Annotated in this window: 42 protein-coding genes, 1 tRNA gene and 1 pseudogene; 21 read left to right on the top strand and 23 right to left on the bottom strand. The window is 47.9% G+C overall.

The window, feature by feature from the left end; translation table 11 throughout:
* Positions 1 to 229: 229 nt before the first annotated feature.
* Positions 230 to 677: pseudogene (locus tag I2H74_RS24680) on the bottom strand (transposase); the annotation flags it as partial.
* An 896-nt stretch (positions 678 to 1,573) separates the two neighbouring features.
* The gene (locus I2H74_RS13945; protein ID WP_195574629.1) at positions 1,574 to 2,341 is read right to left on the bottom strand and encodes a hypothetical protein; all 768 of its coding nucleotides are present in this window, start codon (positions 2,339 to 2,341) and stop codon (positions 1,574 to 1,576) included.
* 83 nt (positions 2,342 to 2,424) lie between these two features.
* Between I2H74_RS13945 and I2H74_RS13940 the strand changes: the two genes are divergently transcribed.
* The 8 genes from I2H74_RS13940 to I2H74_RS13905 all read left to right on the top strand — a co-directional run bounded on the left by I2H74_RS13940 (position 2,425) and on the right by I2H74_RS13905 (position 11,627).
* Positions 2,425 to 2,895, top strand: coding sequence for a hypothetical protein (locus I2H74_RS13940; protein WP_195574627.1), 471 nt, complete (start codon positions 2,425 to 2,427; stop codon positions 2,893 to 2,895).
* Positions 2,896 to 3,846: 951 nt separating this feature from the next.
* Positions 3,847 to 4,581, top strand: a complete 735-nt coding sequence (locus tag I2H74_RS13935; RefSeq protein WP_229106665.1) for a glycerophosphodiester phosphodiesterase — start codon at positions 3,847 to 3,849, stop codon at positions 4,579 to 4,581.
* Between the two features lie 31 nt (positions 4,582 to 4,612).
* Positions 4,613 to 5,584 (top strand): ABC transporter permease, encoded by a 972-nt coding sequence (locus I2H74_RS13930; RefSeq protein ID WP_229106664.1) that lies wholly within the window; start codon positions 4,613 to 4,615, stop codon positions 5,582 to 5,584.
* An 80-nt stretch (positions 5,585 to 5,664) separates the two neighbouring features.
* Positions 5,665 to 7,392 (top strand): extracellular solute-binding protein, encoded by a 1,728-nt coding sequence (locus I2H74_RS13925; protein WP_195574624.1) that lies wholly within the window; start codon positions 5,665 to 5,667, stop codon positions 7,390 to 7,392.
* An 83-nt stretch (positions 7,393 to 7,475) separates the two neighbouring features.
* Positions 7,476 to 8,390, top strand: a complete 915-nt coding sequence (locus I2H74_RS13920; protein WP_195574622.1) for a carbohydrate ABC transporter permease — start codon at positions 7,476 to 7,478, stop codon at positions 8,388 to 8,390.
* A gap of 72 nt (positions 8,391 to 8,462) precedes the next feature.
* Complete coding sequence (locus tag I2H74_RS13915; protein WP_195574620.1) at positions 8,463 to 9,347, top strand: CehA/McbA family metallohydrolase; 885 nt, start codon at positions 8,463 to 8,465, stop codon at positions 9,345 to 9,347.
* Between the two features lie 14 nt (positions 9,348 to 9,361).
* Positions 9,362 to 10,267: a metallophosphoesterase family protein gene (locus I2H74_RS13910; RefSeq protein WP_195574618.1), complete on the top strand. Its 906-nt coding sequence runs from the start codon at positions 9,362 to 9,364 to the stop codon at positions 10,265 to 10,267.
* Positions 10,257 to 11,627, top strand: a complete 1,371-nt coding sequence (locus I2H74_RS13905) for an MATE family efflux transporter (RefSeq protein WP_195574617.1) — start codon at positions 10,257 to 10,259, stop codon at positions 11,625 to 11,627. Before I2H74_RS13910 ends, I2H74_RS13905 begins: the two co-directional genes overlap by 11 nt.
* Positions 11,628 to 12,353: 726 nt before the next feature.
* On the opposite strand, the gene I2H74_RS13900 is transcribed toward I2H74_RS13905, so the two are convergent.
* Positions 12,354 to 13,817 carry a catalase gene (locus tag I2H74_RS13900; protein WP_195574615.1) on the bottom strand — a complete coding sequence of 488 codons (1,464 nt, stop codon included), beginning with the start codon at positions 13,815 to 13,817 and terminating at the stop codon, positions 12,354 to 12,356.
* Between the two features lie 275 nt (positions 13,818 to 14,092).
* On the opposite strand from I2H74_RS13900, the gene I2H74_RS13895 reads away from it, so the two are divergent.
* On the top strand, positions 14,093 to 14,539 hold the full coding sequence (locus tag I2H74_RS13895; protein WP_195574614.1) for a hypothetical protein: 447 nt from the start codon (positions 14,093 to 14,095) through the stop codon (positions 14,537 to 14,539).
* Positions 14,540 to 14,721: 182 nt separating this feature from the next.
* Here the strand turns inward: I2H74_RS13895 and I2H74_RS13890 are convergent, their stop codons facing one another.
* Both I2H74_RS13890 and I2H74_RS13885 read right to left on the bottom strand, forming a co-directional pair.
* Positions 14,722 to 15,342, bottom strand: a complete 621-nt coding sequence (locus I2H74_RS13890; RefSeq protein WP_324254075.1) for a TetR/AcrR family transcriptional regulator — start codon at positions 15,340 to 15,342, stop codon at positions 14,722 to 14,724.
* A gap of 178 nt (positions 15,343 to 15,520) precedes the next feature.
* On the bottom strand, positions 15,521 to 17,509 hold the full coding sequence (locus I2H74_RS13885; protein ID WP_195574611.1) for an alpha/beta fold hydrolase: 1,989 nt from the start codon (positions 17,507 to 17,509) through the stop codon (positions 15,521 to 15,523).
* 226 nt (positions 17,510 to 17,735) lie between these two features.
* On the opposite strand from I2H74_RS13885, the gene I2H74_RS13880 reads away from it, so the two are divergent.
* The 3 genes from I2H74_RS13880 (at position 17,736) to I2H74_RS13870 (ending at position 20,966) form a co-directional block, all read left to right on the top strand.
* Positions 17,736 to 18,050: an MTH1187 family thiamine-binding protein gene (locus I2H74_RS13880; RefSeq protein WP_195574610.1), complete on the top strand. Its 315-nt coding sequence runs from the start codon at positions 17,736 to 17,738 to the stop codon at positions 18,048 to 18,050.
* Positions 18,051 to 18,153: 103 nt separating this feature from the next.
* Complete coding sequence (locus tag I2H74_RS13875) at positions 18,154 to 19,803, top strand: formate--tetrahydrofolate ligase (protein ID WP_324254074.1); 1,650 nt, start codon at positions 18,154 to 18,156, stop codon at positions 19,801 to 19,803.
* 548 nt (positions 19,804 to 20,351) lie between these two features.
* Positions 20,352 to 20,966, top strand: coding sequence for an acetate uptake transporter (locus tag I2H74_RS13870; protein WP_195574606.1), 615 nt, complete (start codon positions 20,352 to 20,354; stop codon positions 20,964 to 20,966).
* A gap of 303 nt (positions 20,967 to 21,269) precedes the next feature.
* Here the strand turns inward: I2H74_RS13870 and I2H74_RS13865 are convergent, their stop codons facing one another.
* Positions 21,270 to 22,259 (bottom strand): glycoside hydrolase family 130 protein, encoded by a 990-nt coding sequence (locus I2H74_RS13865; protein WP_195574605.1) that lies wholly within the window; start codon positions 22,257 to 22,259, stop codon positions 21,270 to 21,272.
* A 186-nt stretch (positions 22,260 to 22,445) separates the two neighbouring features.
* Positions 22,446 to 23,507, bottom strand: coding sequence for a LacI family DNA-binding transcriptional regulator (locus tag I2H74_RS13860; protein ID WP_195574604.1), 1,062 nt, complete (start codon positions 23,505 to 23,507; stop codon positions 22,446 to 22,448).
* A gap of 333 nt (positions 23,508 to 23,840) precedes the next feature.
* Between I2H74_RS13860 and I2H74_RS13855 the strand changes: the two genes are divergently transcribed.
* The 3 genes from I2H74_RS13855 (at position 23,841) to I2H74_RS13845 (ending at position 27,285) form a co-directional block, all read left to right on the top strand.
* Entirely contained in the window at positions 23,841 to 24,881 is a 1,041-nt protein-coding gene (locus I2H74_RS13855) for a D-alanyl-D-alanine carboxypeptidase family protein (RefSeq protein ID WP_324254073.1), read from the top strand.
* A gap of 300 nt (positions 24,882 to 25,181) precedes the next feature.
* Positions 25,182 to 25,742 carry a hypothetical protein gene (locus I2H74_RS13850; RefSeq protein WP_195574602.1) on the top strand — a complete coding sequence of 187 codons (561 nt, stop codon included), beginning with the start codon at positions 25,182 to 25,184 and terminating at the stop codon, positions 25,740 to 25,742.
* 28 nt (positions 25,743 to 25,770) lie between these two features.
* On the top strand, positions 25,771 to 27,285 hold the full coding sequence (locus I2H74_RS13845; protein WP_229106663.1) for a methyl-accepting chemotaxis protein: 1,515 nt from the start codon (positions 25,771 to 25,773) through the stop codon (positions 27,283 to 27,285).
* A gap of 110 nt (positions 27,286 to 27,395) precedes the next feature.
* Here the strand turns inward: I2H74_RS13845 and I2H74_RS13840 are convergent, their stop codons facing one another.
* On the bottom strand, positions 27,396 to 29,045 hold the full coding sequence (locus I2H74_RS13840; RefSeq protein WP_195574599.1) for a bifunctional metallophosphatase/5'-nucleotidase: 1,650 nt from the start codon (positions 29,043 to 29,045) through the stop codon (positions 27,396 to 27,398).
* A gap of 275 nt (positions 29,046 to 29,320) precedes the next feature.
* Here I2H74_RS13840 and I2H74_RS13835 point away from each other — a divergent pair, with 275 nt between their 5' ends.
* Positions 29,321 to 32,617: a chitinase N-terminal domain-containing protein gene (locus I2H74_RS13835; protein WP_195574597.1), complete on the top strand. Its 3,297-nt coding sequence runs from the start codon at positions 29,321 to 29,323 to the stop codon at positions 32,615 to 32,617.
* A gap of 310 nt (positions 32,618 to 32,927) precedes the next feature.
* On the opposite strand, the gene phnE (I2H74_RS13830) is transcribed toward I2H74_RS13835, so the two are convergent.
* The 7 genes from phnE (I2H74_RS13830) to I2H74_RS13800 all read right to left on the bottom strand — a co-directional run bounded on the left by phnE (I2H74_RS13830) (position 32,928) and on the right by I2H74_RS13800 (position 40,475).
* Positions 32,928 to 33,731, bottom strand: coding sequence for a phosphonate ABC transporter, permease protein PhnE (gene phnE / locus I2H74_RS13830; RefSeq protein WP_195574596.1), 804 nt, complete (start codon positions 33,729 to 33,731; stop codon positions 32,928 to 32,930).
* Entirely contained in the window at positions 33,728 to 34,534 is an 807-nt protein-coding gene (phnE, locus tag I2H74_RS13825; protein ID WP_195574594.1) for a phosphonate ABC transporter, permease protein PhnE, read from the bottom strand. Before phnE (I2H74_RS13825) ends, phnE (I2H74_RS13830) begins: the two co-directional genes overlap by 4 nt.
* The gene (gene phnC, locus I2H74_RS13820; protein WP_195574593.1) at positions 34,531 to 35,301 is read right to left on the bottom strand and encodes a phosphonate ABC transporter ATP-binding protein; all 771 of its coding nucleotides are present in this window, start codon (positions 35,299 to 35,301) and stop codon (positions 34,531 to 34,533) included. The genes phnE (I2H74_RS13825) and phnC overlap by 4 nt, the downstream gene beginning before the upstream one ends.
* 26 nt (positions 35,302 to 35,327) lie before the next feature.
* Positions 35,328 to 36,242, bottom strand: a complete 915-nt coding sequence (locus tag I2H74_RS13815; protein ID WP_195574591.1) for a phosphate/phosphite/phosphonate ABC transporter substrate-binding protein — start codon at positions 36,240 to 36,242, stop codon at positions 35,328 to 35,330.
* Positions 36,243 to 36,424: 182 nt separating this feature from the next.
* Positions 36,425 to 36,688 carry a YiaA/YiaB family inner membrane protein gene (locus I2H74_RS13810; RefSeq protein WP_195574590.1) on the bottom strand — a complete coding sequence of 88 codons (264 nt, stop codon included), beginning with the start codon at positions 36,686 to 36,688 and terminating at the stop codon, positions 36,425 to 36,427.
* Positions 36,689 to 36,926: 238 nt separating this feature from the next.
* Positions 36,927 to 37,958 (bottom strand): ribonucleotide-diphosphate reductase subunit beta, encoded by a 1,032-nt coding sequence (locus I2H74_RS13805; RefSeq protein ID WP_195574877.1) that lies wholly within the window; start codon positions 37,956 to 37,958, stop codon positions 36,927 to 36,929.
* Between the two features lie 165 nt (positions 37,959 to 38,123).
* On the bottom strand, positions 38,124 to 40,475 hold the full coding sequence (locus tag I2H74_RS13800) for a ribonucleoside-diphosphate reductase subunit alpha (RefSeq protein ID WP_195574587.1): 2,352 nt from the start codon (positions 40,473 to 40,475) through the stop codon (positions 38,124 to 38,126).
* Positions 40,476 to 41,492: 1,017 nt separating this feature from the next.
* On the opposite strand from I2H74_RS13800, the gene I2H74_RS13795 reads away from it, so the two are divergent.
* Positions 41,493 to 43,160, top strand: a complete 1,668-nt coding sequence (locus I2H74_RS13795) for a DUF4091 domain-containing protein (protein WP_195574586.1) — start codon at positions 41,493 to 41,495, stop codon at positions 43,158 to 43,160.
* 305 nt (positions 43,161 to 43,465) lie between these two features.
* Here the strand turns inward: I2H74_RS13795 and I2H74_RS13790 are convergent, their stop codons facing one another.
* Positions 43,466 to 46,492 carry a glycoside hydrolase family 2 TIM barrel-domain containing protein gene (locus I2H74_RS13790; protein WP_195574584.1) on the bottom strand — a complete coding sequence of 1,009 codons (3,027 nt, stop codon included), beginning with the start codon at positions 46,490 to 46,492 and terminating at the stop codon, positions 43,466 to 43,468.
* Positions 46,493 to 46,635: 143 nt separating this feature from the next.
* Here I2H74_RS13790 and I2H74_RS13785 point away from each other — a divergent pair, with 143 nt between their 5' ends.
* Entirely contained in the window at positions 46,636 to 47,466 is an 831-nt protein-coding gene (locus I2H74_RS13785) for a helix-turn-helix transcriptional regulator (RefSeq protein ID WP_195574582.1), read from the top strand.
* 160 nt (positions 47,467 to 47,626) lie between these two features.
* Complete coding sequence (locus tag I2H74_RS13780; protein WP_195574580.1) at positions 47,627 to 48,874, top strand: hypothetical protein; 1,248 nt, start codon at positions 47,627 to 47,629, stop codon at positions 48,872 to 48,874.
* Between the two features lie 519 nt (positions 48,875 to 49,393).
* Here the strand turns inward: I2H74_RS13780 and I2H74_RS13775 are convergent.
* From I2H74_RS13775 to I2H74_RS13760, 4 genes are all read right to left on the bottom strand, one after another.
* Positions 49,394 to 49,576, bottom strand: a complete 183-nt coding sequence (locus tag I2H74_RS13775) for a hypothetical protein (RefSeq protein ID WP_195574578.1) — start codon at positions 49,574 to 49,576, stop codon at positions 49,394 to 49,396.
* Positions 49,577 to 49,773: 197 nt separating this feature from the next.
* The gene (locus I2H74_RS13770; protein ID WP_229106662.1) at positions 49,774 to 50,259 is read right to left on the bottom strand and encodes a hypothetical protein; all 486 of its coding nucleotides are present in this window, start codon (positions 50,257 to 50,259) and stop codon (positions 49,774 to 49,776) included.
* A gap of 352 nt (positions 50,260 to 50,611) precedes the next feature.
* The gene (namA, locus tag I2H74_RS13765) at positions 50,612 to 51,625 is read right to left on the bottom strand and encodes an NADPH dehydrogenase NamA (RefSeq protein WP_195574574.1); all 1,014 of its coding nucleotides are present in this window, start codon (positions 51,623 to 51,625) and stop codon (positions 50,612 to 50,614) included.
* A 129-nt stretch (positions 51,626 to 51,754) separates the two neighbouring features.
* Positions 51,755 to 52,705 (bottom strand): alpha/beta hydrolase, encoded by a 951-nt coding sequence (locus I2H74_RS13760; RefSeq protein WP_195574572.1) that lies wholly within the window; start codon positions 52,703 to 52,705, stop codon positions 51,755 to 51,757.
* A 240-nt stretch (positions 52,706 to 52,945) separates the two neighbouring features.
* On the opposite strand from I2H74_RS13760, the gene I2H74_RS13755 reads away from it, so the two are divergent.
* Positions 52,946 to 53,434 carry a GAF domain-containing protein gene (locus I2H74_RS13755; RefSeq protein ID WP_195574570.1) on the top strand — a complete coding sequence of 163 codons (489 nt, stop codon included), beginning with the start codon at positions 52,946 to 52,948 and terminating at the stop codon, positions 53,432 to 53,434.
* 223 nt (positions 53,435 to 53,657) lie between these two features.
* Here I2H74_RS13755 and I2H74_RS13750 read toward each other — a convergent pair whose 3' ends face one another.
* Complete coding sequence (locus tag I2H74_RS13750) at positions 53,658 to 54,332, bottom strand: hypothetical protein (RefSeq protein WP_229106661.1); 675 nt, start codon at positions 54,330 to 54,332, stop codon at positions 53,658 to 53,660.
* A gap of 191 nt (positions 54,333 to 54,523) precedes the next feature.
* On the opposite strand from I2H74_RS13750, the gene I2H74_RS13745 reads away from it, so the two are divergent.
* Positions 54,524 to 54,598: transfer RNA gene (locus tag I2H74_RS13745), tRNA-Thr, on the top strand.
* Between the two features lie 197 nt (positions 54,599 to 54,795).
* Here I2H74_RS13745 and I2H74_RS13740 read toward each other — a convergent pair.
* A complete protein-coding gene (locus I2H74_RS13740) occupies positions 54,796 to 56,796 on the bottom strand; it encodes a CAP domain-containing protein (protein ID WP_195574566.1) in 2,001 nt (666 codons plus the stop codon).
* A 213-nt stretch (positions 56,797 to 57,009) separates the two neighbouring features.
* Entirely contained in the window at positions 57,010 to 57,645 is a 636-nt protein-coding gene (gene ytaF / locus I2H74_RS13735; protein ID WP_195574564.1) for a sporulation membrane protein YtaF, read from the bottom strand.
* Positions 57,646 to 57,671 lie beyond the last annotated feature (26 nt).

Genomic DNA, 57,671 nt, shown 5'->3' with positions numbered 1-57,671 from the left:
GGATTGGGAATGATAATCAGGGCACAAATAAAAAGGATTCTAACTTTGAACTGGATCCCAGGTCAAGGACAGTTGTAAAAAAGGACTTGTGGTTCTATGCCACTAGAAAAAGACGATTCCTGTATTGTACGGGGTCACTGAAGAACTCGAAATTCTAATAACATAAAGTAAAAGGTTTCCTTTGTTTTCCAAAATTAGGGGATGGGGTTTTTGTTGTAAATTCAGAGTCTTATGTCTTGTTTCTTACTTCATCGCTTCTATATTCTCTCAAGTTCACAGTAAAGCTCGCCATTACTCCTTGTAATTGCAAGTCAGCAAGACCCGAAGATGATACTACGTCATACCCGTGCTTGTGTTTGAGTTCACTGTTCTTCGCGCTTCAATCTTGTATTGTTCTCTAGACTTCGCTTTGAAGTACTCGCTTTCTTGGAACGACATTTGTTTCGTGTGTTCACCAGGTTTAAATACTTGCCGAGTAGGACTTGCTTTTTGCTCATTCGGTATAGCATCCTTCTTTGAACGGACACCTCACATACTCTACATCGAGTGAGGAGGTATTCTTTTGGTTATTGTTAACTCCTTTTTTTCTGTTCGCGCTTTCTGAATCGTATATGGCAGACCTTGCACACGTACATGCCTGCATCTTTATTGAATTGTAATTTATCTTCTTTCTTACGTGCCTATTATGGAAGCGAAGAAAATTATTTGTATGCGATGGGTGAAGAAAAGGAGCAAATGTTTTGAATTTCTCATTCTCTATGGAAATTATATGAAAGAGGAGACGCGTCATTACAAGAAGGACATCCGGCACGCTTCCAACTGGATGTATGACGAGCACATATTGATCGGTGAAGAGTCGTATAATTCATCCGTGTACGTCAGGGATTTTTTCTCTCACCTTAGCGATATAAGGATTATTGGGTAAAACTTCGCGCTCTACTTAAAATGTTTCTTGCTCATGTTGTCCCCTCCGTTGCTTCTCCAGCATACAAAAAGTACCCATAGACTGGACACCTTTTTCAAAGTGTCCAGTCTATGGGTACCAGTTTACTTGGAATAGTATTTAGGCCCCTTTTTTATGGATCAGGGCAATTAATAATTTATACCTGAATTTTAATGTTCATCTCGAGAATCAGTATCTGCTATTAAGTGTCAAATATTACTCATTATTTAGAATGTTCTTTTTAAACACTCTTTGTGGATCGGAGCCGGTTGATAATCATCTTTATGATAATTAAAATTTGAGTGCAATTATACAAATTATTTACATTTATTAAAAAACTCCATAGGAGAAATCTGGGACTGACCCCCGTTTATGAGACGGGATCAAAATACCTTTCAAGATATTTAGCTCCTTCATTACTTCTTTCACAGGAATACCAGCTAATCTCATTTCGATTGCTTTCAATTTTACTTCCACTGGGTAGCTCACTCTAGTTGCCAATGCAAAAACACCTCCAAGGTTATCTCCATATCTTACGACATGGGTTCACTCTCTTGAAGGTGTTTTGATTTGTCTCACTTTAGGGGGTTAGTCCCCCATCTCCAACGGAGCTTTTTAATAAATGTATGTTTATAATGGCTGGTTTGTTACATCGTCGATAAGTAGATAATAGCCTTGGGCTGTTCCATCACCATTTTTTAATGGATAAGTTGTAGAAGCTGATACTGAACTAATTAGAGTAATATTATTTCCGAATCTATCCCAATATTTTAAGGAACCATAATCCTGTCTTACTTTTGGTTGAAATCCTACGTATGCTCTTTTTCCTACAGGTACAGGAAGTGTGTACGATAGGAGTTTTGATTTAGCAGATGAATAATTATAACCAGCCCCGAGTTGTATTGCCTGTATTTTTTCAGACGTATCAATAGTAGCAGATAAGGAATGTGTCACAGTTTCAGACCATTGTGTAGTAATTGGGCATTCCGTTGTGCTGTTACAATTAATTGCATTACTAACTTTTACAGGACTCCGATGAAAATCAAAAGTATTTAGGCTTTCATACGTGTAATATTTGGTAATTATTACACCTAATGGTGAAATGGCAGAGTTCCCAAATACTGAGTTCCCAAGTGATGAATCTGCTTGTAATATCTCTCTAACTAACCTAGCCTGTTCTTTAGTTTCTTTTTCCATTTCAGCTTTATAAACTTCAATAGGTACTTCTACTAAAACTCCATCAAGACCAATTTCATATACTGCTAAAACTTGTTCTCCCGATCCTGAAACACGATAAGTATTTTCCTCCACTTTAGAAGAGGAAGCGCTTGCATTAACTACAGAGCCTAGACTAAAAATAAGAAAAATCATGATAATAAATGCACTAACACGTTTCATTTTTCAACCTCCACATCTAGAATTATATTCCATTTTATGTTACAATGAATTATATTAAATGTAAAATATTAGGAGATATATTAATGATAAAAAATATTAAACTAGCTACCCTTTTGTTCATTTTAGTACTATTTTTGTCAAGTTGTAATATTGTGGTAGAGCGGATTTGGTATGATACTGCAAATGATGCTATTCAACAAGGGTTACTGGATCAAGATTCTCATGAACTACAAAGACTATCTATTGATAATGAAATTATAGTGCTTTATAAATTAAATGATGCGGACGCTGTTGGAGTAGGAAGTGTAACTGCTTCTGATAAAGGATACAGTTGGTATCAAGGGATGTCCCCATTCCATGGGAAATTTATGCAATTTGATTACCAAACTGAGTCTAGGTATGTCATTCCGTTGACAATAGGAAAAACAAGCGATGAGAAAATTAAAGAAATTATTTTAGAAGGAAAGCAAAACAAATATAAATTAAAAGTCGTAAACGGTTACTACATTGGTGCAAATATTGAACTGTTTTATGAAGCAAAATTATTAAAATAAACAAAGTAATTTAGATTAAGAGACTATAAATCTTAAAGGGAGTTTAATAAATTTTGAAATCCTTTCTTATGTACGCCCAGCATGGGCGTCTACTGCAAAGTGGAATCTGAAGGAAGCTGGATGCAAATGCATGAGCCAAGGTACACGAACTGGGATCAAGGCAGGATTAGCCGGACGAGTCACCATAACATGATAAAATCCAAAGTCACCAAAGGCTAATCATGTAAACCCCAGTGGCTGCGGGCAGAAAAATGAAGTCCTAATCTGGAGAGATCTGTGGAAAAGAGCGAAGTAACTTCGTAACTGCAATCGAGAGGTCGCTCTGAATCCACAGGTGTCAGCAGACGACCATAGTACGGAAGTGCGGGACGGCGGAAACCGGAAGGGCTGAACTTAAAGGAGAGAGGGGATCGATGAGTTAGTATGAAGAACAAAAATTCTAGCCATGATGAACCATTCCGAACTAGGAATATAGATGTCATTGTTATCACTCCATGTGAGTTTTTTATCAAAAATTAGAATGGTGATTCTATATAAGATAAGTCTTACGCCACATGTTAGTGAAATAACTCATGTGGTTTATTGTCGTTGCTTTTCATACCGTGGGGATCTTTAAGATGATGCACTATATCAAGCGAAAACTAGTATTAATCAGAGCATGATTGAGAAGGTGATTTATGTGATCGAACACAAAAGGTGAATTATTCTAGCTATATGGCACGGTCTTTTAGTTTAAATCCCACAACAAACCACATGGTACCCTCGTTGCAAGCAGCGTCAACACCTTCAGTTGAAATGATTTCCATATAAACACAGACAACCCCACTTAAAAAAACATTAATATCCCGTTGATATCACGAAAACATTCTCATTTTAAAGTAAAGACATCACAACAACAGGCAACAAACAAACGGATTCATCATGACGGGTAACCAAATCGAGGTGAGCTTCTTGAGCAATAACGCATTACCACTCGTAACAGCCCATACGGGCTCGGGACAAGCGCCAGCTAACACTTGGCCTTCCTTCATGGAGGCATGCTCCATACAAGCGGATATCGCGGAAATGGATATTCGGGTGACCTGCAAGCAGGAGCCGATTCTGCTGCATGATCACTCCATCCTGTTAGACCAGCATGGAGTGGACGAGCTCCAACAGCTGCCGCTTCGAGCACGATTAGGTGCTCCCTATACCGAATATGAGCTTGTAAAGCTGGAGGATATCCTCCATGAAGCGCTGCGAAGAGGAATGAGGCTCAATCTGGATATTAAAAATGGACAGGCCGTTAACCCAACGCTGAGCTTAGTGAAAGCAGTCGGCGCAGAGCATCTGGTGTACATCACAGGCTCGACAGAAGGAATTGAAGTGGACACAGCGGGGATCTCGTTGCTGTTGAATGCTCCGATGACCCTGATTATGGGGGCTTGGGCTGATCAATGGGAGATCGAATCATTTTGCAAGCAGGCAAGGGAAGCAGGCTACTGCGGCATCAATCTTCATGAGGCCATGGTTACTCCTTCGTTTGTAGAGATTGCACACGCCTATAACCTCTTCGTGTCGGTCTATACGGTAAATGAAGAGGAACGAATGAGGCAGTTGATGGCTCTGCATGTAGACAGCATCACGACAATGAAGCCAGCGTTGCTGCAGCAACTGAAACACGCAGCAAGGGTGAGAGGTGTTTGAATCTGAACAGCAAGAAGGAGGGGATCGCAAAATGGCAAAAGACACGGCGGTGGTCAAGCCATCCCTGTCGGGGGGCTACTCATCGAAGCGAGAGCGTTCGCGGCTATGGAAGCGAGTGCTGACGCATTACCAGCTATATTTGCTACTGCTGCCCTGTATTATATTTTTTATTATCTTTTCCTATATTCCGATGGCTGGGCTTGTGCTTGCTTTTAAGGAATACCAGTTCAACAAAGGCATATTCGGAAGTCCGTGGATCGGACTCACGTACTTCGAGATGTTTTTTCAGGACCCGCAAAGCCTGCAGCTGATTCGCAACACGCTTATCATTAGCGGGATGAAGGTATTCCTGGCGATGCCGTTCCCTATTATTCTCGCGCTCATGTTCAATGAGGTGAAGAACTCAAAGCTTCGCAACCTCTTTCAGGGAGTGGCCTATCTGCCGCACTTCTTCTCATGGGTCATTGTGGTAGGGATGCTGCAGCGGATCTTGGCGCCGGATACTGGTCTTGTTAATCAGGTTATCGAATGGTTCGGCGGTGACGGCAGCACCTTCTTCCTGATGGAGGAGAATGCGTTCTATCCCATTATGTTCTGGAGCTACATATGGAAGGATGTGGGCTGGAGCTCGATCATCTACTTTGCTGCAATCGTGGGCATTAATCCTTCCCTGTATGAAGCGGCTAAGATTGATGGGGCGAACAAATGGCGCCAAATCTGGCATATTACGCTTCCGGGCATTCGCTCCACCATTATTGTCTTGTTCATTCTGTCGCTAGGCAATATTCTATCGGCCGGCTTTGATCAGATCTATCTGTTAAAGACGCCGGGAAATATGAATGTCTCAGAAATTCTCGACACCTACATTATTTATATGGGGCTTGAAAGCGGACAGTTTGGCTTTGGTACCGCCATTGGCATGATGCAGGGGATTGTAGGCTTGATCCTAGTCTTAACCGTAAACAAAGTGGCGAAAAAGTGGTTCCAATCGTCCTTGTGGTAGGACGATGAGCAATTCCATTCTGCCCTGCGGGCAATAAAAACAATGAACGTATTCAGTACGGTTCAAAAGGAGAGAAGAACATGTCTCACAAACGTATGCTTATCTGGTCCAAATGGATGGCGCTGACGCTCGTCGTGTCGATGCTGCTAACCGCCTGCAGCACCTCTGGCGAGGCAGGCAAGACAGGCGCTAGCGGATCTGGTTCTGCGGAGCAGGCGGCAGGCAAGCCGTCCACTTGGATTGCAGATCGCAAGATCAAGGGGCTTGTCTTCATGGGCAGCGATGTGACAGAGGGGATGAACCCGGAGATTGCAGCGAAGCTGAAGGAAATGACGGGCATTGAACTTGAACTGCAAGCCGTTGGCCATGACGGCTCGCAAAAGGCGCTTGCGGCAGGTCTTGCAGCTGGAGACCTGCCGGACTTTATCGCCTATTATCTTAATCACAGCGGTCGCCCCGAGATGGAGATGATCAATAAGGCCGCGCGTGAAGAGATGTTCCATGATCTCGCTCCGTTATTAAAGGATTCGAAGATCTATAAGAAGTACACCGAGGAGGGCTACCTGCCGCTGGATACCCAGTACGGCGTCATGTTCCGACCGGAATTCAACGGTTCTGCCTATGTTGCCCACTTGAACATTCCACGCGAAGGCGGCTATGAGGTGAGGAAGTATGTATCCGGTCCATATATTCGCAAGGATATTGCGGATGCGCTTGGTGTGGACCCACGCACGATTACGACTTCCGGGCAGTTGTATGAGCTCGCAAAGAAGATTAAAGCCGGCAACTTCAAGGACAAGAATGGGAAAGAAGTCTATCCGATTGGGCCGACAGTCTGGGGCGGGATCGACCGCAGCGGCTTGTACAGCGACCTTGTATGGACAGGCTTCAACGGCGAAGGCTTTGGCCGCGACAAGGACGGCAACATTCTTCATGAGAGCCAGACCGATTACGCCTTGAAGCGCGTGGAATTCGTGCAGAAGCTGCTCAAGGAAAAGCTGATGCATCCAGAGTACTACTCTATGGAAGAGAATCGCGCCAAAGAAGGCGTACTGAATGATTCCTTTGCCATCGTTGGCGATATGCACAACTACAATATCGAGAACAAAGACAACCGTTACCTTCCGATTGGACCGCTTGACACGGTCGATGGTCCTTATCGTATGACAACTACGTTCAAGGGCGGCTACGGCGCTTGGTCTATTCCAACCACCACGGAGCACCCAGAGGACATTGTCAAGCTAGCTGACTTCCTAGCGAGCCGTGAAGGCAAGCTGTTGTGGAAGTACGGTCTAGAAGGACGCGATTATGATCTTGATGCGAACGGCAACCCGGTACCGAAGAAAGAAGTATTGGATTTGATAGAGAAGGATCCTGTTAAAGCAAAAGAGCTTGGGTTTGCAGGAGTAGGCAACGACTGGGGCTGGTACCTAGGCGGAACGGATTTGAACGACCTGGCTGACTTTGGAGAAGCTAGCTACGGCGAATCGGTCAATAAGGATATTAACAAAGGTCCGCTTGAGATCGCGGAATACTGGAATTACGACGAGAAAAAGAAAAATATTGATCTTCGAGACGGCTATGCAGCGCTTGCGTTTATCGGGGAATTCCCGAAGGGCTCTATGCTGACGATGGCGCTAGACAAGTACAAGGAGAGCTTGATCCGCGCTTACTACGCGAAGGACATGACCGAAGCGAAGTCAATTCTCGATGCGGCTGCTGCTCAGTTGAACAGTGCAGGCATGGAGGATTATATCAAGCTGCTAGAAGAAAAGGACAAGGATCCGAAAACAAAATTAATGTTCTAAATGCTTTATCTAGTGAAATTCCGTAAAGAGAGCCTTCCCTCCTGTGTGGGAGGGCTCTCGCTAACTTGAGAGGGGGAGCAGAAATGAAGAAAACGACCGTGTCGCTTGGCACTGCCTTCGGCAGTCTAATGACCATGCTCAATTATACGTTGCTCATTCTGCTGTGCTTGTCTATCATCCTGCCGACGCTTAACGTGCTGGCGTTATCGCTGAATGTAGGGACGGATGCAGCTAAGGGCGGCATCTACTTTTGGCCAAGAGAATTCACCTTGGACAACTTTAAGGAAGTATTCCGGCAATCCAATATTGTAAATGGCTTTATGATTTCGATATTCCGCACGGTGCTGGGGACCTTCCTCAGCGTAATCTTAACCGCCATGGCGGCGTATGCCTTGAAGAGCAAGACGATGCCTGGCCAAAAGCAGCTCACGTTTTTCGTCTTTTTCACCATGCTCTTTAGCGGCGGTCTTATTCCATACTACATCGTGCTCAAAGAACTGCATTTGACAAACAGCATTTGGGTATACGTGATTCCCGCACTTTACAGCGTGTGGAACATGATGATTATGCGTTCCTTTTTCGAGCAGATTCCAGAAGGGCTTGAAGAGGCGGCGCGCATTGACGGCTGCAGCGACCTCGGGATCTTCTTCCGTATCGTCCTGCCGACGAGCAAACCGGTTATTGCGGCCATCTCATTGTTCAATGCCGTAGGACATTGGAATGACTGGTTTACGGGCTCCTTCTATGTGCGGGATCAGAACATGAAGCCGCTCTCGACCGTGCTTCAGGAAATGCTGACAAAGCAGCAGGCCTTAGCCGATACGCTGATGAGCTCAACGGGCTCTTTGCAAATGCAAATGCTGGACAAGATTCAAGTGACCGGCACCTCTCTTAAAATGGCGACAATCATCATCGTCATTCTGCCGATCGTTATCGTGTATCCCTTCCTGCAAAAGTACTTTGCAAAGGGCGTTATGATCGGCTCGATGAAGGAATGACGGCAGGCGCGAATAGGTATTGCAATGCGTTCTATATTGCACAACAGGCTAGACATGTATAGGAGGACTCCGATGAACATTCATAATCCGTACGCCCAAGATGGGGTGTGGCTGCGAGGCAGCTTTCATAATCATACGACCAACAGTGATGGTCATCATCCGTTAAGTACCGTGTACCGCATGTACAATGACTATGACTTTTTTGCAATTTCCGACCATGATCAGATCACAGTTCATAGCGATGAGAGCTCTATCCCAACGTTGTATGAGGCAATCGAGGTAAGCAGCCCGAGGGCGCATATGCTTCTTGTGGACCCGCCTCGCGAGATTATGGAAGATTACTCGAATGAATTCACAATAGCCAACTATGAGCGATTATCCAGAGCCTGCGTTCAGCATGGCGGCATTTCCGTCCTGGTTCACCCGAATCGCTATTTCTCTCAGTTCTGGAAGCTCTCCGATATGCTTGCGATGTCCTCCTATACGGGGATTGAGGTGATCAATGGTGACGGCAACCCGGAATATGATATTGCGTTCGACAAATGGGATGCGGTTCTTTCATCCGGTCGCAAGGTATGGGGCTTTGGAAACGATGACTTTCATGCCTATGGTCAAGAGCGAAGGGCTTGGAATGTAGTGCGAGCGAAGGAGAATTGCCAGAAGGCTGTGCTTGATGCGATGCGAAATGGCAGCTTCTATGTGTCAACAGGATATGGCTTTGATTCGATCCAGATTGAAGGCGATACGATCGTGGCTAAGCTGAACAGCAGCGACCAATTAGATGGAATGTATAAGTATGCCACGGTCTTTGGCAGATATGGAAAGGTGCTGCATGAGCAGACGGGGCGCTTTAAAGAAATTCAGTATCGCTGCACAGGCAATGAAGGCTATGTGCGCTTCGCTGTGTATTTAGAAGGCGGATCCGGCGCCTTTTCGCAGCCGCTGTTTGTCGAATAGGAGTGAGTTTAAAGATGAGAGAAACGATGCGTTATCGTGAAAATGGCAGCTTTACAATCGTTCAATTCACTGATCTCCACGTCGGTGGAGAAGATATGGAACAGGATGCGCGTACGCTGTCGTTGACAAGACGGGTCATGGAACTAGAGGAGCCGGATCTCGTCATCTACTCCGGCGACATGCTGTACGGTTCAGAAGTAAAGGATCCCGTAAGATTGCTTCAGCAAGTTGTATCATTCTCTGAATCGCAAAAGACTCCGTTTGCCGTGATCTTTGGCAATCATGACGCGGAAAGCTGTGCATCACGGGAGGAACTGCTGCAGGGTTTATCCGCCTTTCGCATGCTTGTATCGAAGGCGGGGCCTGAACATATTCATGGGGTAGGCAATGATGTGCTGCGGATTTTGGGCTCAGACGGGGATAACCCGGCATCGTTATTGTATTTGTTCGACTCGGGGGAGATGGCTCCACCAGAGGTTGGTGGATATGCATGGATTCATCTCGATCAGATTGAATGGTATCGGGAGCAGTCCGCGTATTACCGAGTGCAAGCGGACATGCCGCTTCCGAGTCTAGCCTTCTTCCACATTCCGATCCCAGAATATCGGGATGCATGTGAGCGTGGCAAGGTGAGCGGAACGAAGAACGAATCGGTATGCAGCCCGATCCTTAACAGTGGACTGTTTACAGCGATGCTCGAGTGCGGCGATGTGATCGGTACCTTCGCAGGCCACGATCACGAGAATGATTATGTGGCCGATTGGCACGGGATTAGATTAGCTTATGGGCGAGTAACCGGCTATGGCGGCTACGGCAACCTTAAGCGCGGGGCGCGAGTCATTCGCCTCACGGAAGGGAAGCGGGACTTTAAGACATGGGTTCGCCTTGAGGACGGGAGTGTCATGAAGGATGAACACTAAAGCCCCTCAGCGCTTTGGACTATTGTCTCTGACGTGGCCGATCTTCTTAGAATCCTTGTTTGGCATGCTGCTCGGAACAGCAGATACCTTGATGCTAAGTCATTACTCGGATGGAGCCGTGGCTGCTGTTGGAGTCGCGAATCAGATCCTGACCGTTGTCGGGTTGATGTTTGGCTTTGTCACGGTAGGCATGGGCGTGATCTTGAATCAATGGCTTGGGGCAGGGAAGCTTGAGGATGTTGATCGGATAAGCCGTACGGCGCTCACACTGAACGTAGGGATGGGTCTTCTGTTCAGTGTGGGCTTGTTTGTGTTGGCGGATGGAGCGCTGCTCCTATTCAAGCTGCCATCGAATCTGCTGTCTGAGGGAAGCCTCTATCTGTCTATCGTCGGCAGCTCGGTGTTTATGATTGCGATCAACATGGCACTCGGCACGATGCTTCGCTGCAGAGGCATGGTGAAGGAAATGATGTTTATTTCATTTGGCGTGAATGTCCTTCATATTATCGGAAACTACCTCGTGCTCATGGAGCCCTTTGGACTGCCGATGCTTGGCGTTGAGGGGGTCGCGATAAGCACGTGGATTAGCAGAGGAATAGCATTGCTTGCATACTTCTACGTCTGCAAACGCCGACTGGATCAGCCCGCAGCGCTGCTTGCGCCGTGGCGGATCAGGAGGACGGACCTTGGCCTAATCCTTAAGCTCGGCGTTCCTTCTGCCGGTGAACACGTCTCCTACAACTTGTCTCAGGTCGTCATTACGTACTTGGTGACCTTATTGGGGGCGGCGGCTCTGACGACAAAGATTTATACACAGAACATTACGGCATTCGTCTTTATCTTTTCTATGGCGATCGGCCAAGGAACGCAAATTATTGTCGGGCACTTGATTGGAAAGACGCGTAAGGAAGAGGCCTACCATTCTGGTGTTCAGTATCTAAAGCTAGCTGTGCTCATTTCCTTAGCAGTTAGTGTCTTGATCTATTTCTTTGCGGGTCCGCTGCTTCAGCTCTTTACAGATGATCCGGAGATTCTGCAGCTTGGCAGGCTTCTCATGCTGTTGTCTGTGCTGCTTGAGCCGGCAAGAGCCAGCAATATGGTGTTAATAAGCTGCCTTAATGCTGCGGGAGACGTCAAATTCCCTGTTGTCATTGGTCTTATCTCCATGTGGGGAATTAGCATTCCGCTTGCCTACCTGTTCGGAATCGTACTCAACTTCGGACTAGCGGGAATATGGATCGCATTTGCAATAGATGAATGGGTGCGATCTTTGGTCATGCTTCGCAGATGGCGGCAGCGTTCCTGGCAGCAGCTGAGCTTATTGTCGAAGGGACTATTGGAGGTTGAAGAAGCGGGATGAGACAGAAGTGTAATGGCGTCGATCAAAAATAAAGTATTAGAATGTGGATAAAGATAACATGAATATAACATTGATGAGGCGCGTCATCTAATAAGGATAGGCAATGATTATGATCATTGAAAATAAGGGCTGAATCGAAGTGGAATGCGGCGTTTTGCAGGAATAAGCCCTATCCAATTATTTGGATAGGCTAATAAAATAGTTCTTGCATATATTTCCTGATTGTTTTATTCTAATAATCAAGAAAATGAAGTCAGCTTTTATGACATATAACACATGAATTCTCTCTTTGAACTTCATAACTGTGTAAATAAATATAACATTAACTTGATTTAGCTTCTAAACTATTGTCGCAATTCACCCCGAACATCGCTTGATCCTGTCTCGTGGAGGCGAACCGTACGATTGCATATTATACGCGCTGATTGCGCTAACCTGCTTCATGATTTGTAATCTTGGTTTCATCTTAAGTCTCTCTTAAGTTGAACATATCTCCCCATCACTTTTGGTCGCTCTTTGGGCAGTTCGTCTGCTCTTGAGCGGTCCTTTTTTTTGACCACGCTTAGAAGGAGTAAGCTGCATAGAGATGAATATAAGTTTTCGCTAAAAAAGCCGACCTTACTTCCACCAGCGTGGAAATAAAGTCGGCTAATCTTATATCTGAAATCGAATATTCGGATAAGTGCGGATTGTGATCATGCCAATGCTGTTCCTACATTTATCTGTTTAGGACTGATGTTTCAAATATGCGCTAATATCGACGCCAAGACCTTCCGCTAAGCGGGCGCCAAGCTTTACATCCGCACGGAAAAAGTTGCATACGGCACGGAGCTGAACTTCAGGGCGGGTCTCCTTCAAATCCTGGACAAGATTCAGAACGAGTCGATCCTGTTCACCAGTCGACAAGCCTCTGTAACGATCACCGGCTTGGCTGAAATCATCGGTTTTCTCAATCTTGCGTCTCATGGTTGTGCCCATAAGCGGCGCTTCGCTCTCTGCATGCTGAGGCGCTTCCTTCTTGTCAGCTTCTCGGCTGTTCGGTTCATAATTCACCGGAGAGGAATCTTGATTGACGTTCATAAAGCCATCTTGTTGATGATTGTGAACCTTGGCAAATGGGCAGTTTACTGGAATTTGCAAATAATTTGTCCCTAAGCGATGACGCTGCGTATCTGGATAAGAGAATAGGCGTCCTTGAAGCAGTTTATCCTCAGACGGTTCAATGCCTGGTACAAGCGCGCTTGGTGAAAAGGCAGATTGCTCAACCTCGGCAAAGTAATTGCTCGGGTTCTGATTCAGCGTCATGCGTCCTACTTTCACAAGCGGGAACTGCTCTTCAGGCCATACCTTCGTTGCATCAAGTGGATCGAAGGATAGGGCATCGCCTTCTGCATCCATAAACTGCACGCAGAGCTCCCATTCTGGGAAGTTGCCTGCTTCAATCGCATCATGCAAATCGCGGGTTGCATGGTTGAAATCTTTGGCTTGAATGGCTTCTGCTTCTTCAGCCGTCAGATTTCTTACGCCTTGTAGCGATTTCCACGTGTATTTCACGTAAGTCACCTTTCCTTCATGATTTACCCACTTGAAGGCATGAACACTAAAGCCGTCTGTCTCACGATAGTTGGCTGGAATGCCATAGTCAGAGAACAGCCATGTCAGCATATGCGTAGACTCAGGGGACAGCGACATGAAGTCCCAATAATGGTCGGGGGTCTGGATGTTCGTCCTTGGCGCAGGCTTTAGCGAATGCACCATATCCGGGAACTTTATCGCATCCCGAATGAAAAACACAGGCAGGTTGTTGCCGACAATATCATAATTGCCTTCCTCCGTGTAGAACTTCACTGCAAAGCCGCGCGGGTCACGCAGAGTCTCAGGAGAGGTACCGCCGTGAATAACGGTGGAGAAGCGAACAAAGACTTTTGTTTCTTTATTCGGATCCTGTAAAAAGGCTGCCTTCGTATAAGGCGCCATGTTTTGATAAGGCTTGAAGACGCCGAATGCACCTGCTCCGCGAGCATGCACGACACGCTCAGGGATTCGCTCACGATCGAAATGGGCGAGCTTTTCTATCAGATGATAATCCTCTAGAAGTACAGGTCCTCGTTGTCCAGCTGTCTTGGAAGATTGATTGTCGGCTACTGGCGCACCTTGATTCGTCGTAAGATGATTGTGATTCGTCGTCATAAACAGCCTCCTAATTTATAATTATTCTTTTATAGTATTTATAATAATTATTATTTACACGTCATACGATACCACGATAACAATTACTAATCAATAATTATTTTAATTTAGGTTGTACTATTCCTCGAACTTCCACCTCGTAACCATTCGCCTTGCCGTACATTACCCGAGGAGCTCTTGCTTTAATCACTTCATCAGGATTTGGGGGTGATTGAAAATGAAGGGAAAGAGTTTGGCTGCAATGTCGTATACTAATAATGAAGGGAGGCTTTGCGATGAGTTTTTTTGACAAGATGAAATCAGGTCTTCACCAGGTTAAGGGCAAAGCTCAGCATACGGTCGAGATTACGAAGCTATATACGCAGATTCAAGTCAAGAAAAAAGAGCTGCAGCAGCATTTTACTAAGCTTGGTGAAACGGTATATGAAAGCTCTGGTATTGGAAAGCAGAAGTCTGTCACGGTTGATGATCATCAGGACAAGATGGTTCAGCTGTGCCGGGACATTGCGAAGATGGAAGAGGAGATTGACGAGCTTGAACAGGAGATGCATCGGTTGAAGGGGGATAAGTTATGTGTTTGCGGCACGTACGTTGCCCAGGAAGCCCTGTTCTGCAGCCGCTGTGGTCATAAGTTTACGAATACGGGACCTCAAGGATATCAGCCGATTGTGATTGATCCGAAGAAGGACCGGACGAACGGCGGAGGACCGAGCTCTACTTAATCGATTAGCCTCGTGTTGCAGATCGCCTCGTTACAGATTGTAACGCTTTAGATCAACGAGCTGCAGGCTCAGTAGAGCGATTCATATTGTATTTTACCGTATAGGTGTGGAGGATTAGCGCAAGAGCCCTTGCATAAATAAGGATGTAGGGCTCTGCGGATATGGGGATGGATGTAAGCGCTTCATACGTTCGATGCTCCATTACAGAAAAATGAAGCGCTTTTACTTTGGTTAACTAGCCAATCAAGAGAGTAGAACAAGCGGTCAAAGTAAGAAGGATCATGGTGTATCTTGCTCATAAACAATCCGCCTTCACACATGGTGATAATGAGTGCGGCTGTCTCAGGAATAGGCATCTGTGCAGGAAGCTCATGCTTGCGAATGCCTTCTAATAGAAGAAGTTCAAGGGTTGATTGCATTCGGGTGAAGAAATCCTGAATAAGCTCTTCAATGGTGGTATTGTTAGGAGGAGACTGGGCATACAGCGTTAAAAAGGGACAGCCTGCTTGGCAGTTGTATTCACAGGGTGTATAGATGATGGTTCGAAGCACGAATTCGATTCTAGCCATGATCGGGATGTGGTGCCAGGACAGGACGGTTGAGCACTTCTTCTCGTAGTGGTCAATCATTTGCTTCATGACATGAAGCAGGATATCCTCCTTACTTTTGAAATGATAGTAGATGTTTGTCTTTGATACTTTGCTGACGGCGACGATATCATCGATGCTCGTATTTTGGTAGCCAACAGACAAGAACAGCTCTGTCGCCGTTTCTAACACGACGTCTCGATTGGATAATCTCACATTTCTCATATAATGAATGTACGCATTGTGGCATAAACTGTCAATCCGTACTTAGGTCTAATTATGGGGGTAAGAGGCCTCATGCAAAGATTTGATTGTGCCTTTGACCCATGCATAAACAAGCTGCTCACGTTGGAAGAAGTCTTCCTTGTGAACAGCTTGTTATTGGATAGATGAGCTAACAATACAGGGTGAATCTCGCTCTGATCCACTCCGCTGTTTCTTCGGGATGGGAGACGGGAAGCAGATGTCCATAGGGCATGCGCGAGATATGGTGGGGCAGGATATCCTCCGGCAGCTTGAACATCATGTCCTGAAATCCCCAAAGCACGGAGATTCGATTGCTGTAATCATAGTCTTTTTTGCAGCCCTTTTTCTTTTTGAAGGTAGAGGGCGTCGAAAGCATAGCCATGCTTTTGGCAGAGGCTTTGCGGATTCGAGGCGAACGCAGCTCCTTTACAATAAAGGTGGTAAGGTGATGAGGCACCTCATCTTCACTATTGTAGCAGTATTTATTGACAAGCATTCTAGCGAGCTGGTTCGGCGTATATGTCCGAAGTCCCATATCGTTAATGAACTCGAAGCTAAGCATTCGATCCTGAACGTGCAGAACAGGATGGATGAGCAGCAGATGATGAATGAGCTCCGGATACTGCTCCATCATGCGGTATGCAACTGTTCCTCCCCAAGAGTGGCCCGCCAGCACGACGGGACGCGGGGATTCCTTGATCGCCTGCATCACCTCAAACACCGTCCCTTCTTCATGGGAGGGGTGGTGGTGAGTAGGAGAACGTCCAAAGCCGGGTAGATCGATAAACCACATCGGAATTCCTTGTAAATGAGACGCTAAAGGGAGCATGAGATCCCCGCTGCTGATCACGCCGTGTAAGAATACCAGAGTCGGCATGTCCTTATTGCCTTCTATTTCCCACGTTGCTAAATTGCCTCTCTTCCCTCTCGTCACGGGCATGTCCTGCCGCTTGTAGCCGCTCGTGATGATCGAGGGCTTGGAGCTGGAAGGCTGAATGAGCAGAGGCTGTATCCCCTGAGGCCGGCTTAAACTCCCAATTTCAGGCGGAGATATCGGGTCCAGATTGCTTTGATCGTTATGGACCGTCCGATAATCGAGATCGGCTATTACGGCAGAAAGGATTGAGCTTACATCAAGCTCAGGCAGATGATGCTCCTTCTGCAGCCGCAAGGTCGATGTCATATCGACCTCGCCGTACAGGTACAGCTGTTCCGCTTCGCAGGGAACAGCAGCCAGGCGGTGAAGCGGCGTGGCCTGCAGCCGCTTCACCCATGCGTTCGGCACCGGTATAACCCGTGCCGACGCATACAGCTCGCGCGCGATACGCCTCGCGAGCACGCTTCCCCGCTGCTTGACACGATCATGGTCAAGCAGCGGGTAGGTATCGGAGCGCGGCGCCTCTAATGCGGCGAGCGCTCCAATATAGGCCGCCGCGGTATCCACCGCGACCAGCGGCAGCCATCCTTCGCCGGAGCCTGGCACAAGGCGGAGCAGGCTCCGGCGAACGGCGTCTACGAACAGCCCGAAGCCGTGGAGCTGTTCGGTTGCGCCGGTCCGGGTGTCTCCTATCAGGACACCCGGATGAACGACTGATAACGGGAGCTGAAGCGCTTGGCATGCAAGCCTCATCTCCCGTTCGGCGAGTAACTTGGCCCTGTCATAGGGAAGGTTAGCCTGAAGGGCCAGTTCTTTATCCCATGGCCTATCCTCCATATAGGGGGATTTATAGCCGCCAATATGGATGACATGCATCAGACTCCCTTGTGCTTTCAAGTCCTTGATGAGCGTAAGAAGATGATGCGTTCCTCGAAGAAGGAGAGATTCTGCTTGCTCTTCACTTATATGTAGATTCATCGGTCCACCGATATGAATGATAACGGATACAGAAGACAGTTTGTCCAGATCCTCGTTAGATAGCCCAAGATTAGGCTTGGCAAGGTCCCCCTGCAGACCATGGATACGATCTTGGCAAAGCTGCTGAAGCTCTGGGTTGTATTCACTAATGCGTAATCGCGTATGCTGAAGGCGGGAAGCGGATCTGGTCAATGCAAGGATGCGGATCGGTTGTGCAAGTAAGCGCTTCATGATTGCAGAGCCAAGAACTCCTGTACCTCCTGTAATAAACACCGTTTGCATACTGATACTCCTTTGTGATTGATAGTAATAGGGAATAACATCAGGAATGAATGGTGGTTGCATAGAGTGAATTCGTGGAATGTAACATCATTATGACATTGAAAATTGAAAAATTTTGGGGTTTGTTGGGAAATGTTACATGATATATTTAGAACTATATAGTACTATAAGATTAGTGTCAACGATCCCTATATAGTAAACGACAACAAGGAAGGATGAGTTGCAAATGGCGATTGCAGAAGTTACGATCATTCCCATTGGAACCGCAACAACGAGCTTAAGCGCTTATGTAGCCGAGCTTCAGGACGTCTTATCGAAGCAGGAAGGAATCCGGTATGAGCTGACCTCGATGAGTACAATTATTGAAGGTCCGCTTGATCGTTTGTTCGAAGTGATTCTGCTGCTTCACGAGACGCCTTTTCATAGCGGTGCTCTTCGCGTATCGACAAGCGTCAAGATTGACGATCGAAGAGACAAGCCGTCTTCTTCTGCTCAAAAAATCCGTTCTGTTCAAGAAAAGATAACGAATTCCGAACATTAACATAATAAATAACTAAAAATGATAGTATTTTGTTTGAAATTTTACCATTATGACGCAGAAGTCGTATTCATAGTATAATAAAAACAAAACTATAGAACAGCAGGTGAGAACTTTCATGCAATCCATCTTGAATATTGCAGATCAGCTCGGAATCAATGCTGACCATCTTGAGCCTTATGGAAAGTACGCGGCTAAGCTTAGCGAAGGTCTATGGGAAGAAGTATCATCCAGACCAAACGGCAAGCTCATTCTCGTAACTGCAATGAACCCAACTCCAGCAGGAGAAGGCAAGACGCTGACCACGATCGGTCTAACGCAAGGCCTCAATCGCATCGGTCATAAGGCAGTCGCAGCATTAAGGGAGCCTTCCCTTGGACCATGCATGGGCATGAAGGGCGGCGCTACAGGGAGTGGCTGTGCACAGATCGTGCCTGCGGAGGATATTAATCTTCATTTCACAGGCGATATTCATGCGGTAACCTCGGCTCACAATCTGGCTGCTGCAATGCTTGATAATCATCTTATGCAGGGCAATGCGCTGCAAATTGACGTGAATCGTATCGTATGGAAGCGTGTCGTCGATATGAACGATCGACCGCTGCGGCGAATCGTGATTGGTCTTGGAGAAGGCAATGGAGTCGTTCGTGAAGATGGATATATGATTACAACCGCATCGGAAGTGATGGCGGTATTGTGTTTGGCTGAGGATTTGCAGGATCTTATAAAGCGCCTTGGTCGCATGGTCGTTGCGTATAATCAAGCTGGCGAACCGGTAACGGTCAACCATATCGGTGCAACGGAGGCGATGAGCGTGCTGCTTCGTCATGCCATTAAACCGAATCTGGTGCAGACAATAGAAGGCAATCCTGTCCTGATTCATGGCGGACCATTTGCTAATATTGCACATGGATGCTCCAGTGTTCGGGCAACACGCTATGGTCTTAAGCTTGCTGATTATGTGGTGACGGAAGCTGGATTCGGTGCGGATCTTGGAGCAGAGAAGTTCCTTGATATCAAGTGCCGACAGACAGGCCTCATTCCTTCTGCTGTTGTGCTTGTAGCGACGGTTAAGGCGCTTAAATACAACGGCGGTGTGAAAAAGGATGAGCTTGCCGCGCAGAATCTGGATGCACTTCGAGAAGGACTTCTGAATCTGAAGCGTCATATCGAAAATATGCGTAAGTATGGTCTTCCGATCGTAGTTGCCGTTAACCGCTTCGCCACAGATTCGGAGGCAGAGCTCGCTGAGGTCGTCACCTTCTGCCGAGAGATGTCGTGTGAAGTGGCTCTGTCTGAAGCCTGGGCGAAGGGCGGAGAAGGCGCAGAAGCGCTGGCAAAGACAGTTGCAATAGCTGCAGCGGCTTCACGCGCAGGCGAAGAGTTCCGCTTGCTCTATCCTGATCATACTCCACTTCGTGAAAAAATTAAAATTGTTGTTCGCGAAATTTATCGCGGCGCCGATATTCGCTTTACGCCGAAGGCTTCACGGGCGCTAAGCCGCATCGAGGAGCAATTCGGTCATGAGCTTCCTGTCTGCATGGCGAAGACGCCATACTCCTTCTCGGACAATCCAAAGCTTCTGGGAGCGCCAACAGACTTTGTGATGGATATCTCAGATGTTCGAATTTCGGCAGGGGCAGGCTTTGTTGTCGTGGAGACCGGTGCAATTATGACAATGCCAGGCTTGCCGAAGGAACCGGCTGCACTGCGAATTAAGCTTCATGAGGATGGCACAGTCTCTGGATTAGAATAGGAGCTGCAGCGCTTGAATGAGGTAAGGACGTAAATATATGAATAAGTCTTATTAGATTATGAAGAAGCTCTTGTACAAGGATTTCTGCTAGCAGAAGTGTCTCTTGGAAGGGGCTTCTTTTCTTTTTGTAAAAAAACAATCTCAAAGTTTCAAGATCTTTGCAGTTATATAGATAACACCTGACATTTAACAATGGTCGCTCCCATTTCAAGATTTTTAATAAAATCTTCTTATGAGCAGGAACGGGCCACCCTATTTTGCTAATAGATTTTGAATGGATATGACGTACAGGTGATTAGAAGGACGTCTCTGTTATGAGGTGTTGAATCAACGTTATATGTTCCTAAGGAAAGGGAGTTATTCATATAGCTAACTTCCATAAATTACATATGAATCTTTGGGTGCTTCCTAACCTTTAATCATGGTAGAATAAGCCTCGTTGTGTGTTTGTACAGCCGAATGATTGAGATTGTATCTTATTGGCCTCTTACAAACAAGAACCATGTGCAAAAGGTAGATATTACAACTAAAGGGGAGCATATTACAACATGAATACGGAACAACGGCAGGTTAAAATTGCGACAGCAGATCCTAGTGCGATTGGGCTGTTCGGTCTTGCCATGGTGACGCTCGTCGCCTCCACGCAGAAGCTTGGTTGGACGGATGGAACCTCATTTATCATTCCATGGGCGATCTTCCTCGGTGCCTTTGCCCAACTGTTTGCTTGCATTCATGATGCAAAGAAAGGCAACACATTTGGTACAACGGCCTTTGGCGGCTATGCGTTTTTCTGGTTTGCAGTCGGAACCTCCTGGATGATTCAGCACGGCATCTTCGGTGAGTCCATGATGCAGGGTGCAGATACGCACCAGCTTGGCGTCGCTTTTGTCGGCTATCTGATCTTTACTTTGTTCATGACCATTGGTGCGATGGAAACAAATAAGGTCTTGTTCATTATTTTCGTGCTCATCGATTTCTTGTTCTTAGGCTTAAGCTTCGACTCCTTCGGCATTGCTTCACATGTCATGCACAAGGTGGCTGCCGTATCCGAGTTCGGAATCGCGATTGTTAGCTTTTACGGCTCAGCAGCATCCGTATTAAATGCACACTTCGGCCGTGCATTTCTGCCAATTGGCAAGCCGTTTGGAATATTTAAAAAATAAGTTTACATTTGCACGATAGATAAAGGTCGCTTTTTGAAGCAGCTTAGGCTGTGGAGGAGGGCGGCTTTTTTGCATGCTCATGGAGCATATTTTGAGGTTTACAGAGGTTGAATGTCGCTTGGATTAAGTCGAAAAATCCACCCCTGACAAAGTTAAAGCCCCTTATATCCACGGGCAATGGACATAAGGGGCATGGGGGGTTACAAAGAAGGCATTTTTCATGGGTTCAATGCATCTTTGTAATTCATAATTACATTATACTGCGTTTTGCGCAGATAATCCAATTCATAAACACCCGTTTTTTTACTTAACGCGGGAATTGTTTTTGACAAATTCCACAATTTCGTCAACATATCCGAATGCAACAGCTGTTACCGTGTCAGCAGCACCGTAGTAGATCGCGATGCGGCCAGTGTCAGCGTCAACAAGAGATGCACATGGGAATGCTACGTTTGGAACGTCGCCTACGCACTCATAGTAAGTGGAAGGTTGAAGCAAGTATGGCTCACTGCGGTACAATACTTTCCAAGGCTGTTCCAAATCAAGAAGAGCAGCGCCGAATGCATATACGTAGCCGTTGCAGGAGTTCAATACGCCGTGATAGATCATCAACCAGCCTTCGCTTGTTTCGATCGGAATCGGGCCAGCGCCGACTTTCTTGCTTTGCCATCCGCCGAGTGTACCCATTACATGGCGGTGACGTCCCCAGTATTCCATATCTGGGCTTTCGCTGTAGAAGATATCTCCGAATGGAGTATGTCCTGTGTCAGATGGACGGCTAAGCATTGCATAGTTACCGTTAATCTTACGTGGGAACATAACGCCGTTACGGTTATATGGCAAGAATGCATTTTCTAATTGATGGTAGGTTTTGAAGTCATACGTATAAGCCACGCCGATTGTTGGGCCGTGGTAGATGTTACACCATGTTACATAGAAACGATCTTCGATCCAGCATACGCGTGGGTCATAGCCTTCGATAAAGTTACCGATCTCAGGATCGTCACACTCGAACTTGATTGGTTCTTCGTTGATTTCCCAAGTCAAGCCGTCTTTACTGAAACCAGTGTGAAGTCTCATGTAGCGGTTGCGATCGTCGCAGCGGAATACGCCAGCGAATCCGCCTTCGAATGGCACAACAGCACTGTTGAAGATACTGTTAGAGTTCGGAAGCAAGTCGCGTGGAATAACAGGGTTTTGCGTATAGCGCCACAATACGTCGCGATGACCTTCTGGGCGTTCTTCCCAAGGGATATTTGGAAGGCTTGGTCCAACAATGTTAAGTTTGCTCATGAACAAGTACCTCACTTTACGTTAAAGTATAGTCTTTGATGAGAACGCTAACTTTGAGATTGAATCTGAAGCGCGTTCGTGAATGCGTTTTCTTGATAGTCTAAATGTAAAATAAAATGCACGCTATGTCAATAACATAGTGTGCATTTAATTCGTAAAATTTGTGCAATTGTAGATTAAATAATATTACATTAGGTTATTTAATCCAATTACACGTGTAGCTACACGCACAAACTCTCGAGGACGGTCCGGATGGTCGATGCGCCACTTCAGCAATTCTCCCGCACGTATTCCCATCTCGCGCTTTGGCACGTCAACAGTCGGCATGGACGGCTGGAGCAGGGAAAGCTCTCCGCTGTTATCGAAGCCCGTCACAACGATGTCCTCTGGAACACGCTTGCCTTCCTCTCTAAGCAGGTGAATAAGCTCGATGGCCACGGCATCATTTGCGCAAATGTATACCTCCGGCCGTTCCTTGCTCTTTTGAAGCGCATCTCTCAGCTGTTCTCGGTAGTAATAGTGTCTCGGTAATGTGTTCGTAATATTCAGACCATGATTCATAGGGATTTTTGCTTGTTCCAGAGCGCGGCAGAAGCCTGTCCAGCGTTCCCAATAGCTTAGGCAGGAACCGATGTCACCAACAAAGCCGACGCTGGTGTATCCGTTTGCAAGAATGGACCTTGTCATTTGGTACACGCTGTCGCTGTTGTTCATCGTAAGAATGTCTGTATGCAGATCATTCATATTGAATGTGGCATACGTATCTACGAATAGTGCTGGAATGCCGGTTTGCTGTAGATGTTCATAATAGGTTTGAAGGAAGGAGCCAATCGTAATCAATCCTGCTGGGCGCTGCATCGAAAATAGCGGCGGCAGTCGAAGCTCATTCTCCTCCTCCAGATCGACGATTGCCATGGCTACCGTGTAGCCAGCCTCTTTCAACGAGGAATTTAATCCGCTTAAAAATTGAGACCAGTAATAATTGCCCATATAGTCAGAATGGGACAATAAGGCGATCAGCTTGCTCTTGCTCGAATCGACTGCTGGCTCTGAATGTTCGGTCAGCTTCGAGATCGACTCTAGAAGTCCAGGCGGGAACTTGGTATATCCCATCTGAATCGCTTGCTTCACAATTCGCACGCGAGTGTCTTCTTTAAGACCCTCTTCATTATTCAGCGCCTTGGATACCGTATTGCGCGATAGCTGCAGGGCGTCTGCTATGTGCTGTTGGGTTATTCTTTTGGACATCCGGAATTCTCTCCCATAAGATTGGTATACTCTGAGTATAAGGTAGGCTTACATATTTGACAAATGTAAAGTTGAAAAAACGAAAAAATATTTTCCTAATTTTGAATGAAAAGTTCACGTTTCCCATTCGCTAACGGGTATCCATTCTGTGCTTGGGCAACTCGCAATGGACGGTATGGCAGAAGCATAGAAGTCGACCGCGATGCGGTAAGGACCACATTTGTCGTCATTCTTTGGCAAACATCATAATTTCTTAAGAATTTCGCAAGAAATCGTTAAACCTATCCGTCTAGACTAGTGAATAACAAAGGAACTGAGGGATAGGTGAGAATCGTGAGCAATAAAAGTTCAACCATTCAACATACAGCATCAACAAACGCCATACCACAGAAACGACGCGCTCGGAGCAAAGTACGACTTCTGCTGGGCGTCATGCTGATCAGCTGCGGTATTCTCTGGATCATGCATGCGATGGACTTTCCATTGAAGACGATTTACGCCATTGCACTCGACCGTCTACATCTTGATTCGAATGACCATGCTTTTGCAGGAGCAGAGATTGAGGCAAAGGCAGCCGTTGTTATGGACGGTGAGACAGGCGAGACCATTTTCTATAAAAATGACCAGGATAAACTGCCGATGGCGAGCACGACCAAGATTATGACAGCGCTCATCGCCTTAGATGCGATGCCTTCGGAGACGCTCGTTAGAGTCGGTTCGGAGGTAGAGTGGACCGCGGCAGTAGAGAGCAAGGCGGGCCTCGTGGAGGGACAGCTGCTAACTTGGGAGGAGCTCATCAAGGCGATGATGCTTCCTTCCGGAAATGACGCAGCGCGCACGATCGCGGTACAGGTCGGCATGCAGCATGCGCAGGCAGGTGCTACAAGAGGCGAAGCCTATCAAGCATTTGTTGTCATGATGAACAAGAAGGCCAAGCAGCTTGGCATGGAGCGGACGCATTTTACGAATCCGCATGGCATGCATGATCCGAATCATTACAGCACGGCGCATGATCTCGCTGCGCTTGCTTATGAAGCGATGCAGCATGAAGGCTTTCGAGAGATTGTGATGGAGAAGCGAGCTGCGCTTAGCGAGTCTTCACCGGATAGAGTCCATGCGATGACAGTGGTGAATCGCAATAAGCTGCTTCAAGAGGACAGCGGCTATTACTACGATGGAGCAATTGGCATAAAGACAGGTTTCACTGATCAAGCAGGCTACTGCCTTGTATCTTCTGCTGAGCGGCAGGGGCAGATGGTGATTGCGGTCGTGCTGCATTCGACCGAGACAGAAGTATGGACCGATTCCCATACGCTGCTCGATTATGGATTCGATTGGTCTAGGGCTAAAGGGCGAATGGATAAATCTGCTTAGGGGCGTGTTCCCAAGCAGATTTTTTTGTTTTCAATCTAAAGTTTAAGCGCTGTAAGGGCGATATAAATGAAGAAATAGTTCTGCTAAAGAACTGCTTTCATCCCACGATTCGAGCCATTCAGCATGAGGGGGAGATCTTGTTGTGTGGCAGCTTGCTGGTGTGAAAAAAGTAAAATAGTAGGACTTGAGAACTAAATTTGTAAAAAGGTAGAAACAGGCTTGTGTTGCATGCCGTAAAATTGTATATGAACATATACAAATATACATATAGAGAGTTAGCATGTATGGAGGGATCATCGAATGTATACGGTAGTCAGCAGCACGGCTCAGCTTGCCCATTATAACCGAATCTGGAGTGAGGTTTGGAAGGAAAAGGGGTTCGAGCTGGAAGTTGAGAACGAAGTAATGGACAAGCTGTTAGTCTCCAATGAGCATGACGAGTTTATCGGTACTTTTGAAGTGAAGCCCTATCAACCAGATAAGGTGGAGCTGCGCGAGGTCGCGACGTTTCATCTGCAGCAAGAACTTATCTCATCGATTGAAAAGGTAGCTGAAGTGGACAAGGTAGCCCTGCTGCCTAAGCATCGTGGAAACAATATCTCGAGGCTCTTGTCCGCTATGGTATATTATGCGGATCGGCATTTGTTGGATTATTATGTGTGCCTGCTGGAACCCGTGTTTGCACGCGCACTTCGAATATCCTTTAAAGTACCGATGCGAAAGATCGGAGGTCGAACGCCGTACAAAGGGGATGACGTTGTTCCGACGATTATCGACGTAGGTCGCATTCGGCGCAATAAACATGAGTATCCCTGGGTGCTCCCAACTACACAAGAGGCATTGCTGGAATCATCGTTGTAAGTGAAAACTTTATAAGAGAAAGCGGGTTATGTCGTTGAGCGATCAACATATTTTAGACCAGAGAAATCGATTGTTTGTCAAAATTCTATGGGCTTCGATTGGTCTTGGCGTTGTCACCAATCTGATGGCTGGTGCAACAAGCACGATGCTGATCATTCTCATTGCAGCTGGTTCGCTGAGCTGTGGCGTCGCTACGTTTTTAACGTACAAGAAGATTGCGGTACAGTATATCATGTACTTGGTGCCCGTGATCATTACAGGCCTTATTCTCATGCTTATGGTATCGGACCCGAATCCTTTGTTCAGCACCTATTTGCTCGTTTATGTAAATATGGGCATGATGACGCTGTATTCCAATTATCGTCCGGTGTTATTTACAGCGATCCTCAGCTTTGCATTAACAATTTACGCCTTCTATGACCCGAAGCTGCATGAAGCCGTATTTGTTAAGGAGCCCCTTATCTATTTGCTGCTCTATATTATCCTTGCTGCGATTACACTGTGCTCCGCAACGATCTTCAGTGAACGCTTGCAGCGTCAAGTGCTTGAGAATACGGCTGCGGTGATGAAGGCCAACGAGCAATCCGAGAAGCTCCTTGCTGAGATTACAAGCTCTGTTGCCATGCTGAATGATTTCAGTCTTGAACAAAAAGAGCGAGTAGTTACAACGAGCAGCATCTCGAAGGAGGTTACGCAAACCTTTGCCGAGATCTCAAGCTCGATTGAAAAAGAAACAAATGAGCTTCAAGCGATCCGAGTGTCAGTGCAAGCGGTGGAACAGTCTCTTGGCGAAGTTGTGCAGAGCACGGAGCAGCTTGATGTGGTCGCAACGGAGACAACGAAGCTTGCATTGCAAGGAAATGATGAGATTGCAACGCTGGTCGAGCAGATGGATCGCGTGCAGAAGATGGTTGGCGAGACCGTGCGCTTGATGAATGTGCTTAATGCCCAGACTGACCAAGTCGGCAGCATCGTACAGACAATTAGCGAGATATCGGCACAGACGAATTTGCTTTCCCTGAATGCTGCAATTGAAGCGGCTAGAGCAGGGGAGCACGGGGCAGGATTTGCTGTTGTGGCAAGCGAGGTGCGCAAGCTTGCGGATCATACCCAGCAATCCACGGAGGAGATCTCGAACATCCTGGCAACGATCCAAAGTCAAATCAACAATGCGGCGCATGTGGTTGAGCTTGGAGATGAGGCAGTTGTATCCGGCGTGTCGGCTACACAGGCTGTTGAGCATATCGTGAAGCAGATCTCAGGCAATACGAATCAGGTTAATGAGCAGGCGGATCTGATGCGAGTGGCAGTAGCTGATCTTGAGAAGCAGTACGGCACAGTCGCTCAAGGAATGGTATCCATTGCCTCAAGCACGGAGCAGCATATGGCTGCTGTTGAAGAGGTCATGGCAAGCATGGAGCACCAGGATGGCCAGATCTCCGCTCTCGTACAAGGCTATGATCGCTTGGACGAGCGGGTGAGCGACCTGAAGAAGCTGTCTGAAGCGCATGAGCAGTCGGATACGAAGGCTGTAATTGGATAGATGCATAAAACGAGGCGGAAGAAATAGAGAGATAGTTCTCTATTCCGCTTCGATCGAAATAAGAAGGTGCCCATCGTTCGTCTGAACGGTGCGGGCACCTTTTTGTCATACTAGGAAACTTTTACAATCCGACCGTCTTTCTGATATGTAATCTGCTTTATCCTTTTCAGGTATTGCTCAACCGCTTCATACAGCGTAATCCCAGTGGATAGCTGTTTTTTGCTTCTGAAAAGAGAATAGCCGTCTCCTCCTGCTGCCATATAGTCATTGATCACGATTCGGTATCGCTTTGCATCTGTTAAATCCTCTCCTTGAATGCGGATCTGAGACACTCGATGTCCTGGCGGCTTGGCAGGGTCCAGACGACAGGACATGCCGCTCATTTGAGGGAAACGCCCAGCTCCTTTTTCAACCTCACTCATGCCGGATTCCAGCACCGCACGAAGTTCCGCACCTGTAAGTTCGACAATCGTTAGTTGATTCGTGAAGGGAATCGCCTCATACAGCTCACGCTTTGAGATTACGCCAACGGGGATGCTGCTGCGAATGCTGCCGCCATTCAACAATGCCGCGTCTGCTTTGTTCTCTGGTACGGCGCGTATTCGCTCGAGCATCGCATCGGTAATCAAATTGCCGAGATTCGTTTCTTCTGATCGGATGCGATTTCGCTCACCGTCCAACTTCGTATGGGTGGTGGCTATAGAATCATTCAGTGATAGCTCGGTTTTAGCTTGCAAATGCTCAATTTGCTTTAGCATCTCAGGATCGGGCGAGGGCGTATCGGAATAAGGAATGAGCTTTGCCCCAAGCTGCACGAGCTTGCCCTTGTCATAATAAAGATCGACTTTGCCGAGCGTCTGGCCGTATTCTCCATCCTGTACGATCATTACGCCTTCGATCACTTCTGGCTTTACAAGCTTCGTATGTGAGTGGCCTCCAATGATTAAAGGAACTCCCTTGATATGTCTGGCAAGCTCTCGATCCCTGTCAATTCCGCAATGGGAGACAAGAATAACCTCATCTGCAAGCCGCTTCAGCTTCGGTACCCACATCTCGGCGGCGGCAAGAGGATCTAAGAAGGTTAGATTCTGTATTCGATCGGGATGAGCTAGGATAGAGGTTTCTGGGGCCGTAAGCCCTAAAAACGCAAAGGAATATCCTTCGACGTGAACGATCGTGTATGGCTCAAGCAGCAGTGAACCATCCTTCCGAACAATATTGGCACTTAAAAGAGGGAAGTGAAGCTGGGAACGCAGCTTCATCAGCTGTGCTACCCCATAGTCGAACTCATGATTGCCCGCCACAGAGAGCTTATAGGAAAGCTCGTTTATAAGCGGAGGGATGCATTCTCCATTGGATACATTGGAATAGATCGTACCTTGAAACAGGTCGCCTGCATCTACGAGCAGCGTATTCGGATTATCATGCCGCATTTGCCTTATTATTGATGCCAGCTTGGCATATCCCAGTTCCTGATTGTTTTTCTTCTCAACGAGGTGCCCGTGAATATCATTCGTATGGGCTATTGTTAGATGAAGCTTCCCGCTGTGCATCGCTTCCATGGGAGGTGAAGACTTCGTATGTTGACGCTCTTTCCCAAGCGGAGCTTGCTTTCTAGGCGTATTCTCAGGGACTCCCTCAGTGCTTATCATTCTTACCGATGGAAGAATGATGGCAGAAGAGGAGCAGTATGGCGCCAGCAGAGAAGGTAAGGACAACAGCAGAATGGTAAGGACAACAGCAAGTTTATTGCCTATCATGGCAGCCTCCATTTCTACATAACAGAATGAGATTGCTTTGCCTTGATGTATGTTCTGATCTCATCACATCATGGTCGATGTTCATTAACAGAGCTTCTAATAGGGTTCCTTTTATGGAAATAACCGTAAAGCAGACTTTTAGTGTGAGCTAAAGCAAGAGGAATATTCACGCTGGAATCCATTCCAATATTTACAAAAACAACATCATAAAATAAGGGGTTGGCCTAGTAGAATAAGAGTGTAATCAAACGTTGTTCATAACTGGGAGGAGTCTGATGATGAAGCTTACAAGGTTCAAGTTGAATTGGCTCAAACTCACAATGGTTCTTGCTCTCGCACTGCCACTGTATGCTGGATTGACAAGCAGCTGGCAGCAGGCCTATGCAGAAGGCCCTCAGGATCCGGCCCCTTATCTCAACCCGACGGTTGTAAATGAGAATGCGGGCAAAAAGGTTTTGTTCGACAACAGTCATGGACAGACAGCTGGTGCAGCCGACTGGGTAATTGATGGAGGCTTTTCAGACTTCGCGGTTGCACTTGCAAATGATGGCTACTATGTGAAGGAGCTTCGCAAGGCAGGGCCAATTGTGTACTCGGATTTGCAGGATTATGATGTGTTCGTATTGGCAGAGCCGAATATTCCCTTTAAGCAAACTGAACAAGCCGCAATGGAGCAGTATGTAGAGAATGGCGGCAGCATCTTCTTCATTGGTGATCATTATAATGCAGACCGCAATAAGAACCGCTGGGACGGATCAGAGTCGATGAACGGCTATCGCCGCGGTGCTTGGGAGGATCCGACCAAAGGCATGAGCGCAGAGGAGAAGAGCTCACCAGCGATGCAGGGTGTAGTAAGCTCGGATTGGCTTGCTGACAACTTCGGTGTACGCTTCCGCTACAATGCGCTTGGGGATGTGAACGCGAATCAGATCGTGGCACCTAATCAAGCCTTTGGCATCACGACAGGCGTATCCTCGGTCGCCATGCATGCCGGATCCACGCTTGCAATTATTGACCCGACGAAGGCTAAGGGCATTGTGTATGTGCCGAGCACGAATGCAGCGTGGCCGAACGCCGTTGATCAAGGCGTATATAACGGCGGAGGCATCGCAGAAGGCCCTTACGTTGCCGTATCCAAGGTTGGTGCAGGCAAGGCGGCTTTTATCGGTGACTCCTCGCCTGTTGAGGATGCTACGCCTAAATATTTGCGTGAGGAAACAGGCACTCGCAAAACGACCTACGACGGATTCAAGGAACAAGATGATGATGTGCTTCTGGTGAACCTCATGAATTGGCTGTCTGAGCCAGAAAGCTATACCTCTTTATCGCAAGTGCAAGGCTTGCAGTTGGATCAGCAAACAGCTCTTCTTCCGATGGAGTCCCCGCAAGCTTCTACAGAACCTCAGCAAGAGCCATGGTCTCAACCGGCAGCCGGGTATAAGTGGTGGGATGCTTCAACCTTCAAGCCAGGATCCTACGGCAGCTCTACGGTAGTTACAAACCCTTCCTACAGCTTTGTTCATCAGTCCGTACTTCCTAACGCAGAGGACTTTCAGATTCGAGTTCTCGTTCAGAATCTGCCTCCAAATACGACGATATCCGGACTGAATGCAGGGATCTACATTACGGGCGGAACGCAGGTTGCGAAGATTCAAAATGACGGCGGAACCTGGCCGACAGCCTATGGCTACAGCACTCCATTCAGTGTAACTTCGAACGCTCAAGGCATCGCGTACAAGGACTTGACGGTACGCATGAAGCCTGGCACAACAGGAGCGGCTAGCTTAAGGCTTAGGCAGAATGTAAACGGCAGCAACAGCAATATTCTGACGACTAGCGTTACGATCAATAACGTGCCTGCCGAGCCGCTGCCGGGGCTTCCGAATCCGAACCCAGCGAAGATAACGATTGCTGAAGCGCGTACGAAAGCTGAGGGAACCTTGGTTACGGTTGAAGGCGTCATTACTACGGAACCGGGAATATACGGTGCACAAGGATTCTATCTTCAGGATGAGACTGGCGGCATCTATGTGTTCCAGACACAGAGCGGATTCCACGAAGGGGATGCGGTGAAGATCACCGCTCCTCTCACGGTATATAATAGCGAGCTTGAAGTAGCGGATATCGTATCTATTGAAAAGACAGGCACAGCTCCGATCCCGCAGGCAGCAACAGCAGATACTGTGGATGCAAGCAATCAAGGGCAGTTGGTCGAGCTCACTCAAGTGACCATTCAGAACATCGTCAGCGCAGCGCCTGCAGGTTCATTTGAATTTGATGCTGTTAAAGGGACGCAAAGCACACGAGTGCGCGTAGATGTGCGTACGGGTGTAGACTTAACTTCCTTCCCGTATCAGAATGGTCAGATCATTCATGTAAAGGGAGCAGCATCTGTATTTAAAGGAACCTACCAGCTTAAGCCAAGAAGTTTGCAGGACTTTGCGCTGGTTCAAGATACGTCTGCACCAACGACGACCGCAACGCTAACCCCTTCTCCAACAGCAAGTGGCTGGTTCGACCAAGCGGTAACGGTGAACTTTGAAGTTGCTGACAATCGGGAAGGCACGACGACGTACTATTCACGGAATCAAGGCGAGGAAGCTGTATATACCGGACCAGTAACGATTAAGGAGGAGGGCGTGTCCCTCCTCCGGTATTTTTCTAAAGACGCGGCAGGCAATATCGAAGAAGCAAAAACGTTGGAGATTAAGCTTGATACAACGGCTCCAAGCGCCGCGCTGACAGCCTCAGGCAAGCCGATTCAGGACCTTCAGCTGTCTGATCGCGTACAGCTACAGCTCGTGAGTTCAGATGCGGGATCTGGTGTGGTATCCGAGCAGCTGTGGCTCAATGGACAGAGCATCGCGAATGGAGCGACCATTGTGGCTAGTGAGCTAGGTGTAGGCGAGCATGTTCTAAGCTATCAGGTAAAAGATGCGGCAGGCCACGTGACGGAGCAGACAGTTAAGTTCAACGTTGCAGCCGATTCTATTGCCAAAGGGGCTCCTGGCAAGCCTGTGTTGTCCAGCAACAGTGGACATTCGGGACTCTCAGGCGGCAGCTATACCCTCACGATGAACATGTGGTGGGGGAATAATGGGACGATCTTCAAGCTGTATGAAAATGGAGTTGAAATTCACAGCAGTCAGTTAACGGATGCGACGCCAGCCGCGCAGACGGCGAAAGTTGATATTCAAGGCAAGCCGAACGGGACTTACGTCTATACCGCTGAGCTGATTAATGCAAAAGGCAAGACTGCTTCTGAGCCTTTGACCCTTGTCGTAAAAGATGCAGCGCCAAGCAAACCGGTGCTGGCCCATAATAATTGGGATGGGGACGGCGTGTATACGATTACGATGAATATGTGGTGGGGGACGAATGGCAGCGAAGTGCGTCTTTATGAGAATGGCAAGCTCATCGATACAAAGGGGCTGAAAGAGAATACGCCAAGCTCTCAACAAGCCAGCTTCGAGCTGACTGGACGAGAGAAGGGCAGCTATGAATATTATGTGGAGCTCGTAAATGCAGCGGGTATCACGACAAGTGAAGTCCTGAAGATACAGGTGAACTAGCAGGAAGGAAGCTGTCGAGGGCAATCTCGGCAGCTATTCTATCCGAATAACAGCAATAAGCTTCTATCTTGTCATAACAATAGTAGAATAAGAGGATATAAGCAGTTGGATGACATTAGGCTAGTATGAGACTCTGTTCAGCGTCTAGTTGTATGTTCGAATGATGATCATTCATAGAAAGAAAAAGAACCGCCTAGGATGGAGACCTATGGCGGTTCTTTCAGTTGATTCGGAAACTAGCGAACTCTCAATCATCTTGCACAGGATGGTTTGAACTTCTTTGCATTTCTTACTTAGAAAGGAACGGCTCCTAGATAAGCTTCTTCCGAATGGCGCCCGATAGAATATCGATAATCGTAATCATGACAATGATGCCGAGCAGGATAATGCCGACACGGTCCCAATCGCGTGTGCTTAAGGCAAAGATCAGCGGAGTGCCGATACCGCCTGCCCCGATTACGCCGAGGATGGTCGCGGAGCGAACATTGATCTCGAAGCGATACAGTGTATACGAGAGGAAGCCGGGCAGTACCTGCGGCAGGACAGCATACATTAGAATCTGAAGGCGATTGGCTCCTGCGGCAGTCAAGGCCTCAATCGGGCCTTTGTCAATCTGCTCCACCTCATCGGAGAACAACTTCCCCAGCATCCCGACAGAATGGAGGCCAAGCGCCAATACGCCTGCGAAGGAGCCGGGGCCTACGGCTTTAATGAATAGGATGGCCATCACAATCTCAGGAAAGGTGCGGATGAAGCTAAGCAGCATCTTTCCTGAACCGGATATGGCCTTCTTCGTACTCATGTTGACTGAGGCCAGAAAGGCCAGCGGCACCGAGATGAGTGTCGAGATGACGGTGCCTAGAATCGATATTTCTAGAGTAACCAGTAATCCCCTAAGCAGATCCTCCCCATCCGGCAAATAGACATAATCCCAGTCCGGGGAGAAAATACCCTGAGCAATCGACTTTGTGACTTGAAGCGCGGTTTCTTTAAAGCCAGCGTAAGGGATGCCGGCAAAAGCCCACACGTAAAGCAGCAGCAGGGCAACGATAAGGATCCAGCGGCTTTTCTTCGATTTTGGCTTCACGACGGTAGACTTCCAGGACGGTGTCATAATAACCTCTCCCGCAGCTTCATACTGACATAATCAATAAGCAGGACTATGGCTAAAGTGAACAGAATGATCATCGATGTTTTGTCATACTCAAGGAGGCCTAATGTGACTTCATAGTAGTGGCCAATTCCACCGGCTCCAACAAGACCAAGTATGGCGGCAGCTCGAATGTTGATCTCGAAGGTATACAAGGTGAAGGACATGAAGTGGGCTTGAATCTGAGGAATCACGCTGTATACGATGATCTGCATACGATTGGCTCCAGCAGCGGTGAGCGCTTCCAAGGGGCCGTGATCGATGGCCTCCAGAGCCTCATAGGTAAGCTTGGCGATGAGTCCGAGCGAGAATACAGACAAGGCCATAATGCCAGGCAGCGGGCCAAGCCCGAAGATCGCGACAAAGATGGCAGCGAGAAGCAGATCCGGCACGGTACGTATGAGATTCAAGATGAAGCGGGATGGATAGTAGAGCCATCTTAATCTTGTTATATTGCTAGCGCACAGGAGTGCGATCGGAATCGCAAGTACCGCACCAAACGTGGTGCCAATAAGGGCCATGCGAATCGTTTCCAGCATAGCTGGTAAGATGTTGTCCAGATAGCTCCACTTAGGCGGAAACATTTCTCGCAGCAGATCCAGCATATTGGGGATACCGACAATCAGCTCTTGAAAAGAGGAGTCCGTGCCTGTCGCGCTAATCCAGATTAGGATAAATAGCAGCAGCGCCGTGAGATAGTGCTTGAGCCGACTGGGTGGAACAGGTCTCGTCATTGCAGCAGGTGGATGCTTCGGCGCCGCCCTCATGCTTCGATCTCCTGAGGAGCTAGTTCTCTTAGTGAGCGTCCATAGATCTCCATGAAGCGTTCGTCGGTTGCCTCTGCGACAGGCCCATCAAAGACGACTTCCCCCGCTCGAAGGCCTATGATGCGTGTCGCATAGGCTCTTGCCAGATCAATATCATGGAGGTTGATGATCGTTGTGATCTTAAGCTCTTGATTGATCCGCTGCAGATCATCCATGACCTGTTTCGTTGTTAATGGATCAAGGGAAGCGACGGGCTCATCAGCAAGGATAATCTTGGCTTCCTGAGCCAGTACGCGGGCAATGGCCACACGCTGCTGCTGTCCGCCAGACAGCTCATCGGCTCGGGAGTAAGCCTTCTCGAGCAGGTTGACCCGAGCCAAAGCCTCGAAGGCAAGATCTTCATCCGTCTTCGGGAATAGGCCGAGTATGGTGCGAAGCGTTCCGTGATGGCCGACTCTGCCTGCTAATACATTGCGAAGCACAGATGAACGCTTCACGAGATTGAAGCCTTGGAAGATCATGCCGATATCTCGCCGAATGCTTCGCAGTGCTTTTCCCTCCGCTTTCGTAATGGAGGCGCCATGAATCTCGATGTTCCCTTCCGTAATATCATGCAGGCGGTTAATGGCGCGGAGGAGGGTGGACTTCCCCGCGCCAGACAATCCGACGATCGCGACAAATTCGCCCTGCTCGACGGTAAGGCTGACCTGATTTAGCCCCTTGGTCTGATTCGGATAGATTTTGGATACGTTCTGCAGCTTAATCATAAAATCATCCTCTTAAGGTTTGGTTGTTACTCGGTTTTGACCTTTTCCCCATATTCACGCACGATATCGAATACAGAATCCTCTGACTTTACATAGCCCTCATGGGTGTAGATATCCTTGATGATCGCATTGCCTTCAGGATCGTTGCCGATGTCCATAAAGGCCTGCTGCAGCTTGCTGATCCATTCCTCGCTCATGTCGGAGCGGACGGTGACGGTGTCATTCGGGATTTTCTCCGTATAGGCGAGCACCCGTGTCTGGTCAAAGACGTCAGGATAATCCTTTTTCACTACGTTGCGCGCATCCTGGAAGATTGCTGCGGCGTCCACATCGCCGTTCAGCACAGCAAGCACAGCTTGATCATGGCCCTTCAGCGTTACTGGGGTAACGTCCTTAAGCGGATCTACGCCTTCCTCAAGCAGCTTCCCTGCAGGCCATACATATCCGGCTGAGGAGGTCACATTCTGATAGGCGATCTTTTTGCCTTTGAGGTCGCTTATTTTCTGGATGTCGGAATCCTTTTTGACGATAATCATCGCCTTGTAGAAATCAACCTTTTCCTCCGTTGGCTCGCCAGTCTCATCCTTTACGCCGTATCGCTGCGCCTGGAGAATGACTTCAGCAGCCCCCTTTTCCTTTGCCAGCACATAGGCGGAAGGCGGGAGGAAGCCGACATCGACCTTCTTCGATGCCATGGCTTCAATGATCGTGTTGTAATCAGTTGAAATGCTTACTTTTACTGGAATGCCAAGCCGATCACTAAGGAGTTTCTCAAGCGGCTTTGCTTTTGCTTCAAGCGTGTCCGCATTCTGAGAAGGGATAAACTGTACGGTTAAGGATTGGGGCACATAGTCCTTTGAGGCGGAGTCCTTCGTGCTGCAAGCGCTTAAGATAAGCAGGGGAATGCATAGAATCAGAATGAACGCAGAGCGTATATTCATCCCTTAACCTCCTCTAAATGATTTCTCACTATTATCTATTCGAGGATTGAAAGTTTTAGAGCCATTGAGAGGAGGATAATTTTATATCGTGTCCATTGAATAGATATGCAGGAGCGGGATTTCCCTTTCCAAATCAAACATGAAAAAGACCTCTGCCGCAGGGGAAGAGGTCTATTTTACATCTATTCAGATAGTCTTGATGTTTTAGTTTCATGTTCCTCGCGAACCTTAGGATAATCATACTCATCCTCTGCATTGTCTCGGACTACTTTCTGGAGCGTAAAACAAGCCGAGATCATCCATAAAAATAGAACAACATATAGTCCTTTCTCCATAAGTGCCCAGTCTGCATTAAAAACGCTTATTCCGAAAATAATGCTGCAAGCGGAGAAAGATGCCCATGCCATAAACGTGTAGGCCGGCGTATTTCTTCTACGAGGCTTCATTGTGTGATTCCCTCCCATAGGTAATGAGCTCATTATACATGGGAATGGAAGGTTTTGCCTTATAATATTTTGGATATTTATGCAGGTTCGTGACAAAGAACATAACATGGCCCATACCGTTCCTACGTGATTGACTGGGGCCAACATTTATTAGGAGTAGACGGTTTGCAGGAAACAAAAATCAATTTACAAGCATCGGTAAGCACCTAGCAGCTTGTTTAGAGGCTGTAATCATGGATCACAATTCATCAAAGCCGTTGTCGTCGCCGACTTTGCCGTAGTTGCGGGACTTCGCTTCGAAGAAGTCCGTCTTCGTTGCATTGAGCGCCTCATCAGAGAACGGCTTGATCCAAGGCATGCAGTTCACATCTACGCCTTCATAAGCTTTGTCGAGCCCCATCATGGCAAGGCGGCGGTTCGCGATGTACTTGATATAATCGGACAGCTCGCGAAGGTCGATACCCTTAATATTTTGAAGCGTGTAATGAGCCCAGTTGGTTTCAAGCTCTACCGCACGATTAATCGTATCATAGACATTCTTCATGTTCTCTGGCGTATTCAGTTCAGGAAAGTCCATGAGAAGCTGCTTGAACACTTCACCGAAGAAGTAGCAGTGCTGATTCTCGTCACGCTGAATGTAAGAGATCATTTGACTTGTACCCATCATCTTCTGATCGCGCGCCAGGTTGTAGAAGAAGGCGAACGTGCTGTAGAAGAAGATTCCCTCCAGAATCAAGTCCGCTACAAGCGCTTGGAAAAAGGTTTGCGGTGTCGCGTTGTCACGGAACGCTTGATAAATGTCTGCGATGAAGCGATTGCGCTCCAGCAGTACCCTGTCATGCTTCCAATATTCGAAGATTTCCTTCTGTTCTTGATCGGATACGAGCGAAGACAACACGTATGAATACGATTGGTTATGCACGACTTCCTGCTGTGCAATAATGGCGGAGATCGCCTCCAGGGAGGAGTCCGTGAAGTACTGCTTCACATCGCCAACGAACATCGTCTGCATGGAGTCGAGTACCGCAAGCAAGGAGATGTTGATCTTGAACGCTTTGCGCTCTTCCGGCTCAAGCAGCGGGAACTGCTGTGCATCCTTGGCCATCGGAATCTCATCCGCGATCCAGTGGTTCAAGAGCAGCACTTTGTACAATTTGTACATGTGCGGCATGCGGATATCATCCCAGTTCAAGATACCCGAGGATTCTCCAAGAATAATGCGTGTGGATTTGTTGGGTGCCTTCGTGTTAAAGATTAGCTGACGTCCCAGCGATTGATGGAGTACCGTCATGAAGTCACGTCCTTTCTATGATTAAGCCGACAACGGTGCGGCATAAGGGCAGTTCTCTGTATAGCATCATCAGCGCGATGATGTTGACTGATCATCACTTACAGCAAGAGCTTGACGTTATCGAACATCGAACCTGCACTCTAGTTAGGAGCTGCAGGATTCGCATTCTTCTACGGTCAGCGCTTGGCTGCGGACATAGTACGTGGATTTAAGCCCAGCTTTCCATGCATGAAGGTGCAGAGCTAGGAATTCCACGGCACGAATATCCGGACGAACGTACAGGTTGAAGCTTTGTCCTTGATCCAAGTGACGCTGGCGGGCAGACGCCATCCTGATCGACCAGTTCTGGTCCAGACGGAAGGCTGTCTTATAGTACCATATCGTCTTTTCAGACAGGTCTGGAGCAGGGTTTGCAATCTTGTAAGTCGTCTTTTCCTCATAGCTCAAGAGCTCGTATACAGGGTCAATGCTTGCCGTAGAACCTGCAATGATCGACGTCGAGCCATTTGGCGCGACAGCCATGAGCCATGCGTTGCGCATACCGTTCTCTTTCACTTCTTCAGTAAGCTCGTTCCACTGCTCCGTCGTAACATATTCGCCTGCTCGATTGCCCGATGTATAGTCGCGCTGCTCGAAGTAGCGGCCACTAGCCCACTCAGAGTCTTTGAAGAGCGGATATGCGCCTTTCTCCTTCGCAAGCTCCATGCTGGACTTGATTGCCAAGTAGCTGATCTTCTCATATAGATTGTCGTTGTACGCGACAGCCGCATCGGATTCCCAAGCGATCCCTTCAAGGGCAAGCAAATGGTGGAGCCCGAACGTGCCAAGGCCGATTGCGCGGTAGCGTTGATTCGTATATTGGGCTTGAAGCACTTCGATATTGTTAATGTCGATGACGTTATCCAACATGCGAATTTGGATCGGAACGAGACGGTCCAGTACGCCTGCGCGCACTGCGCGAGCCAAGTGGATCGAATTCAGGTTGCATACGACAAAGTCGCCTGGAATCTTGCTGATGATAATGCGCATCTCACCATCTTGTGCGACCAATTGCTCTTGTTCAACGACGGTAGGCGATTGGTTCTGCATAATTTCCGTACAAAGGTTCGAGCTGTAGATGACGCCGTGCGCCTTGTTCGGATTCATGCGATTCGCAGAATCTCTATAGAACATATAAGGCGTCCCTGTCTCGAGCTGAGACTTCAGCACTCGCTTCATGATGTCGATCGCAGGCAGCGTAATGCGAGACAGCTGTGGATTCGCTGCAGCCTCCATGTACTTTTCACGGAATAAGCCTTCGCCGAATTCCTCATCATAGAAATCTTCCAGACCGAGCGGACGTCCGTTGCTGTCCTTCCAGCCCATTACTTTCTTAACTTCATGCGGGCAGAACAGGTGCCAGTCTTCGCGAGCTTCAACAGCTTCCATGAATAAGTCGGGAATACAGATGCCGTGGAAAATGTCATGGGCTCTCATTCGCTCGTCGCCGTTGTTCAGCTTCAGGTCAAGGAAGGAAAGAATGTCTTTATGGAACACATCCAGGTATACCGCGATAGCACCTTTGCGTGTACCAAGCTGGTCTACGCTTACGGCTGTATTATTCAGCTGGCGAATCCAAGGGATGACACCAGAGCTTGTGTTTTTATGTCCACGGATATCCGAGCCGCGTGCACGGACTTTGCCGAGGTACACGCCGATTCCACCACCCATTTTGGAAAGACGGGCCACATCCGTATTGGAATCAAAAATGCCTTCCAAAGAGTCATCAACCGTATCGATAAAGCAGCTGGAGAGCTGTCCAGCCACCTTCTTGCCGGCATTCGCCATTGTTGGGGTCGCTGCAGTCATGTACAGGTTGCTCATTGCCCAGTAGGCTTCCTTTGCTAGCTGTGTACGTGTTTCAGCAGGCTCCTTATGCATCAGGTACATGGCGATAATCATATATCGTTCTTGCGGAAGCTCCATGGTGCGTCCCTCAAAGTCTGCTGCCAGGTAACGCTCTCGGAGTGTAAGCAGGCCAATGTAGTCGAACCATTCATCGCAGTGTGGCTCAATCGCTGCGCCTAGCTCGCGAATCTGCTCTACCGTGTAGGCTGCGAGAAGCTCTTTACGGTATATCCCTAGATCTACTAACGTTTTGACGAGCTTGTAGAAGTCTCCATATGGTTTGTCCGGGTAAGCCTTATAATTGCGGTGTACTGCAGCTTCCTTATAGAGCTTCGTCAGCAAGGAGCGTGCCGCAATAAACTTCCAGTCTGGTTCTTCACGAGTAATGAGTTCAAGAGAGGTCATGATGCAGGCTTGCGTGATCTCAGCCGCTTGCACCGTGCTTTGACGAAGCTTGGCAAGGACACCGTGATGCCATTTCTCACGATTCAGATGAGGGAAGTCCTCCATAATGCGTGCAGCATACTTCATAATGCGATTCGCATCAAAGGCAAGAGAGCGATTCTTTGGCTTAAGCACCATTTGTACCGTATGGGTGGTTGATAACATGTGAACAGTTCCTCCTTTAATAATGAAAGCATCCCAAGTTCGTGCTTATCGACCAATCGAATGACATACAAAAAGAAAGGATAAGGACCAACGAGAGCGCTTATCCAACGCTTCCATGGCGCATTTGCTCCTCCTTGGAAGCAAAGTGAGCAACTGACTCTGCGTATCATGCATCTAATGGGCCGCTAGCAGACATAGTGAAGCGGCATGCAAGGACAAGAGTAACTTGGGTATGAGCGAAATACTCAGATTGCATGCTCTTAGTATGTGAGTGTGTTCGAGGCAGGGTATGTAGGATGTCCCTGCAGGGTCTAAGGTTGTTCATTGGTTGTGTTGAAGGAAAGCAGCTCTAGTATAAGTGGTTTCGCTAATAGGGATGTTCGTAGAATTGACCGTCGGTCTTTGGAAGCCGTAAGGATCGTGATGAATCCGTGAGGTAGGCGTTCAACGAGTTTCAAGTTCCCGACAAAGAATAGGAAGGCGAAAATGTCGAATGTTGCAGTGGTGCGAGTTTACAAATTCAATATATAGTTGATTTTTAGTAACTATACTACAACATATGGGGTTAGTAAATAGGCGATGTATGATTTTTGTCATCACGAAATTGGCAAGGAAATGGGGTAAATGGCCATTTCTCGGTCCTTTTTTTCGATAATCGCGATTCTCGTAGAGAAAACTTATGCCCCATATATTCGGAAATGGACATTACGACTTACGTTTTTGGAAAGCGTTCACAAGGTGCGAAAAAGAATGATCGTTATAAAGAGCGTAATTGCAGGCAATCGGGCGGTGAGGACGTATGAAATAATAAGGACACGATCGTATGCATACAGGGATAGCTTCATATGCTTGAGTGTTAAGATTTTTTTCAATATAATGATGGAATAAATCAAAAAAATGTTTAAAAAAATCAAAAATGAAAAGGGATTCACCTGTAGGTTGTCGAAGTGAAGAGGAGTAACGATGATTTCGTTTTGTTGAATCTTACTTTTTCATGGATGAAGGAGCGATATACACATGTTGAATGTGAGCCAGATGGTGGACACGACGACGCTGTCTTCCCTTGCCAAGGTATTTCCCGATGAAGAATTGAAGGATGCTGCATACTTGAAGGGCTCAGCCCTGCTTAACGAATCTTATTCCTTCCAGGTTGCCTACCGCAGCGCGCAGCTGTGGAAGGGGGTGTCGGTAAGTGTACAATCTGAGCTGGCGCCTTACATCACCCTGTACGAGGTCGGACTCGCTCCTTCGGAGCTGCCGAATCATGCTGATCATGACGAGCATATTCTGCGTACAACCCCTGGCTTATACCCAGATCCGCTATATCCGCTGCAGCAAGGAACAGTAGATGTGATGCCAGGCCAATGGCGCTCGGTATGGGTAAGCGTTGATCTGGACGATCAAGTGGAGCCTGGTCAATATGACATTAAGATTAGCTTCAACAATCAAGAGCAGGAGCTTGGAAACACAGCATTTCAACTAGAAGTTATCGGTAGCAAACTGCCGGAACAGACGCTCACCCATACGGAATGGTTTCATGCCGATTGCTTGGCAACCTACTATAAGGTGGATGCTTTGAGCGAGGAGCATTGGAAGCTGATTCGAAGCTTTGTCCGCACCGCCGTAGAGCATGGGATGAATATGATCCTGACTCCACTTTTCACCTTGCCGCTGGATACGGCGGTAGGCGGAGAGCGTCCAACAGTACAGCTGGTTGGTGTCGAGGTGACAGGACAGGATCAATATGCCTTTGACTTCTCCTCCCTTGATCGCTGGATCGATCTATGCTTCGAGGAAGGCGTATCCTATATTGAATTCTCTCATCTGTTCACCCAGTGGGGCGTAAAGCACGCGCCAAAAGTTGTGGCGACAGTGGATGGGCAAGAAAAGCGCATCTTCGGATGGGATACCGATGCGATGGGCGAGGCATACGGCCAATTTCTATCTCAATTCCTCCCGCAGCTCAAAGCTTATATCGTAGAAAAGGGGATTAAGGACCGCTGCTATTTCCATGTGTCCGATGAGCCTTCTCTTGAGCACCTCGGCAACTATGAAGCCGCAAGCAAGCGCCTGCGTGAAGGACTTGGCGAAGACGTTACCTTTATTGACGCCTTATCCAACATCGACTTCTACGAGCGTGGAATCGTCGAGCATCCGATCCCAGCGAATGATCATATATCGCCGTTTATTGAGAATGGCGTAGACCCGCTGTGGACCTATTATTGCGTGTCCCAGCGCCAGAAGGTATCCAACCGCTTCTTCTGTATGCCATCAGCCCGCAACCGGGTTATTGGCATCCAAATGTACAAATTCAATGTGAAGGGCTTCCTGCACTGGGGATACAACTTCTGGTACACGCAGTTCTCAACGAGAGCAATTGATCCTTATCGCGTTACCGATGCGGGGCGTGCGTTCCCATCTGGTGATCCCTTCATCGTCTATCCAGGCGAAGATGGGCCAATTGGCTCCCTGCGCCTGAAGGTGATGCGTGAAGCGCTTCAAGATATGCGCGCTTTGCAGCTGCTTGAGAAGCTTGCGGGCCGAGAAGCCGTGATGGCGCTGGTCGAGAAGCAGGTCGATGAACCGATTACATTCAACTCCTACCCGCGCGATGCAGAATGGCTGCTTAGCTTGAGAGAATCGATCAACGATGCGATTAAGCAGGCTGTTCATTCACATCAATAATTATTTAGTAGATTAATCGTTATTGCAGATCCCAATCGGACGTGGCGCCGATTGGGATTTTTTTGTGTCCCATCCCCTAACATTTCTCCTGTGTCAAACTAAAGATTGACAGGTTGTAGATCGAAGCGCCTCCATCGAAAATAGAGTCCACATCAGCTGTTTCATGATAGTTGAATGAAAGAGAACGAGAGATACAAGCTATAGGGCTCATCATAGCATTAGTCGTAAAAAAGGCTGCCCTCATCACGATTGCTGCTGAAGTGGCAATCGTGATGAGGGCAGCCAAGATGCTGTACGTCTATCGGTTATTCATCCTCCGAGAAGATCGGCTGAATCTTCACTTCGAAGGTAAACGACTTTTCGTTGAATTGGTACTTTTCCATGAGTCGCGGTCCGCAAGAGTTGGAGCCTACGCCGCTCATTTTATAGTCCACATGCACGATCGTCTCATCGCGACGTACCAGCTCGACATTGTGTTCCGCCAACGTCAGGTCTTCTGGCGCAAAGTGACTGGCGTTGAAGGAGAAGCGATCATTTGCCGTAAAGCGAAGCCCCATGCCAAGAAGATTGCTCACGACGGCCCATTCCGTGCTGTAGCGGGAACCATTCTCCTGCGGCATGATGTAGTCCACATGCATCTGATCGACAGAAGTGCGGTATACGTCTCGTTTAACGCTGAGTTTTTTGTCGACATAGCTCTCGTGAGGGCCGAGGCCGTAATAGGTAACGGCTTCATTCCCCTTAGGCATCGTGAGCTGCAGGCCGAAGCGCGGCAGGAAATCAATCGATTCTTTGACGCGAACATCGGTCTTCAGTGCAATGGAGCCATCCGGATAAATGTTCCATTCAGCTGTTCCATGAAGAATGTTCGGAATGGAGTACGCGCCTAGCGAGTAATTTACGATGATCGTGACTTGCTCGCTTGCATGCTGCTCCCATTCGATGCTGTACACCTTCGTCGTCGCACGGCGCAGACCATGATTGACCCAGGTGTGCTTCTCATTGCGGTCATTGTCCGTTGGCGCTCGCCATACCTGGAAATGAGCAGGAGCCTGAAGCATCTTCACGCCGTGCTTCGTAATACCAGTAAAGGTACCTAAGCTGAGATCGAACGTATGCTTGAAGTCAAAGCCTTCAATAACGAGCGTGCGACCGGCTTCTTCTGCCTGTATCGATCTTGCAGCCGCGGTTAAGGATGACTGTGCCGGACTAGCCGTCCGAGGCTGTACTTCGAATTGGACGCTTGCAAGCTCATAGCCAGCAGCAGCCCACTCCAGCTCTTCATGCAAGACACAGCTTAATTCAAGATCGACGGCTGCTGTTACGTTAGCTGGAATCTTGAAGTCAATCGTAAGCTCGGTGCTTCCATGCGGAGCCACTTCTGGTGCTTCGAGGGCACCTTGCTGAAGCAGCTTGCCTTCAGCGCGCAAGCGATAATGAATCGCCAGCTTGCTTAAGCTGCTGAAGTCATAACGATTCGTAAGCTTGAACTTTCCTTGAGCCGCGTCTACGGCCTCAATGGTAACAGGAGCGTACACTTCCTTAAGCTCCAGCAGCCCAATATTCGGCTTGCGGTCAGGGCTAACCAGACCATCGATACAGAAGTTGCCGTCATGCGGCTTCTCACCAAAATCCCCGCCGTAGGCAAAGAAAGGTTTGCCGTCTGCAGTAAAGGTTTTAATGCCATGGTCCACCCATTCCCAGACGCAGCCGCCCATAAGCTTCGGATAAGCGTACATGACCTCCCAATAATCCTTAAGGTCGCCAGGGCCATTGCCCATGGCATGGCTGTATTCACAGAGCAGCATCGGCTTCTTATTCTGCTCATCCTGCGCATAGGCCTCTAGATCCGCAACTGACATATACATGCGGCTTTCCATATCGAGACTGCTCTGATCCTGCATGCGATCAGGATCATGGGCTGCTCCCTCGTAATGGACGAGCCTTGTCTCATCGCGCTTCTGTGTCCATTCCGCCATCGCAATATGGTTGGGTCCATAGAAGGACTCGTTGCCGAGCGACCAGATGATAACGCTGGCATGGTTCTTGTCTCGCTCTACCATGCGGACTTGACGCTCAAGGAAGGCTTCCTTCCATTCCGGCAAATTAGGCAGAGCCTTGCTGTTTTTCATCCCATAGTGCAAGGAGAAGTCGCCATGCGATTCCAGATCAGCCTCATCTATGACATAGAAGCCATACTCATCGCATAGATCCAAGAAGCGTGGATCATTAGGATAATGGGAGGTACGAATGGTATTCATGTTATGGCGCTTCATAAGCTTCAGATCTTCGATCATATGCTGGATAGGAATCGTCTGTCCAAGCTCTGGATGCGAATCGTGGCGATTGACCCCTTTAAGCTTGATATCTTGTCCATTTATTCGGAAGATGCCATCTTTAATCTCGACATGACGGAATCCAACCTTTAATCGAAGCACTTCCTCGCCGCTTGAGATTAACACCTCATACAGATAAGGATGTTCCGCATTCCAAAGGATCGGGGAATCGACCTGAAGGCTGATGGTTTGCTTGCCGTCTACCTCGGCCTGCTTAGACTGCATTTCCTGTCCATCCTGATCAGATAGTTGAATCGTAATCGATGACGCACCCGTCGTATCAAGATCGACCTGCAACTCTGCGGACTCAAGCGTCTCGTCAAGCAATGTACGACAGAATACATCTCGGATATGGGCGCGGTCGCGGGCAAGGAGATAGACATCGCGGAATATTCCTGTATAGCGCCATTGATCCTGATCCTCCAAATAGGAGCCGTCGCACCATTTCAGTACCATAACCGCGATCTTGTTGCTTCCTTGTCGAATGTAAGGCGCGATGTTGAACTCAGCCGGTACGCGGCTTCCTTGGCTGTAGCCGACGTAGGAGCCGTTGATCCATACATAGAAGCAAGCGTTTACACCTTCAAACATGATATAAGTATCTTTGGCGGACCATTCTTCCCCAATGCGGAATTCCCGTACATATAATCCGGCAGGATTATGATCTGGAACGTACGGTGGGTCGTAAGGGAACGGATAGTTCACATTGGTATATTGAAGCTGATCATAGCCTTGAACTTGCCAGCAGGATGGGACAATCAGATCATCCCATTCCGACGTATCATAGGCTTCATTCACCCATTCGGTATCGACGTCTTTCGCACGAGGGCGATATCTGAATTTCCAGCTTCCATTCAACGTCTGGTACCAAGGGGAGTGAGCACGCTTGCCTGATCGCGCGCCATCCTTGTCTCCGTATGGAATATAGGAAGCGCGGGCTTCCTCTCGATGTTCATGCAATAGAGTAGGGTCTTCCCAATAGCGAGGCAGGGTCACTTTATCCGTCTCCTTTCACATTCCTCTATAGTAGTTGTGTTATATTAACATTATAGAATGAGCAACTTCCTTGATACAGAACGAGATATTCGTATTTGTTCAACGATTTTCGCATAGGTCATTTCATTCAAGGAGAGAGCAGCGTGGCAAATAAACTTGGATTTCTTATGCAAACTGATAGTGTGACGAAGCTGCCTGTCTATATGACAGGGGCTGGCCATTGGGACCATCAGGATCCGATTTATCGACCTGAAGGGTATCCTCAATACCAGTGGCTGCATTGCGTATCTGGAGAAGGAGAGCTCAAGGTGAATGGGCATGCCTATCGAGTCAAGCCTGGCTCCGGGATGTTTCTTTATCCCGATGAAGATCATGCTTATTACAGCGTTGAGAAGCCGTGGGAAGTATACTGGATTACGTTTATGGGGAGTGAAGTAGAGGCGCTTGCTCCGCTTGCGGGCATTCATGCCTCAGGCGTGTATGCGCTGCACAGTCAGGAGCTCATTTTAAACCATATGAAAAATGCCTTGTCCTTAACGCTGTCCGGCCAGCCTTTTGCAGGTCTAGAATGCTCCAAGCTTGTGTATATGTTCTTTATGGACCTGATAAACGATCGATCGATGCACGCCTCATCAGCCGATCAAGGGTACTTGCGCCTGAAGCCTGTGTTTGATTATATGGAGGAGCATTATAATCGGGATATTCCATTGCACGAGCTGGCGCAGGAATTAGGCGTATCGGTTCAGCATCTATGCTTGCTTTTTCGAAAAATGATGAATAAACGTCCCATGGAGTACTTGAACCAGCTGCGCATTCATAAGAGCAAGGAGCGCCTATTGGAATGTCCGGACGCTAGAATTGGAGAGATTGCCAATCAGGTGGGGTTCACGACCCCTGGCTATTTCAGCACATGGTTTAAGCGTACGGAAGGGATGACACCGGAGGCATTTCGCAAGTTGAATGGTGTTCGATGATCAAAACTAGGGTGCAGATAGAAGAAATTACAAGGAGGATAACAAGCAAACGACAGAAACTTATTGCTCGTTTTAGCGTCTAACCTATGTTATAGAACGGATTGATTTCTAACAGACGAGCGTATTTGCTTTTACTAGTGTTATGGAAGGAGCGAATAACATGGTCAGAAGAGGCCGGCCTTTTGTTATGGTCATGCTATGCTTATCACTGTTAGGGTCCCAGTCGAGTGTTGTCGCTGCTTCAGAAGGCGAACAGGTAGATCGTACGGTACTAAGGCAAATCTCAAGTGAGGTTGGAACGGTGTCCAGTGTGTCCGCACAATTCGATCAGCAGCATGTAGGCTATGTCGACCCTGAGACCGGAACCATTTACTATAATATCAGCGGTGTACAGGACGATAAGCGCTGGTATTCGGTCGTTGAACGCTCGCCGGATGGCACGCTGATGCGTTGGGAAGACGGATTTACCTCGATCTATGATGCAGGAGATGCTGCTCCAAGAGTATCCATTCTCCCATCCAAATACAGTCCGGGCGATCTGAATCAAGGCTACTACTATGATGTAGCCAGCAGCACTGTTCGTGAAGGAAATGCATATGCCGTTTCTCCTGACCACAGGTGGGCATTCACGATTGATGAGCGATATGTAGCTGAGCAAGATCAGAACGGAGCCAATCGTATTCAGAAGGAGTACAGCTATTGGGTAAAGGATGCCGACACCAAGGAGCTGGAGGAAGTATTTACGAGTCCATCCTACGCGAGGGCAGCATGGACCGTGGATAATCAGATGATCTTGCAGCGTTATAGCACGAAGGCGAAGCAGAACGAGATTGTGCTCTTTGATCCAAGCACGCATAAGTGGCAGTTTGTGATGAACGCCTCGCTGCTGCTTTATTTAAGGGACCGTCATTTGTTGGTGTACACCAATAATGAACCAACCAGACAGCCAAAGGCATATGATATGAGCACGAAACGTGCAGAGGTGCTGACGACAGAGGCGCTGAATAAGCTCTACGAAGAAAGTCGTCAATCCTATAGTGAGATTGAGAAACTCGATCCTGAATTGAACATTACCCGCCTGCCGGTCAAGTCCTTGGCCTTCACTCGCAATCGGGAGCATAAGGTTGAACTGGATGGACAGACCATTAAGTTCCCCTATGCGGTGAAAAAGAAGGGGACGCTATGGCTGCCAGTGAAGCCACTCGCTGATGCGCTCCATTGGAGGATTGAACCGTTGAAGACGGAAGCCGCGGATTATCAATATGGCATTCAGCAGGGCGCATATCGTATAGAGCTTGTGAACGAGAACAGCATCGTGATTAAAGATCGGCTGTTTATAACACGAGGACAGCTTCAATCGCTAGGATATAAGGACATTCAGGTAAGCCCGAATAAGATGGGCAAATAATAGACAAACGCTTGGGGCGCTCCCAAGTGTTTTTTTTATGGCCATATTGGGATATTTAACGTGATAAAAGTTTATATGGAAGATATATAAAACAGGATGGACCCTAGCATCATCACCACTAGACATAAGAGGATGGAGAAGATGGAAATGGCATACGACAGAGGATTCAACGACCATTTTAGACTATAGCAGGATAGGATACAGGAGGGAATCGCCATTAACCCAGCCAAGGAGAGGGGATGGAGTCCGGACCAGCTTAAGCTGAGCTCGATCAGCCTCATGGATGAGACAGCTCCTATCTCGAGCAGGACACAGAGGAGACTTGAGAGCATGGAAAGCTTAATTGTACGATGCACAATCATCTGCAACATCCTCCATTCCTAGAATATGTATTGCTGCCGAGGCAGAAGGGCTTTAAAAATCTAAAAAAGCCCCTCGATTTCAATCAGGGGCTTTCTCTGTTCGGGGCTCGGAAGTATCGTTCTTCACCCTGTTGGTTGCATGTGTTTGTGCGCCAGCTTATGACCCACCTGTACGACGGCGTTGATTGTTCGGCTTCTTCGTGTTCTGGCTCTTCATCATTTTTGTGGTGTTAGAGTTGAAGTTTCCTTTGTGCTCTGATTGCTGCTGCTTCTTCTTTGCAAGCATTTCCTTCATTGCATCTGCAAGATTGACTTTCTTTGGTTGTTGATTCTCAGACATGTTACCACCTACCTAAGGCTTTATTGTCTTAAGACTATCATGGCTTGTAACGAACAGCAATATGCCAGAATAAATATATATGTTTATGCAAAATGACGATCGACAGGATGCGTAGTCAGAGGCTTCATGGGCTTTAAAGAGTCATGCCAGTTTGGTGGCTTCGATCTCCTGTTTCATTGCACGGCGCTCATGCGCTGTCAACATCGGCAGTTATAACAGCGTCGGCCATTTTCCCGTTTGTCATACATGCAGCAGGAGGAACGAATGATCATGGTCGCTCCTGGCTCATATGGACTATCAATTAGTCTTGGCTGATGCTGGAATGGATTGCGCTTGCGGTTAAATACGGCTCCCGGCAGCTGCCGCAGGAGCGCAATGCCTTGGTCGAGCTTCGCGATTACGTTCTCGCGCGTCTCCATTCTCGCGATAAAATGACGCATGGAGAGGATATGGGCTCCAAATTGGTTCCAAATAAGATCAGGCTTACGCTTGGCGGCACTTGTGATCGACTCGATTATAGGCGCAATCCATGTCTGAAAGTCATCTTCCCATGACTTGAGGATGACAGTCTCTGCATCTCGATCAGGCAGATTCTGAAAGCGAAAAGAGTTCAGCTTTAATCCGATTCTCGCCATCCCCTGTGGATTCGAGATCTGGAGTGTCAGCTCTTCCATGTCGAGCATTAGACATTTATCGTATTGGGCGGCGAGATAAGAAAATAGGATTCTACAATAGAAAAGTCCACATCATAGTGTTCATGCTGGTTATTCACGTCAAGACCTCCATTTGGATGAGGCTGCAAGTTGTGGTGAGATCTGCGCTTCATGCATCAGAGTAGGCCAGGAAGCAGTGCGAGGTTTCTCACTATACACAATTTTATCTAACTGTTGATAACGATTCTCATAAATAAGGTAAGTATAGGGAGCGAGGACCGAGATTGTCAACTGATAAGCGGGAGTGGAAAAATAAAAAAAGCAGCTCTTCCTCTCGTATGAAGCCTTAGAGAAGGAAGAACTGCTTGTGTTCGGTTATGGATTACCATCCGCGTGCATAGGACGCAGGTGTGTTCAGCTCTACGCCTAGTGTCTTCGCAGCGCGACGTGGCCAATAAGGGTCGCGAAGCAGCTCGCGGCCGAGGAAGACCAGATCGGCACGCAGATTGTGCACGATATCCTCAGCGTGAGTCGGCTCTGTAATCATGCCAACGGCGCCTGTTGCGATGCCTGCTGATTGGCGAATCGCCTGGGCATAGGATACCTGGTAGCCAGGGAAGACCTCTGCCGGCGCACTGGATACGACCCCGCCTGTGCTGACATCAATGAGGTCGACGCTCTGTGCCTTCATGCGGCGCGCATAGTCAATGAAGACCTCCAAGGAATTGCCTTTCTCCGCATACTCATTTGCCGAGATGCGAACAAACAGCGGTTTGTCCCATACGCTCCGCACCGCATCGATCGTTTCTTCGAGGAAGCGATATCGGCCATCCACGCTGCCGCCGTATCCATCGAGGCGCTTGTTTGAGAGCGGCGACATAAATGCATTGATGAGGTAGCCATGAGCGGCGTGAAGCTCAATAACATCAAAGCCAGCCTCTTCCGCACGACGAGCGCCCTCCGCGAAGGCCTTGATCGTCTTGCGAATATCCTCCTGCGTCATCTCCTGCGGTGTCTCGTAATGATCGCTAAATGCAATAGGCGAAGGTGCGATTGAGCTCGGCACGGTTGCTTTGCGGCCCGCATGGGCAAGCTGAATGCCGATCTTGGCACCTTGTGCATGCACCATGTTCACAAGCTCGCGAAGCCCCTCGATCTGCTCATCCTCCCAGATGCCAAGATCCTGCGCACTGATGCGCCCATTAGGCTGGACGGCTGTAGCTTCAAGGATAATAAGCCCGACTTGCCCTACTGCGCGAGAGGTATAGTGGACGCGATGCCAGTCATTGACTTTGCCGTCCTGCGCCTCGCTTGCATACATGCACATCGGAGACATGACGATGCGGTTTGGAAGAGTAAGATTGCGTATAGTTAAGGGTTGAAATAGTTGTGACATGATTTAGCTTCATCCTCTCTATGTTGTGGGAATGAAATATTTTGGTGGAATGGGAAAAATATAAAAATGCTCTATTTCTCCGTATTATACCGCTTGTCTTGGAAGAGGACAAATTCTGATCATATGGCGTCAGCTTATCGCTTTGGAGGATACAAGCTCATTGAACCAAGCAATGCAATCTGACGTAATCTCGTCGCGATTGGTCTCGTTCAACAGCTCGTGTCTTGCCCCAGGATAAATAATCGTTTTGACATCCTTAAGCTTCAATTGTTCGATATACAGCTGTTCCAGCTTGCGGACACCAGCACCGAAGTTGCCGACCGGGTCTTTGTCTCCCGCGATAATAAGCACAGGCAGGTCCTTCGGAATTCGAGCCGTAACTTCTGGGCGATGGATCTGCTGCAGCAGATGGAACAACTCGTAATAGAAGCCTACCGTGCATACATAACCGCAGAATGGATCATCGATATACTTTTGCACTTCATCCGCATCGCGGCTTAGCCAATCGAACTTCGTTTTGCTTGGCTTAAACTTTTTATTGAAGCTGCCGAAGGCGAGGCTGTCGATAAATTGGCTGCGGTGCTCAATGCCTTTCCATTTGGTGATTAGGTCAGACGCCCATTTCCCTGCGTGGAGCTCAGGTCCGCGTGGGCCATTGCTTCCGCATAGCACAACGCCATCCAATATGGAGCCGTACAGTGCAATATACATCTGAGATAAGAATGAGCCCATGCTGTGCCCAAACAGAATTAAAGGCACGCCGGAGTGCTGCTCTTGAATGTAGGTGCTGAGCAGCTTCATATCCTCGACCATATGGCGGCCATCGTTGCGGTTAAGGTGTCCTAGCTCCTCTTGCGTTGAGGCAGAGCGCCCGTGCCCGCGATGGTCATTGGCGTACACATAATAGCCTTCCTCCACTAAAGCCTTCGCAAATCTTTCATACCGCTTCCCGGATTCGGTCATCCCGTGTGCAATTTGAATAACGCCTCTTGGCGCTTGTTCTTCTTGCTCAGGTCCCCAGTGATATATCGTAATCGGATGATGGGTTGAACTATCTAATTGAAACTCATGGAATTTCATGCCATGAACCTCCTTGGTGTCTTGTGATTCTTCATATGTAATGTAGGCAGAGAAGGTTAAAGTTTACTACTAGCGGTAAAGTGCACTCTACCTATTCATAACCATTATAAGCAAAGCTGAGACAGTAAACCAACGAAGGGAGAAGCGCCAGGGATCTTTACTTTCAACGAAGCAGTGCGTACTATTAGAGAATAAAAGAAACAGTGGTCAAAAAAATAGTTGAAGTGGAGGGTCTTTGACATGTTTGAACCTACCTTATACAGCGGGGAACCGACTAAGGATTATCCGCTTCTGCGTGCACAGCTGGCAGCATTGATTGACGGAGAGCCTAGCTTGATTGCCAATCTGGCGAATGCATCAGCCTTGCTCTGGCATGGGCTTAAGGATATTAACTGGGCCGGATTCTATTTATATGAGGAAGCATCCAATCAGTTAGTGCTGGGGGCGTTCCAAGGTCTTCCTGCTTGCGTTCGGATTCCGCTCGGTCGTGGAGTATGCGGAAGCGCAGCAGCAGAAAAGCGTACGTATGTCGTGGAGGATGTTCATGCGTTTCCTGGACATATTGCCTGCGATGCTCGCTCTCAATCGGAGATCGTGGTGCCGCTTATCCAAGACGGCAAGCTGATTGGTGTTCTGGATATTGATAGTCCCATCAAGAATCGCTTTCATGAGATCGATCAGGAGTGGCTGGAGCAAATGGCGGAGATCTTGATGGAGGCCTCGAAATAGGAGCGTTTATCGCATTATTAGGATATATGCAGGCTGGCATCAAGCCATTCATTGGACGCAAAAGCCAAGGCACCTCTTGAATAAGAGGGACCTTGGCTTCTTTGTGTCCAAGCACAACATTCGACGATTAACGATATTGGTTGTGGCAAAATAGGTATAGATTAGGGGCGCATAAAGGATGCTGATCCGAAAATGGCTAGGCTGCAGGCAAACGGAATGAGCGTCATTCCGTATCTTCTGCAGGCGATTCCGTCATGTCCACCTCACTCATCACTTCAGCTCGTGATAGAGGCTCTTCTTCTTCAGTTGTTTTGGATGGCTCGGCCATCTGGCGATCACGCAGCTGGTCCATCGCCATAGGCAGATGTGTAGACACGAGTCGGTGACAGCGTCGATTCACATCAGATTGAACAAGAGCTGCAACAAAGAGAGCGGCGAGCAGAATGGCGATTGGAGCAAGCAGCTCGCTGCAAGCTGCAAGGGCATGCCCCATGATCTCGACAACCTGTGGACTTGATTGCAGACCGACCATATCTGTTGAACTTGTCATCGCAAGTACAAGGATCAGTACAATCAACAGCAAGGGCAGTGCCAGCTTGAAGATCATGTGGATGCTGCTGCGATAGGGATTGCGCTGTTCTTCGCGGCTCTTCAGCATATAGGCAATCGCAGCAAGCTTCTCGATCTCGATTCGCTCGTATGCGTACAGGCTGCCCTCGATCTCCTTATCAATGACACGAACCCGCAAGGAGCGAAGCTTGTCCCACTCTTGCATGTAGCGCTGCAGGGGATGCTTCACTCGGAAGAGAAGCCGACGATAGCGAATGACAGGCACGACCGATGAGGCTAGTACGAGAGCTGCCACGATATATATTAGGATTGAAATATAGATGTACATGAGTATAGCTGTAACACCTCTTCTACTTAGCCCCATTAAGGAGCGGATTGGAACATAAAAAAGCATGTAGGGCGATGATCGCCCACTATTAGTAGCATAACACGAACTTGCTCGTGATTGTATGTCAATTTGGTCCTTGCATGGCTGGAACGGAAATGTGTATCATAAAAGTGTTGATCAGCACACAATGCGCTGGTGTAGCTCAGGGGTAGAGCAACGCACTCGTAATGCGTAGGTCGGGGGTTCAATTCCCTTCACCAGCACCATCTAGATTCCAATAATGACGCGGCTTCCAGGGTTTCGGAAGCCGCGTTTTTTATTTTAGGTATCTTTTACCGATTTCTGATGGACCGGAAGCAAAAAAACGAACCCCCTGCACCTTCTCTAAAGTACAGGGAGTTCGTTTTATTACATTCGAGATATGTTTCAACCTAAAAAGGTTCATACGAAACCACTATTAGCATTATGGCTTGGGGGTATATTCGCTGACATTCATTGCATTGGCTTCGACAGAGATCCAATACGTAGCTCCAGGTGTCTTCAAGTACAGGTTTAAGGAGTCTTCTGTGTACGGGCCAGATGTGACTTTGAAGTTGCCTTCACGATCAACGGATACCGTTACATCCTCAATTTGATTGGGCTTCTTCCCGCCCGTCTGCACCATCATCGTCGTTTGCTGGCCAGCAAGAATGGTGAATTTGCCTTCAACCGTTAAGGTGCGATCAGGATGATAGGTAGCGATAAGCGTATAATCTTTGATCACTTCAGGTTTCTTGTAGACTTCTCGTTCAGGTAAAGGAGGCAGGAATTCAACAGGTGTCCGATTGGCTGGTCTTGCGCGCAATGACTTCAGCTTAGGCTTCAGTTCTGTAAGCAATTGAACAGCCTCGCCGCGAGTCATTGTACGATCTGGCTCAAAGCCATTGAGCGTTGAATCCATAGTCCCTTTCATATAATTCATACCAAGCACATACCAGATGGCATTGTAATTGACGTAATGGACGCCGTCGGCCGCAGCTATAATTTCTGCAACCTTCCCTCTCGTAATCGGCTTATCTCTAGCTGGAATGCTTGTCAATCCAAGCAGTGGGATGTTTCGCATCTCAGCAATCCGGTAGGCAGCATCAGCGGCATGCTTCTTTTTAGCTGGTGCGTAAGCCTCAATATGGATTTGATAATGCTGTAGGAACATCGTCCAGAATTCAGCTTCTGTTACCGTGCTTGCAGGCTTGCTTGCATGCAGTGGCGGATAAGTCTTCGTCTTTAAGCGTGGCAGCACCTTGACCTGAATTCGTTCAGAGGACAGATTCCCCACATGAGCGGTTACGTAATAATTGCCCGCCTTTATTCCCTTGAAAGTAGCAGGAGACGCGAGCTTTAGCCCTGCTGCATTGCTGCTGACATAACGTACTTGGTCTGTCAGGGGTTCCGTGACATTATCGTCATATCGTCCTGTAATCCGAATGGAGGCCTCTTCGCCTTCATTAATCAGAATCTCTTTCGCAGCTCCGGATATGCTCTCTAACTGATGGCCCTTGCCTGTCTTGAAGGACCAGGATAGATGCTGCGTCTCGGATGAGCTATCGGTACGGTATGCCAGATTGACGCGATATGTATGATAACCCTGCAATATGGACTTTGGATAAAGGAACAGGGTACGCCCGCTCGAGACTTCTTCATAAAAAGGAACGTTATTTCCCTTCTCGTCTGTGATGCTTGCTTCATGCCAATCCAGCTTGCCAGAGACTGACGCAGAAATAATATAGCCTGAATGCTCGACGTTGAACTGATCCAACGGATTCGGCACTTCATTCCCGTAGAATCCTACTGGCACATTGGTCATCCCTTGATAAGGATAGACAAAGATACGGTTACTTTGTATGGAGGATTGGTATGAACCACCTAGATTCACAACAGCTGTTCCATCAACAAGCGCGATGCCGATCTCGTTATAGGCAGAACCTAATATAATGTCGCGATGATAGGCGGTATCCAGCCAGCCTTGCATAGCCATCGTGCTGCTCTTCTGTCCAAAATGCATGACTTCACCCGCTCGGTATGAAGTTCCATAATTCCAGCCGGCGGCTTTCATTCGTTCAAAAGGTCCAGTTCCCGTAAACCCTTCCAGTCCCATTTTTTCTTGATGGGCACTTAAGGTAACCTTCTTTCCGCGTCCGTGCAAATTATAATAGTTTGCATGATTGATGGCTGCTTGCGTTATTTCTTTATTCAACTTTAACGGCGGCAGGCCAACGCTTTGGCGAACCTCATTCAGCATGGCAAGGGCATCTAATTGATCCTGCGTGTAAGCCGTTGAATCAGCGCTTGCGGCTGCCTTATGAAGCGGCATAAAGATAAAGCAAAAGACTAGCGCAAGGAATAGTGCAAGAAGCCCAAGGCGCGCAAAGTTCATGCGGAATCGCCTATGGCTTGATTCGCTATTCCAATTTGTGATTGTAGACATGATGCCTAATCGTCCCCTTGTAGAAATTTGTAAATCCATGTAATAGTTCGACAGAACGATACCAATTCCTTTTTATATAAGTCGAAATACCCGTATAACTAAAAAAAGAACCTTGGCAAGGTATCCAAGATTCTTCATATGCTTCTTCTTTTTCAAAAGCGCCATAGCTGCGAAGCTGTTGTATCGCTATCATTATCGTTCTTGACAGCAGGCTCAATCCAGCAAGGTGTTGACTGCGATCAACACGATGATAAGACCGCTTAAAAGGGTGCTGAATTGTCCCAATGTGAATCTGCCGATTCGAATGTTCGCCACTTTTTGCCCTAGTGCAATACCAAGCCAAACGGATAAATAGCTTCCAATAGCAGCGGTCAAAGAGATAGCAAGGGGGGAAAGTCCCAGCAAGCCTGCGCCAACCCCATTTGTAACAGCATTTGCGGCAAGCGCGACGCCGAGAATCACGGCTTCACCCAACCCGATGGAGCCAGACTGATCTTTATCTACAGATTCAGGATTCCGTAAGATCGAGGATAACGAGCTTTTGCCTGGGGAGTCTATGCTTTCCTCTGCTTTAACAGGTTTTCTTGGAGCTGCCAGCAGAATAATCCGTATGCCTACAATGAACAACAGCAAGGCACCGATCAAGACAGGCACAACGCCTGGCAGCACCGAAGACAACCATTGCCCGGATACGATTCCTACCATACTAAGTAAAAAGCAGATTGCTGCGATCACAAAATTAGATAAATGGTTAATACGTATCCCGCGAATCCCATATGATATTCCAACACCTAAATTATCTAAACTAGATGACATGGCAAATCCCAAGATCATCATTCCGGCAACCATCAGAACCACTCCCTTTGTTTGTTTAC

The organism is Paenibacillus sp. 1001270B_150601_E10 (genome assembly GCF_015558675.1).
Taxonomy (GTDB): domain Bacteria; phylum Bacillota; class Bacilli; order Paenibacillales; family Paenibacillaceae; genus Paenibacillus_B.
Note: the sequence above shows the minus strand (reverse complement) of the source record. Positions and strands in the feature narration are given on the sequence as shown.

Coding starts and splice junctions, on each gene's coding strand:
- I2H74_RS13880 (WP_195574610.1), top strand. CDS start 17,736: ATGGCGATTGCAGAAGTTACGATCATTCCCATTGGAACCGCAACAACG.
- namA (WP_195574574.1), bottom strand. CDS start 51,625: ATGTCACAACTATTTCAACCCTTAACTATACGCAATCTTACTCTTCCA.
- I2H74_RS13920 (WP_195574622.1), top strand. CDS start 7,476: ATGAAGAAAACGACCGTGTCGCTTGGCACTGCCTTCGGCAGTCTAATG.
- I2H74_RS13800 (WP_195574587.1), bottom strand. CDS start 40,475: ATGTTATCAACCACCCATACGGTACAAATGGTGCTTAAGCCAAAGAAT.
- I2H74_RS13900 (WP_195574615.1), bottom strand. CDS start 13,817: ATGACGACGAATCACAATCATCTTACGACGAATCAAGGTGCGCCAGTA.
- I2H74_RS13760 (WP_195574572.1), bottom strand. CDS start 52,705: ATGAAATTCCATGAGTTTCAATTAGATAGTTCAACCCATCATCCGATT.
- I2H74_RS13860 (WP_195574604.1), bottom strand. CDS start 23,507: ATGTCCAAAAGAATAACCCAACAGCACATAGCAGACGCCCTGCAGCTA.
- I2H74_RS13835 (WP_195574597.1), top strand. CDS start 29,321: ATGATGAAGCTTACAAGGTTCAAGTTGAATTGGCTCAAACTCACAATG.
- I2H74_RS13925 (WP_195574624.1), top strand. CDS start 5,665: ATGTCTCACAAACGTATGCTTATCTGGTCCAAATGGATGGCGCTGACG.
- I2H74_RS13815 (WP_195574591.1), bottom strand. CDS start 36,242: ATGAATATACGCTCTGCGTTCATTCTGATTCTATGCATTCCCCTGCTT.
- I2H74_RS13750 (WP_229106661.1), bottom strand. CDS start 54,332: ATGTACATCTATATTTCAATCCTAATATATATCGTGGCAGCTCTCGTA.
- I2H74_RS13740 (WP_195574566.1), bottom strand. CDS start 56,796: ATGTCTACAATCACAAATTGGAATAGCGAATCAAGCCATAGGCGATTC.
- phnE (WP_195574594.1), bottom strand. CDS start 34,534: ATGAGGGCGGCGCCGAAGCATCCACCTGCTGCAATGACGAGACCTGTT.
- phnC (WP_195574593.1), bottom strand. CDS start 35,301: ATGATTAAGCTGCAGAACGTATCCAAAATCTATCCGAATCAGACCAAG.
- I2H74_RS13755 (WP_195574570.1), top strand. CDS start 52,946: ATGTTTGAACCTACCTTATACAGCGGGGAACCGACTAAGGATTATCCG.
- I2H74_RS13945 (WP_195574629.1), bottom strand. CDS start 2,341: ATGAAACGTGTTAGTGCATTTATTATCATGATTTTTCTTATTTTTAGT.
- I2H74_RS13910 (WP_195574618.1), top strand. CDS start 9,362: ATGAGAGAAACGATGCGTTATCGTGAAAATGGCAGCTTTACAATCGTT.
- I2H74_RS13915 (WP_195574620.1), top strand. CDS start 8,463: ATGAACATTCATAATCCGTACGCCCAAGATGGGGTGTGGCTGCGAGGC.
- I2H74_RS13905 (WP_195574617.1), top strand. CDS start 10,257: ATGAACACTAAAGCCCCTCAGCGCTTTGGACTATTGTCTCTGACGTGG.
- phnE (WP_195574596.1), bottom strand. CDS start 33,731: ATGACACCGTCCTGGAAGTCTACCGTCGTGAAGCCAAAATCGAAGAAA.
- I2H74_RS13810 (WP_195574590.1), bottom strand. CDS start 36,688: ATGAAGCCTCGTAGAAGAAATACGCCGGCCTACACGTTTATGGCATGG.
- I2H74_RS13865 (WP_195574605.1), bottom strand. CDS start 22,259: ATGAGCAAACTTAACATTGTTGGACCAAGCCTTCCAAATATCCCTTGG.
- I2H74_RS13795 (WP_195574586.1), top strand. CDS start 41,493: ATGTTGAATGTGAGCCAGATGGTGGACACGACGACGCTGTCTTCCCTT.
- I2H74_RS13885 (WP_195574611.1), bottom strand. CDS start 17,509: ATGCAAACGGTGTTTATTACAGGAGGTACAGGAGTTCTTGGCTCTGCA.
- I2H74_RS13850 (WP_195574602.1), top strand. CDS start 25,182: ATGTATACGGTAGTCAGCAGCACGGCTCAGCTTGCCCATTATAACCGA.
- I2H74_RS13870 (WP_195574606.1), top strand. CDS start 20,352: ATGAATACGGAACAACGGCAGGTTAAAATTGCGACAGCAGATCCTAGT.
- I2H74_RS13895 (WP_195574614.1), top strand. CDS start 14,093: ATGAGTTTTTTTGACAAGATGAAATCAGGTCTTCACCAGGTTAAGGGC.
- I2H74_RS13840 (WP_195574599.1), bottom strand. CDS start 29,045: ATGATAGGCAATAAACTTGCTGTTGTCCTTACCATTCTGCTGTTGTCC.
- I2H74_RS13930 (WP_229106664.1), top strand. CDS start 4,613: ATGGCAAAAGACACGGCGGTGGTCAAGCCATCCCTGTCGGGGGGCTAC.
- I2H74_RS13770 (WP_229106662.1), bottom strand. CDS start 50,259: ATGCTCGACATGGAAGAGCTGACACTCCAGATCTCGAATCCACAGGGG.
- I2H74_RS13940 (WP_195574627.1), top strand. CDS start 2,425: ATGATAAAAAATATTAAACTAGCTACCCTTTTGTTCATTTTAGTACTA.
- ytaF (WP_195574564.1), bottom strand. CDS start 57,645: ATGGTTGCCGGAATGATGATCTTGGGATTTGCCATGTCATCTAGTTTA.
- I2H74_RS13845 (WP_229106663.1), top strand. CDS start 25,771: ATGTCGTTGAGCGATCAACATATTTTAGACCAGAGAAATCGATTGTTT.
- I2H74_RS13775 (WP_195574578.1), bottom strand. CDS start 49,576: ATGTCTGAGAATCAACAACCAAAGAAAGTCAATCTTGCAGATGCAATG.
- I2H74_RS13780 (WP_195574580.1), top strand. CDS start 47,627: ATGGTCAGAAGAGGCCGGCCTTTTGTTATGGTCATGCTATGCTTATCA.